The organism is Amycolatopsis sp. lyj-346 (assembly GCF_046548975.1).
In the GTDB taxonomy this organism is placed as follows: domain Bacteria; phylum Actinomycetota; class Actinomycetes; order Mycobacteriales; family Pseudonocardiaceae; genus Amycolatopsis.
The window spans coordinates 337,858-390,664 of record NZ_JAJPWT010000009.1 but is presented as its reverse complement, the minus strand read 5'-3'; the positions used below and the strand labels follow the sequence as shown (position 1 = coordinate 390,664).

45 protein-coding genes and 1 tRNA gene (1 of these 46 cut by a window edge) are annotated in these 52,807 nt (G+C 71.6%); 11 read left to right on the top strand and 35 right to left on the bottom strand.

All coding sequences use genetic code 11. The annotated features are described in order from the left end of the window. Positions 1-227: 227 nt before the first annotated feature. From smc to kdpF, 9 genes are all read right to left on the bottom strand, one after another. Complete coding sequence (gene smc, locus ACLJQE_RS26800) at positions 228-3,830, bottom strand: chromosome segregation protein SMC (protein ID WP_410642115.1); 3,603 nt, start codon at positions 3,828-3,830, stop codon at positions 228-230. Between the two features lie 166 nt (positions 3,831-3,996). Further along, positions 3,997-4,284 (bottom strand): acylphosphatase, encoded by a 288-nt coding sequence (locus tag ACLJQE_RS26795; RefSeq protein ID WP_410642114.1) that lies wholly within the window; start codon positions 4,282-4,284, stop codon positions 3,997-3,999. A 161-nt stretch (positions 4,285-4,445) separates the two neighbouring features. Next, complete coding sequence (locus tag ACLJQE_RS26790; RefSeq protein ID WP_410642113.1) at positions 4,446-5,033, bottom strand: hypothetical protein; 588 nt, start codon at positions 5,031-5,033, stop codon at positions 4,446-4,448. 563 nt (positions 5,034-5,596) lie between these two features. Further along, positions 5,597-6,295 carry a response regulator gene (locus ACLJQE_RS26785; protein ID WP_354808581.1) on the bottom strand — a complete coding sequence of 233 codons (699 nt, stop codon included), beginning with the start codon at positions 6,293-6,295 and terminating at the stop codon, positions 5,597-5,599. Continuing rightward, positions 6,292-8,820 carry a DUF4118 domain-containing protein gene (locus tag ACLJQE_RS26780; RefSeq protein ID WP_410642112.1) on the bottom strand — a complete coding sequence of 843 codons (2,529 nt, stop codon included), beginning with the start codon at positions 8,818-8,820 and terminating at the stop codon, positions 6,292-6,294. The genes ACLJQE_RS26785 and ACLJQE_RS26780 overlap by 4 nt, the downstream gene beginning before the upstream one ends. 4 nt (positions 8,821-8,824) lie before the next feature. After that, the gene (locus ACLJQE_RS26775; protein ID WP_410642111.1) at positions 8,825-9,415 is read right to left on the bottom strand and encodes a potassium-transporting ATPase subunit C; all 591 of its coding nucleotides are present in this window, start codon (positions 9,413-9,415) and stop codon (positions 8,825-8,827) included. Between the two features lie 6 nt (positions 9,416-9,421). Beyond that, positions 9,422-11,470 carry a potassium-transporting ATPase subunit KdpB gene (gene kdpB / locus ACLJQE_RS26770; protein WP_410642110.1) on the bottom strand — a complete coding sequence of 683 codons (2,049 nt, stop codon included), beginning with the start codon at positions 11,468-11,470 and terminating at the stop codon, positions 9,422-9,424. Further along, complete coding sequence (kdpA, locus tag ACLJQE_RS26765; RefSeq protein ID WP_410642109.1) at positions 11,467-13,128, bottom strand: potassium-transporting ATPase subunit KdpA; 1,662 nt, start codon at positions 13,126-13,128, stop codon at positions 11,467-11,469. Before kdpA ends, kdpB begins: the two co-directional genes overlap by 4 nt. A gap of 37 nt (positions 13,129-13,165) precedes the next feature. Continuing rightward, a complete protein-coding gene (gene kdpF / locus ACLJQE_RS26760; protein WP_247062298.1) occupies positions 13,166-13,267 on the bottom strand; it encodes a K(+)-transporting ATPase subunit F in 102 nt (33 codons plus the stop codon). A 360-nt stretch (positions 13,268-13,627) separates the two neighbouring features. Between kdpF and asnB the strand changes: the two genes are divergently transcribed. Beyond that, positions 13,628-15,469 carry an asparagine synthase (glutamine-hydrolyzing) gene (gene asnB / locus ACLJQE_RS26755; RefSeq protein WP_410642107.1) on the top strand — a complete coding sequence of 614 codons (1,842 nt, stop codon included), beginning with the start codon at positions 13,628-13,630 and terminating at the stop codon, positions 15,467-15,469. A gap of 44 nt (positions 15,470-15,513) precedes the next feature. Here the strand turns inward: asnB and ACLJQE_RS26750 are convergent, their stop codons facing one another. Genes ACLJQE_RS26750 through ACLJQE_RS26740 form a run of 3 tightly spaced genes read right to left on the bottom strand, consistent with a single transcriptional unit; the run spans position 15,514 to position 18,077 of the window. Beyond that, complete coding sequence (locus ACLJQE_RS26750; protein ID WP_410642106.1) at positions 15,514-16,029, bottom strand: GNAT family N-acetyltransferase; 516 nt, start codon at positions 16,027-16,029, stop codon at positions 15,514-15,516. 9 nt (positions 16,030-16,038) lie between these two features. Beyond that, the gene (locus ACLJQE_RS26745; RefSeq protein WP_410642104.1) at positions 16,039-17,037 is read right to left on the bottom strand and encodes a Gfo/Idh/MocA family oxidoreductase; all 999 of its coding nucleotides are present in this window, start codon (positions 17,035-17,037) and stop codon (positions 16,039-16,041) included. Beyond that, the gene (locus ACLJQE_RS26740) at positions 17,034-18,077 is read right to left on the bottom strand and encodes a LacI family DNA-binding transcriptional regulator (protein WP_410642103.1); all 1,044 of its coding nucleotides are present in this window, start codon (positions 18,075-18,077) and stop codon (positions 17,034-17,036) included. Before ACLJQE_RS26740 ends, ACLJQE_RS26745 begins: the two co-directional genes overlap by 4 nt. 112 nt (positions 18,078-18,189) lie before the next feature. Here ACLJQE_RS26740 and ACLJQE_RS26735 point away from each other — a divergent pair, with 112 nt between their 5' ends. The 8 genes from ACLJQE_RS26735 (at position 18,190) to iolD (ending at position 26,489) form a co-directional block, all read left to right on the top strand. Next, entirely contained in the window at positions 18,190-19,068 is an 879-nt protein-coding gene (locus ACLJQE_RS26735) for a TIM barrel protein (RefSeq protein WP_410642102.1), read from the top strand. A 24-nt stretch (positions 19,069-19,092) separates the two neighbouring features. Further along, on the top strand, positions 19,093-20,088 hold the full coding sequence (locus tag ACLJQE_RS26730; protein ID WP_410642101.1) for a sugar ABC transporter substrate-binding protein: 996 nt from the start codon (positions 19,093-19,095) through the stop codon (positions 20,086-20,088). A gap of 167 nt (positions 20,089-20,255) precedes the next feature. Continuing rightward, the gene (locus ACLJQE_RS26725) at positions 20,256-21,197 is read left to right on the top strand and encodes an ABC transporter permease (protein WP_410642100.1); all 942 of its coding nucleotides are present in this window, start codon (positions 20,256-20,258) and stop codon (positions 21,195-21,197) included. Beyond that, positions 21,194-21,973, top strand: coding sequence for an ATP-binding cassette domain-containing protein (locus ACLJQE_RS26720; RefSeq protein ID WP_410642099.1), 780 nt, complete (start codon positions 21,194-21,196; stop codon positions 21,971-21,973). Before ACLJQE_RS26725 ends, ACLJQE_RS26720 begins: the two co-directional genes overlap by 4 nt. A gap of 34 nt (positions 21,974-22,007) precedes the next feature. After that, positions 22,008-22,937 (top strand): 5-dehydro-2-deoxygluconokinase, encoded by a 930-nt coding sequence (gene iolC / locus ACLJQE_RS26715; RefSeq protein ID WP_410642098.1) that lies wholly within the window; start codon positions 22,008-22,010, stop codon positions 22,935-22,937. Then, positions 22,937-23,701 carry an aldolase gene (locus ACLJQE_RS26710; protein WP_410642097.1) on the top strand — a complete coding sequence of 255 codons (765 nt, stop codon included), beginning with the start codon at positions 22,937-22,939 and terminating at the stop codon, positions 23,699-23,701. The genes iolC and ACLJQE_RS26710 overlap by 1 nt, the downstream gene beginning before the upstream one ends. Continuing rightward, positions 23,698-24,588, top strand: a complete 891-nt coding sequence (iolB, locus tag ACLJQE_RS26705) for a 5-deoxy-glucuronate isomerase (protein ID WP_410642096.1) — start codon at positions 23,698-23,700, stop codon at positions 24,586-24,588. The genes ACLJQE_RS26710 and iolB overlap by 4 nt, the downstream gene beginning before the upstream one ends. 38 nt (positions 24,589-24,626) lie before the next feature. After that, positions 24,627-26,489 carry a 3D-(3,5/4)-trihydroxycyclohexane-1,2-dione acylhydrolase (decyclizing) gene (iolD, locus tag ACLJQE_RS26700; protein WP_410642095.1) on the top strand — a complete coding sequence of 621 codons (1,863 nt, stop codon included), beginning with the start codon at positions 24,627-24,629 and terminating at the stop codon, positions 26,487-26,489. On the opposite strand, the gene ACLJQE_RS26695 is transcribed toward iolD, so the two are convergent. Genes ACLJQE_RS26695 through ACLJQE_RS26685 form a run of 3 tightly spaced genes read right to left on the bottom strand, consistent with a single transcriptional unit; the run spans position 26,474 to position 30,221 of the window. Next, the gene (locus tag ACLJQE_RS26695; protein WP_410642094.1) at positions 26,474-27,424 is read right to left on the bottom strand and encodes a TolB family protein; all 951 of its coding nucleotides are present in this window, start codon (positions 27,422-27,424) and stop codon (positions 26,474-26,476) included. The two genes, iolD and ACLJQE_RS26695, sit on opposite strands and share 16 nt — an antisense overlap. After that, entirely contained in the window at positions 27,421-28,653 is a 1,233-nt protein-coding gene (locus tag ACLJQE_RS26690; RefSeq protein ID WP_410642093.1) for an MFS transporter, read from the bottom strand. The genes ACLJQE_RS26695 and ACLJQE_RS26690 overlap by 4 nt, the downstream gene beginning before the upstream one ends. Positions 28,654-28,664: 11 nt before the next feature. Continuing rightward, a complete protein-coding gene (locus ACLJQE_RS26685; RefSeq protein WP_410642134.1) occupies positions 28,665-30,221 on the bottom strand; it encodes a discoidin domain-containing protein in 1,557 nt (518 codons plus the stop codon). A gap of 323 nt (positions 30,222-30,544) precedes the next feature. On the opposite strand from ACLJQE_RS26685, the gene ACLJQE_RS26680 reads away from it, so the two are divergent. After that, positions 30,545-30,970, top strand: a complete 426-nt coding sequence (locus tag ACLJQE_RS26680) for an RNA polymerase sigma factor (RefSeq protein WP_410642092.1) — start codon at positions 30,545-30,547, stop codon at positions 30,968-30,970. Between the two features lie 157 nt (positions 30,971-31,127). On the opposite strand, the gene ACLJQE_RS26675 is transcribed toward ACLJQE_RS26680, so the two are convergent. From ACLJQE_RS26675 to ACLJQE_RS26580, 20 genes are all read right to left on the bottom strand, one after another. Next, the gene (locus ACLJQE_RS26675; protein WP_410642091.1) at positions 31,128-32,195 is read right to left on the bottom strand and encodes an NAD(P)-binding domain-containing protein; all 1,068 of its coding nucleotides are present in this window, start codon (positions 32,193-32,195) and stop codon (positions 31,128-31,130) included. 295 nt (positions 32,196-32,490) lie between these two features. Further along, the gene (locus ACLJQE_RS26670) at positions 32,491-33,714 is read right to left on the bottom strand and encodes a diguanylate cyclase (RefSeq protein WP_410642133.1); all 1,224 of its coding nucleotides are present in this window, start codon (positions 33,712-33,714) and stop codon (positions 32,491-32,493) included. A gap of 301 nt (positions 33,715-34,015) precedes the next feature. Further along, complete coding sequence (locus ACLJQE_RS26665; protein ID WP_410642090.1) at positions 34,016-34,999, bottom strand: SRPBCC domain-containing protein; 984 nt, start codon at positions 34,997-34,999, stop codon at positions 34,016-34,018. Between the two features lie 99 nt (positions 35,000-35,098). After that, positions 35,099-35,953: an FAD binding domain-containing protein gene (locus tag ACLJQE_RS26660; protein WP_410642089.1), complete on the bottom strand. Its 855-nt coding sequence runs from the start codon at positions 35,951-35,953 to the stop codon at positions 35,099-35,101. Beyond that, entirely contained in the window at positions 35,950-38,391 is a 2,442-nt protein-coding gene (locus tag ACLJQE_RS26655) for a xanthine dehydrogenase family protein molybdopterin-binding subunit (RefSeq protein WP_410642088.1), read from the bottom strand. The genes ACLJQE_RS26660 and ACLJQE_RS26655 overlap by 4 nt, the downstream gene beginning before the upstream one ends. Then, positions 38,391-38,915, bottom strand: a complete 525-nt coding sequence (locus ACLJQE_RS26650; protein WP_410642087.1) for a (2Fe-2S)-binding protein — start codon at positions 38,913-38,915, stop codon at positions 38,391-38,393. The genes ACLJQE_RS26655 and ACLJQE_RS26650 overlap by 1 nt, the downstream gene beginning before the upstream one ends. A gap of 202 nt (positions 38,916-39,117) precedes the next feature. Beyond that, a complete protein-coding gene (locus tag ACLJQE_RS26645; RefSeq protein WP_410642086.1) occupies positions 39,118-40,230 on the bottom strand; it encodes an XdhC family protein in 1,113 nt (370 codons plus the stop codon). Further along, positions 40,223-41,335, bottom strand: coding sequence for a vWA domain-containing protein (locus ACLJQE_RS26640; protein WP_410642085.1), 1,113 nt, complete (start codon positions 41,333-41,335; stop codon positions 40,223-40,225). Before ACLJQE_RS26640 ends, ACLJQE_RS26645 begins: the two co-directional genes overlap by 8 nt. A gap of 20 nt (positions 41,336-41,355) precedes the next feature. Next, a tRNA-Arg gene (locus ACLJQE_RS26635) sits at positions 41,356-41,432 on the bottom strand. Between the two features lie 316 nt (positions 41,433-41,748). Next, on the bottom strand, positions 41,749-43,512 hold the full coding sequence (locus ACLJQE_RS26630) for a hypothetical protein (protein ID WP_410642084.1): 1,764 nt from the start codon (positions 43,510-43,512) through the stop codon (positions 41,749-41,751). Positions 43,513-43,561: 49 nt separating this feature from the next. Then, positions 43,562-44,431, bottom strand: coding sequence for an AAA family ATPase (locus ACLJQE_RS26625; RefSeq protein WP_410642083.1), 870 nt, complete (start codon positions 44,429-44,431; stop codon positions 43,562-43,564). 18 nt (positions 44,432-44,449) lie between these two features. Beyond that, positions 44,450-45,049 (bottom strand): NTP transferase domain-containing protein, encoded by a 600-nt coding sequence (locus tag ACLJQE_RS26620; RefSeq protein WP_410642082.1) that lies wholly within the window; start codon positions 45,047-45,049, stop codon positions 44,450-44,452. 261 nt (positions 45,050-45,310) lie between these two features. After that, positions 45,311-46,144: an IclR family transcriptional regulator C-terminal domain-containing protein gene (locus tag ACLJQE_RS26615; RefSeq protein ID WP_410642081.1), complete on the bottom strand. Its 834-nt coding sequence runs from the start codon at positions 46,142-46,144 to the stop codon at positions 45,311-45,313. Positions 46,145-46,154: 10 nt separating this feature from the next. Beyond that, positions 46,155-46,556 (bottom strand): 4-carboxymuconolactone decarboxylase, encoded by a 402-nt coding sequence (gene pcaC / locus ACLJQE_RS26610; protein WP_410642080.1) that lies wholly within the window; start codon positions 46,554-46,556, stop codon positions 46,155-46,157. Then, a complete protein-coding gene (gene pcaD, locus ACLJQE_RS26605; protein WP_410642079.1) occupies positions 46,553-47,329 on the bottom strand; it encodes a 3-oxoadipate enol-lactonase in 777 nt (258 codons plus the stop codon). The genes pcaC and pcaD overlap by 4 nt, the downstream gene beginning before the upstream one ends. Positions 47,330-47,334: 5 nt before the next feature. Beyond that, the gene (gene pcaG, locus ACLJQE_RS26600; protein ID WP_410642078.1) at positions 47,335-47,889 is read right to left on the bottom strand and encodes a protocatechuate 3,4-dioxygenase subunit alpha; all 555 of its coding nucleotides are present in this window, start codon (positions 47,887-47,889) and stop codon (positions 47,335-47,337) included. Continuing rightward, positions 47,886-48,623: a protocatechuate 3,4-dioxygenase subunit beta gene (pcaH, locus tag ACLJQE_RS26595; RefSeq protein WP_410642077.1), complete on the bottom strand. Its 738-nt coding sequence runs from the start codon at positions 48,621-48,623 to the stop codon at positions 47,886-47,888. The genes pcaG and pcaH overlap by 4 nt, the downstream gene beginning before the upstream one ends. A gap of 10 nt (positions 48,624-48,633) precedes the next feature. Next, positions 48,634-49,815, bottom strand: a complete 1,182-nt coding sequence (locus ACLJQE_RS26590; protein WP_410642076.1) for a thiolase family protein — start codon at positions 49,813-49,815, stop codon at positions 48,634-48,636. Continuing rightward, a complete protein-coding gene (locus ACLJQE_RS26585) occupies positions 49,812-50,570 on the bottom strand; it encodes a CoA-transferase subunit beta (protein ID WP_410642075.1) in 759 nt (252 codons plus the stop codon). Before ACLJQE_RS26585 ends, ACLJQE_RS26590 begins: the two co-directional genes overlap by 4 nt. Beyond that, entirely contained in the window at positions 50,567-51,376 is an 810-nt protein-coding gene (locus ACLJQE_RS26580; RefSeq protein ID WP_410642074.1) for a CoA transferase subunit A, read from the bottom strand. The genes ACLJQE_RS26585 and ACLJQE_RS26580 overlap by 4 nt, the downstream gene beginning before the upstream one ends. A 187-nt stretch (positions 51,377-51,563) precedes the next feature. Between ACLJQE_RS26580 and ACLJQE_RS26575 the strand changes: the two genes are divergently transcribed. Continuing rightward, positions 51,564-52,807 carry the 5' portion of an alpha-galactosidase gene (locus tag ACLJQE_RS26575; protein ID WP_410642073.1) on the top strand. It continues 853 nt past the right edge of the window, so only the first 1,244 of its 2,097 coding nucleotides appear in the window; it begins with the start codon at positions 51,564-51,566; its stop codon lies off the right edge, out of view.

The window sequence follows — 52,807 nt, the reverse complement described above, 5'->3', positions numbered from 1 at the left end:
CGGTGCGCTCAACGCACCCAATGTGGCCTTCGGTGCGCTCAACGCACCCAATGTGGCCTTCGGTGCGCTCAACGCACCCAATGTGGCCTTCGGTGCGCTCAACGCACCCAATGTGGCCTTCGGTGCGCTCAACGCACCCAATGTGGCCTTCGGTGCGTTGAACGCAACCAAGGCCACATTGGGGCGCTTTGGCACGCGGTGGCTCGGCCGCCAGTGGTCCGGAAGGCTCAGCCGACCGCGACCGGTTCGTCGTCGGCGGTGCGCAGGCGCTGGGAGATCACCTTGGTGATGCCGTCGCCCTGCATGCTCACGCCGTAGAGCGCGTCGGCGATCTCCATGGTCGGCTTCTGGTGGGTGATGATGATCAGCTGCGACGAGTCGCGCAGCTGCTCCAGCAGCCCGATCAGCCGGCGCATGTTGGTGTCGTCGAGTGCCGCCTCGACCTCGTCCATGACGTAGAACGGTGACGGCCGGGCGCGGAAGATCGCGACCAGCATGCCCACCGCGACCAGCGACTTCTCGCCACCCGAAAGCAGCGACAGCCGCTTGACCTTCTTGCCCGGCGGGCGCGCTTCGACGTCGACGCCGGTGCTGAGCAGGTCGTCCGGCTGGGTGAGGACCATCCGGCCCTCGCCGCCGGGGAACAGCACGCTGAACACCGTCTCGAACTCGCGCGCCACGTCCGCGTACGCCGAGGCGAAGACCTCCAGGATCTTCTCGTCGACCTGCTTGATCACGGCCTCGAGGTCCTTGCGGGTGTCCTTGAGGTCCTCCAGCTGCGTGGAGAGGAACTTGTACCGCTCCTCCAGCGCCGCGAACTCCTCCAGCGCAAGGGGGTTCACCTTGCCCAGCAACGACAGGTCCTTCTCGGCGCGCTTGGCGCGGCGGGCCTGGGTGTCGCGGTCGTAGGGCATCGGCGGCGGCGGGGTGACGTCCTCGCCGCGGGCCTTGGCCGCTTCGTACTCGGCCATCTCGCCCGCGCTCGGCGGGACCGGGACGTCCGGGCCGTACTCGCGGACGAGGTCCGCCAGCCCCATGCCGAAGTCCTCGGCGATCTTGGCTTCCAGGGTCTCCAGCCGCAGCCGCTGCTCGGCGCGCAGCACCTCGTCGCGGTGTACGGCGTCGGTCAGCTTCTCCAGCTCGCCGGTGAGCTCGCGGACCTTGGCGCGGACGCCGGTCAGTGCCTGCTCGCGGCTCTGGCGGCGGGCCTGGACCTGGTCGCGTTCGATGGCGGCGCGCTGGACCGAGTGCTCGATGCGCTCCAGCGCGAGCTCGCCGGCGTTGACGACGGCGTTGGCGATCTCGGCGCCGCTTTTGCGGGCCGCGGCGGCGCGCTCGGCGCGCTCGCGGGCCTGCTGCTCGGCGTGCGCGGCGCGGCGGAGGCCTTCGGCCTTGCCCGCGATGCTGCGTGCGCGCTCTTCGGCAGTGCGCTGCGCGAGCCGCGCTTCCATCTCCTCCTGCCGGACGACGGCCAGCTCCTCGACGGCGGCGTCGCGCTCGGCGGTGTCCGGGTCGTTCTCGACGGGCTGCTCGGCGACGGCGGCGAGCCGCTCCTCCAGCTCGGCGAGCTGGGCGAGCGCCTGGACGCGGCTCTGCTCGACCTTCGCGCGCTGCCCGGACAGCCGTTCGACCTCGGCCTGCGCCTGGCGGGCGGCCTGCTGCATCCGGTTGAGCCGCTCCGACGAGCGGGCCTTGCGGACCTTCGCCTCGCCGAGGGCGTCCTTGGCCCGGGAAACCTCTTCGCGCCGCGCCTGCTGCTCGGCGCGGGCGCCTTCCAGCTCGGCCGCGTACTGCTCCAGCTGGCGTTCGGCCGTGCGCAGCCGCACCCCGGCTTCGTCGACGGCGGCCTGGACCTCGATCACGCTCTCGCGTTTGCCCGACCCGCCGATCGCCCAGCGGGCGCCGAAGACGTCACCCTCGGCGGTGACCGCCCGGACGTCCGGGTGGACCGCGACCAGGTGCCGCGCCGCGTCGAGGTCGCGGACCAGGGCCAGCTTCTCGAGGGCCTGCTCGACGGCGGGCCGCAGCTGCGCCGGCGCCGTGACGACCTCGCGGGCCCAGCGCGCGCCTTCCGGCAGCGGCGGCCACGCCTGCGTGTCCACAGTGGACTCGGGGCCGCCGAGCAGGATGCCCGCGCGGCCGGAGTCCGTGTCCTTCAGGTACTTCAGCGCGCGGAGCGCGTCTTCGCCGCCCGCGACGGCGATCGCGTCGGCCACCGGGCCGAGGGCCGCGGCCAGCGCGACCTCGTGCCCCGGCTCGACGGTGAGCAGCGCGGCGACCGAGCCGAGCAGGCCCGGCAGTTCGTGGGACGCGCCGAGCAGCGCGCCCGCGCCGTCCTTGCGCTTGAGCCCGATGGACAGCGCCTCGACGCGCGCCTTTTCGGACGCGATCTCGCGCTCGGCGGCGCGCTCGGCCTTGACCAGCTCTTCGACGCGCGCCTTGGCGGCGTTGTTGGCCTCGACCGCGCGGTCGTGCCGGTCCATCAGGCCGGCGTCGTCGGACTCCTCCACACCGCCTTCGGCCTTGGCCATCTCGAGTTCCTCGACGGCGACCTCGGCGCGCTCGGCGGCTTCTTCGAGGGAGACGCTGAGGCGGTCGATCTCGTCGGAGGTGGCGCCGTTCTTGCTGCGCAGCGCCTCCACCTGGCCGGTCAGCTTGGCCATGCCCTCGCGGCGGTCGGCGATGGCGCGGACGGCGGCCCAGTGCGCGCGCTCGGCGGCCTGGACGCGCTGTTCGAGGTCCTCGCGGCGCAGCACGGTCTCCGCGAGCAGCTCCCGGGCCTCCATGACGGCCTCGTTGAGCTCCTCCTCCTGCTCGGCGACGCGCTCGGCCTCTTCGAGGAGCTCTTCGGGGTCGCGGCCGCCGGTGTTCGTCGAGACGTCGGCGGAGAGGTGCCGCTGGCGCTCGATCGCGAGGCGGACGGTGCCGCGCAGCCGCTCGGCCAGCGCGGACAGCTTGTACCAGGTCTCCTGGGCGGTCTGCAGGAGCGGAGCGTCCTCGGCGAGCGAGGCCTCCAGCTCGGCTTCTTCGGCGGAGACGATCTCGAGGTGCTGCTCGACCTCGGCGCGGCGCTGGCGGGCGGTGCGCTCGTCGGCCTCCTCGCGGGCGAGCGCGTCGCGCTGGGTGACCAGGTCGTCGGCGAGCAGGCGCAGGCGGGAGTCGCGCAGCTCGGACTGCACCGACTGGGCCTTGCGGGCGATCTCGGCCTGCTTGCCCAGCGGCTTGAGCTGGCGGCGCAGCTCGGTGGTGAGGTCACCGAGGCGGTCGAGGTTGCCCTGCATGTTGGCCAGCTTGCGCAGGGTCTGTTCCTTGCGCTTGCGGTGCTTGAGGACGCCGGCGGCCTCTTCGATGAAGGCGCGGCGCTCTTCGGGCTTGGACTCGAGGATCGCCGAGAGCTGGCCCTGCCCGACGATGACGTGCATCTCGCGGCCGATGCCGGAGTCCGACAGCAGTTCCTGGACGTCCATCAGGCGGCAGCGGTCGCCGTTGATTTCGTACTCGCTCGCGCCGTCGCGGAACATCCGGCGGGTGATCGACACTTCGGAGTACTCGATGGGGAGCGCGCCGTCGGCGTTGTCGATGGTGAGGGTGACCTCGGCGCGGCCGAGCGGGGCGCGGCCCGCGGTGCCGGCGAAGATGACGTCCTCCATCTTGCCGCCGCGCAGGTCCTTGGCGCCCTGGGTGCCCATGACCCAGCGCAGCGCGTCCAGCACGTTGGACTTGCCCGAGCCGTTCGGGCCGACCACGCAGGTGATGCCCGGTTCGAAGCGCAGCGTGGTGGCCGAGGCGAAGGACTTGAAGCCCTTGAGCGTCAGGCTTTTCAGGTGCACGTGGTGCTGACCCCTCTGGCCGCGGGTACTGGCGGTTCAATCGTCCCAGGCTACCTGGGGGCGTCCGGGGTCCGCCGGACGCGCCCCTCCTCGGCGCGCCTAGCACACCCGGTGCGGCATCGGCAACACCACGAGTCGCACCGACCCGGACGGACCAAGGCCGACTTCACCGCTCGACGAAGCCGGCGAGTCCCCCCTTCGGCGCGGACCAGCGCTCGGCGACGTGCTCCACACTTCCGGGTGATTCTCCCGACCGTAACGCGGCCAACAGCCGCTGACAGTGGTCGCGACTACCTTCCGCTATCACCTCGACACGACCGTCGGCAAGGTTGCTCGCGCTCCCCACCAGGCCGAGTTCCAGCGCCCGGCTGCGGGTCCACCAGCGGAAACCCACGCCCTGGACCCGGCCGCGAACCCACGCCGTCAGCCGGGTGTGGGTTTCTTCCTCACTCACGTCCTGCACTCCTTCCGGGCCAACCGACCGCGCACAGTAACGGATCAAGGCCACTAGCTGGGCGAATACCCGCACGCCGGTGATAATCTCCCCGCCGAGGTCGCTCCCCCGCCGTGGCTTTGCCCGATCCACGACCTCAGCACCGCGCCTCCCCGAATTCCCTAGGAGCCCCGTATGCCCCGCCCCGCCGGGTCGGATTCGAGCTCTCGGATCACCAGGATCGACACCGCGCCGCCCAAGAGCAGCAAACCGAACCGCACCGGGTACGTCGTGCTCGGGGTGGCCGGGCTGGTCGTCGCGACCGCGTTCGCCGCCGTGGCCGAGCTCGCCGGGCCGGGCCCCGCGACCACCGCGGGCGGCACGGGCGGCCCCGGCGGCCAGGGCACCCTCCCGGCCGGCGTGCAGACGCTGCCGGCGAGCCCGTCGTCCAGCGAGCCGTCGACCTCCAGCGGCGCACCGACGACGTCGAGCCCGACGTCGTCGAGCACGCCGACGACCGTGGTGTCGGTGAGCCCGGACGGCAAGACGACCACCACGGTCGTCACCCACCCTTCGCCACCCCCGCCCCCGCGCAGCGACACCGGCGGCAACCCGCCCCCGGTGACGAGCCAGCACCCGACGCCGCCCTCCAGTTCGAAGCCGCCGGTGACGACGACACCGTCGCCGACGCCCCCGACATCGAGCGACCCCACACCGACGACCACGCCCGGCGGCGGCTCCAGCTCGGCGGGCGCCCCCTCCCCGAGCACGCCGGGAACCAGCACCACGGCTTAGGCCCGAGCGCCCCAAGGTGGCCTTGGTTGCGGTCAACGCACCGAAGGCCACATTGGGTGCGTTGAACGCACCGAAGGCCACCTTGGGTGCGTTCAATGCACCGAAGGCCACATTGGGTGCGTTCAATGCACCGAAGGCCACCTTGGGTGCGTTCAACGCACCGAAGGCCACATTGGGTGCGTTCAACGCACCGAAGGCCACCTTGGGTGCGTTCAACGCACCGAAGGCCACATTGGGTGCGTTCAACGCACCGAAGGCCACCTTGGGTGCGTTCAACGCACCGAAGGCCACCTTGGTTGCGTTCAACGCACCGAAGGCCACCTTGGGTGCGTTCAACGCACCGAAGGCCACATTGGGTGCGTTCAACGCACCGAAGGCCACCTTGGGTGCGTTCAACGCACCGAAGGCCACATTGGGTGCGTTCAATGCACCGAAGGCCACCTTGGGTGCGTTCAACGCACCGAAGGCCACATTGGGGCGCTTGGGACCACCCCGCAAAGCAGGCCCGCAGAGCAGGCCCGCAGAGCAGGTCTGCAGGTCAGACTTCGAAGCGGTAGCCCATTCCGGGTTCGGTGAGCAGGTGCCGGGGCCGGGAGGGTTCCTGCTCCAGCTTCCGCCGCAGCTGGGCCAGGTACACCCGCAGGTAGTGCGACTCCGTCTCGTACGACGGGCCCCACACCTCGTGCAGGAGCTGCTTCTGCGCCACCAGCCGCCCGCGGTTGCGGACCAGCAGCTCCAGCACGCCCCACTCCGTCTTCGTCAGGTGGACCTCCACGCCGTCGTGGCGGCGGACCTTCTTCGCCGCCAGGTCCACGCTGAACGACGCCGTGTCCACCACCGCGTCGGCGCCGTCCGCGCCCGCCACCGCCGAGCGGCGGACCGCCGCGCGCAGCCGGGCCAGCAGCTCGTCCATGCCGAACGGCTTCGTCACGTAGTCGTCGGCGCCCGCGTCGAGGGCCTCGACCTTGTCCGCCGAGTCGCCGCGGGCGGACAGGACGATGATCGGGACCGTCGTCCAGCCGCGCAGGCCCGCGATCACCTCGGTGCCGTCGAGGTCGGGCAGCCCGAGGTCGAGCACGACGACGTCGGGCTTGGTCTCGGCGACCGCCTTGAGCGCGGCCGTGCCGTCGTGCGCGGTGATCACCTTGTAGCCGCGGGCGGTCAGGTTGATCCGCAGTGCCCGCACGATCTGCGGTTCGTCGTCCACCACCAGCACGGTGGCTCCCGGGTCGCTCATCGCACCCCCTCCTCTTCGAACTCGACGCTGAACGCGGGCAGGGAAACCACGACCGTGAGCCCGCCGCCCGGGGTGTCCTCGGCGCGGATCGTGCCGCCCATCGCCTCGGTGAACCCCTTCGCCACCGACAGCCCGAGCCCGACGCCCGGCGTCGTGTCCCGGTCGCCGCCGAGCCGCTGGAACGGCGCGAACGCCGAGTCCGCGGCGCCCTTGCGCAGGCCCTTGCCGTGGTCGACGATCCGCAGCTCGACCTGGCCGGAGTGCGTGCTGGCCCGCGCGGACACCGGTGCGGCGCCGTGCCGCAGGGCGTTGTCCAGCACGTTCGCCACCACCCTTTCCAGCAGGCCGGGGTCGGCCAGCACCGACGGGAGCCGGTCGTCGACGGCGACCACCACGTCGTCCGAGTCGTCCACATTGGACAAGGCGTGCGCGACGACCTCGTCGTAGCCCACCGGCCGCAGGTGCGGCTTGACCGCCCCGGTGGCCAGCCGCGACGAATCCAGGAGGTTGTCGATCAGCCCGGCGAGCCGGTCGGCGGACAGCTCGATCGCCTCCATCAGCTCGGCGGTGTCCTCTTCGGACAGCGCCAGGTCGGGCGCACGCAGGCTGCCGATCGCCGCCTTGATCGACGTCAGCGGCGTCCGCAGGTCGTGCCCGACGGCCGAAAGCAACGTCGTGCGCAGCTCGGTCGCCTCGGCCTTGCGCTCGGCACGCGCCGCCGCGGCCGCCGTCCGCTGCTGGCGCAGAGCCAGCAGCGCCTGGCCGGCCACGGCTTCCAGCACCCGCCGGTCGGCCGCGGGCAGCGCCCGGCCGCGCAGGGTCAGGTGCACGTCGGCGGTGACGGCGATATCGGCGTCGGCCTCGTCCGGATCGGCGCACGGGTGTTCCCCCGCGGTCGCGACGCAGTGCCACGCCCCGTCCTGCTTCTCCAGCAGGGTCACCGACGTCAGCCCGAAGTTCTCGCGGACCTTGGCCAGCAGCCGCTCGATCGGGTTCGCGTGGGTCAGCACGGTCCGGGCGTAGGACGCCAGCAGAGCCGCCTCGGTCCGCGCCCGCGCCGCCTGCGTGGCCCGGCGCGCGGCCTGGTCGACGACCAGCGCGACCAGCACCGCGACCACGACCATCGCGATCAGCGTCACCAGGTTCTGCGGCGTGTGGACGTTCAGCGTGTACAGCGGCGGCGTGAAGAAGAAGTTGAGCAGCCCGGCGCCGAGCACGGCCGCGACCAGCGCCGGCCCGAGGCCGCCGACCAGCGCGACGATCACCGTGGCCAGGACGTAGGCGATGACGTCCGTGGCGAAGTCGAGCCCGCTCGGCACGAAGACGCCGACGAGGGTGACCAGCACCGGCAGCACGATGCCCAGCACCCAGCCCGTCACCAGCCGGGAGAGCCCCAGCGGGTTCGCGGCCGGCCAGGTCCGCAGCCGCCCGCCCGCCTCGGAGTGGGTGACCATGTGCACGTCGATCGGCCCCGACCGGCTGACCACCGAAGCGCCGATGCCCTCGTCGAACAACCGTGCCACGCGTGAGCGCCGCGAGGTCCCGAGCACGAGCTGGGTCGCGTTGACCCCGCGGGCGAAGTCCAGGAGGGCGGCCGGGACGTCGTCGCCGACGACCGTGTGGAACGTCGCCCCGACCTCCTCGGCGAGCTTGCGGCAGCGGGCCATCGCGGCCGGGCTGACCCCGGCCAGGCCGTCGCCGCGCAGGATGTGCACCACCTGCAGCTCGGCGCCGGCCCGGGTGGCGATCCGGCTGGCCCGGCGGATGAGCGTCTCGCTCTCCGGGCCGCCGGTGATCGAGGCGACGACGCGTTCGCGCGCCTCCCACGTGTCGGTGATCCGCTGTTCGGCGCGGTAGCGCTGGAGGGCGACGTCGACCTGGTCGGCCACCCAGAGCAGCGCCAGTTCCCGGAGGGCGGTGAGGTTGCCGGGGCGGAAGTAGTTGCCGAGCGCGGCGTCGATCCGCTCGGCCGGGTAGACGTTGCCGTGCGCGAGCCGCCGCCGCAGCGCCTCGGGGGTGATGTCGACCAGCTCCAGCTGTTCGGCGCGGCGGACGACCTCGTCCGGCACGGTTTCCTGCTGGGTGACGCCGGTGATCCGCTCGACGACGTCGTTGAGGCTCTGCAGGTGCTGCACGTTGACCGTGGAGAGCACGTCGATGCCGGCCTCCAGCAGCTGTTCGACGTCCTGCCAGCGCTTGGCGTTGCGCGAGCCGGGCACGTTGGTGTGCGCGAGCTCGTCGACGACCGCGACCTCCGGGGCGCGCGCGAGGATCGCGTCGACGTCCATCTCGTCGAAGTCGCGGCCGCGGTGCCCGGCCTGCCGCCGCGGGACGATTTCCAGGCCCTCCAGCAGTACCGCCGTCTTTTCGCGGCCGTGCGTCTCCACCAGCCCGACGACGACGTCGGTGCCGCGGTCCAGGCGCCGGCGCGCTTCGCCGAGCATGGCGAAGGTCTTGCCGACGCCCGGGGCCGCGCCGAGGTAGATCCTCAGCTCTCCCCGGCGCGGCCTGTTCTCCGTGGTCACGGTGTCAGTGTGCCCCTCCGGCCGCGGCTCGCACGGCCAAGTTGAGCGGGAGCACAGTGACGCCGGGGACACCGATCCCGGCCCCGCTCGTGTTCTGCGCGATCAGCTGTTTCACCCGGTCGAGGGGCAGGCCGGTGTTCCGCGCGACCCGGGCAGCCTGCAGGCCGGCGTAGGCGACGCTGATCGCCGGGTCGAGGCCCGAGCCCGAAGCCGTCACGGCATCCGGTGGTACCTGATCGGGCGACACGCCTTCGCGCTTCGCGATCAGGTCACGTCGTTCCTGGATCGTCTTCACCAGGCCCTCGTCGTACGGGCCCTTGTTGGACGCACCGGACGGCAGCTCGGGGCTGACCACCGAGGGCCGGGTGTGGAACCACGGGTCGTGCGCCGGGTCGGCGGGCACGGGGTCGACGCCGATGAGCGACGATCCCGCCGCTCGGCCGTTCTGCGTGACGACCGAGCCTTCGGCGTGGCCGTTCAGGCCGGGGATGCGGGCGACGGCCCACACGGCCAGGGGGTAGAGGATCCCGAGCAGGACCGTCATGACGAGCAGGACACGCAGTCCGGCCCACGTCTGCTTGACGAGTGTGTTCACGAAAAGTCACCCGATTCCGGGGATGAGGCGGACGAGCAGGTCGATCAGCCAGATCCCGAGGAAGGGGCTGACGATCCCGCCGAGGCCGTAGACGAGCAGGTTGCGGCGCAGCAGGGCCGAGGCCGACGACGGCTTGTACCGCACGCCGCGCAGGGCCAGCGGGATGAGCACGACGATGATCAGCGCGTTGAAGATGACCGCGGAGAGGATCGCCGACTTCGGCGTGGCCAGGTGCATGATGTTCAGCCCGCCCAGCTGGGCGTAGATACCGGTGAACATCGCAGGCAGGATGGCGAAGTACTTCGCGAGGTCGTTGGCGACGCTGAAGGTGGTCAGTGCGCCGCGGGTGATCAGCAGCTGCTTGCCGATCCCGACGATCTCGATCAGCTTCGTCGGGTCGCTGTCGAGGTCGACCATGTTCCCGGCTTCCTTGGCGGCCGAGGTGCCGGTGTTCATCGCGACGCCGACATCGGCCTGCGCGAGCGCGGGGGCGTCGTTGGTGCCGTCGCCGGTCATCGCGACCAGCCTGCCGCCTTCCTGCTCCTGCTTGATGAGCGCCATCTTGTCCTCGGGCTTGGCCTCGGCGAGGTAGTCGTCGACGCCGGCGTCCGCGGCGATGGCCTTCGCGGTGAGCGGGTTGTCGCCGGTGATCATCACCGTCTTGATGCCCATCGAGCGCAGTTCGGCGAAGCGCTCCTTCATGCCCGGCTTGACCACGTCGGACAGCCGGATCACGCCGCGCACCACGGCGTCCTCGGCGACGACCAGCGGAGTGCCGCCCTGAGCGCTGATCTCGTCGACCACCCGCTCGGTCTCGTCGGGGAACTCGCCGCCGTTGTCGCGCACCCACGCGCGGACCGCCGAAGCGGCGCCCTTGCGGATCCGCCGGCCGCCGGTGTCGAGGCCCGACATCCGGGTCTGCGCGGTGAACGGGACGAATTCGCCGGGCTCGTCCCGGTCCGCGTGGTCCGCCGTCAGCTCGACGACGCTGCGGCCCTCCGGGGTCTCGTCGGCCAAGCTGGCCAGCCGGGCGGCGCGGGCGAGTTCGTCCGGAGTGGACGCTCCGACCGGGATCAGCTCGGTGGCGCGCCGGTTGCCGAAGGTGATGGTGCCGGTCTTGTCGAGCAGCAGCGTCGAGACGTCGCCCGCGGCTTCCACCGCACGGCCGCTCGTGGCCAGGACGTTGCGCTGCACCAGGCGATCCATGCCCGCGATGCCGATCGCGGACAGCAGCGCGCCGATCGTCGTCGGGATCAGGCAGACCAGCAGCGCGGTCAGCACGATCACCGGCTGCTCGGAGCCGGAGTAGCGGGCCATCGGCTGCAGCGCGACGACGGCGAGCAGGAAGATGATCGTCAGCGTCGAGAGCAGGATGGTCAGCGCGATCTCGTTCGGCGTCTTCTGCCGCGAAGCGCCTTCCACCAACGCGATCATGCGGTCCACAAAGGACTCGCCCGGTTTCGTGGTGATGCGCACGACGATCCGGTCGCTCAGCACGGTCGTGCCGCCGGTGACGGCCGACCGGTCGCCGCCGGACTCGCGGATGACCGGGGCCGACTCGCCGGTGATGGCCGACTCGTCGACGGTGGCGATGCCCTCGACGACGTCGCCGTCGCCCGGGATCACCTGGCCGGCCTCGACGACGACCAGGTCACCGATCTTCAGCTCGACGCCGGGGACCTGTTCCTCGCCGTCCTCGGTGAGGCGGCGGGCGACGGTCTCCTTCTTCGACCGCCGCAGGCTTTCCGCCTGCGCCTTGCCGCGTCCTTCCGCGACGGCCTCGGCGAGGTTCGCGAACAGGACGGTGAACCAGAGCCAGACGGCGATCAGGATGGTGAACGCGCTCGGGTCGGTGACGGCGAAGACCGTGGTGAGCGCGGAACCCGCCCACACCACGAACATCACCGGGTTGCCGAGCTGGTGCTTCGGGTTCAGCTTCCGCAGCGCATCCGGCAGCGACGTCCAGAGCTGGCGGGGGCTGAAGATCCCCGCGCCGACCCGCCCCGGCGTCTCGGCGGCGGGAGTCACCTGCGGTCGTTCTTCGGTGACGGTCATGCGAGTGCCTCCGCGATGGGCCCGAGCGCGAGCGCCGGGATGAACGTGAGGGCCGCGACGAGCACCACCGTGCCGGTGAGCAGCGTGGCGAACAGCGGCCCGGTGGTGGGCAGGGTGCCCGCGGTTTCGGGCACCCTGCGCTGGGCGGCCAGGGAACCGGCCAGGCAGAGCACGGCGATGATCGGCACGAACCTGCCGAACGCCATGGCGACGGCGAACGACGACTGGAACCAGTCGCTCGTGGCGGTCAGCCCGCCGAACGCGCTGCCGTTGTTGTTGCCGGTCGACGCGTAGCCGTAGAGGATCTCGGACAGCCCGTGCGCGCCGGTGTTGCCCAGCGCGCCCGCCGTGCCCGGCAGCAGCAGGGCGATCCCGGACCCGAGGAGCACGACCGTCGGCATCGCCAGCATCGCGATCGCCGCGCAGGTGACCTCGCGCTTGCCGAGCTTCTTGCCCAGGTACTCCGGGGTGCGCCCGACCATCAGCCCGGCCAGGAACATCGCGATGATCGCCAGCACCAGGATGCCGTAGAGGCCGGTGCCGACGCCGCCGGGCGAGATCTCGCCGAAGAGCATGTTCAGCAGCGAGCCTCCGCCGCCGAGCCCGGACAGGCTGTCGTGGGCGCCGTTGACCGCGCCGGTGGACGTGCCGGTGGTGGTGTCGGCGAACAGCGACGTCAGCCCGATGCCGAAGCGCTGCTCCTTGCCTTCCATGCCCGCCCCGGCGGCCAGCGCCGCCGGGTTGCTCGCGGTGGCTTCGGAGAACCAGATGATCGCCAGCGACGCGGCCCAGAGCAGGCCCATCACGCTCAGCAGGACGTACCCCTGGCGACGGTGGCCGACGAGCGTGCCGAACGCGCGGGTCAGGCTCACCGGGATGACCAGGATCAGGAACAGCTGGACGAGGTTCGACCAGGCGGTCGGGTTCTCGAAGGGGTGCGCGGAGTTGGCGTTGAAGATGCCGCCGCCGTTGGTGCCCAGTTCCTTGATCGCCTCCTGGCTCGCCGCCGGGGCCAGTGCGATGGTGCCGGTGCTGCCGTCCGGGTTGGTGACCGCGACGCCGGCCTTGAGGCTCTGCACGACGCCGAGCGCGACCAGCACGAGCGCGAACACGAACGCCATCGGCAGCAGCACGCGGACCGTGCCGCGGGTCAGGTCCACCCAGAAGTTGCCGAGCCGGTCGGTCTTCGCCCGGACGAAGCCCCGCGTCACCGCGATCGCCACGGCCAGGCCGACGCCCGCCGACAGGAAGTTCTGCACCGTCAGCCCGGCCATCTGCACGAAGTGGCCCATCGTCGTCTCGGGGACGTAGGACTGCCAGTTCGTGTTGGTGACGAACGAAACCGCCGTGTTGAACGCGACGCCGGGGCTCACCGAACCGCGGCCCAGGTTCCACGGCAGCAGCGGCTGCAGGCGCTGCAGCAGGTAGAGCAGGACGACCGAGACGAACGAGAAGCCGAGCACGCCCGCGGCGTAGGTCGGCCACCGCTGCTCGGAGTCCGGGTCGACGCGGAACAGCCGGTAGAGGCCCTTTTCGAGCTTGAGGTGCTTCTCGGTGGAGAAGACACGCGCCAGGTAGTCGCCGAGCGGCCGGTAGACCGCGGCAAGAGCGGCGAGCAGCAGGCCGAGCTGGATGAGCCCGGCCGTAGTGTCGGTCATTTCAGCCCCTCCGCGGGGAAAAGCACGTCGGGGCGCATCAGAATTTCTCCGGCCTGATCAAGGCGACGAACAGGTAGACGAGCAGGCCCAGCGCCAGCAGTCCGCCGACGACGTTGGCCACGGTCCCGGCGCCGCTCACAGCTTCTCCAGCCCGCGCAGCGCCAGCGCGAGCACCACGAAAATGCCGATCAGCAGAACGGCGTAGAGCAAGTCGGCCACAGGGCACCTCTCAAGACGGGTCACCGGGTTCGGTGACCGGACGCGTTCACTGTGCGGCTCCGGGACCTCGTCCCGGCCTGCGGCTGACGGCGTCTTGATGCGTTCCTGACACCCGTTTACGCCGCCTTGATGGGCCTGTGACGGCGGTGACTCACACCACAAAGAGTGACCAAACAAGTGCGGAAAGTGCAATTCGGGCAGACAAGGTCTTCAGGTCGTGTTACACCTGTGTTACCGATAGTTGTATCGGCTAAGCAAATCTCTGGAGAGGGGTTTCTCCATGTGCGGTATCGCCGGCTGGGTTTCCTACGACGCCGACCTCACCCGCCGCCGGGACGTGGTCGACGCCATGACCGGCACGATGGCCTGCCGCGGCCCGGACGACTCCGGGACGTGGGTGCGCGAGCACGTGGCGCTGGGACACCGGCGGCTGGCCATCATCGACCTGCCCGGCGGCCGTCAGCCGATGTCGGTGTCCACGCCGAACGGCGAAGTCGCGATGGTCTACAGCGGTGAGGCCTACAACTTCACCGAGCTCAAGGACGAGCTGACCAAGCTCGGCCACCGGTGGGAGACCGACAGCGACACCGAAGTCGTGCTGCACGGCTACCTGCAGTGGGGCGACGAGGTCGTCGACCACCTCAACGGCATGTACGCCTTCGCGATCTGGGACGAGCGCGACGACCGGCTGGTCATGATCCGCGACCGGATGGGCATCAAGCCGTTCTACTACTACCCGACCCGCGACGGCGTCCTGTTCGGCTCGGAGCCGAAGGCGATCCTCGCCAACCCGCTGGCTGCGAAGGTCGTCGACACCGACGGGCTGCGCGAGCTGATGGCGTTCACCAAGCGGCCCGGCTGGTCGCTGTGGAAGGGGATGGAAGAGGTCCGGCCGGGCACCATCGTCACCGTCTCGCGCGAAGGCGTCCGCACCCGCACGTACTGGAAGCTGGACGCGAAGCAGCACACCGACGACCAGGAGACCACGGTCGCGCGCGTCCGCGAGCTGATGACCGACATCGTCAACCGGCAGCTCGTCGCCGACGTCCCCCGCTGCGTCCTGCTGTCCGGCGGGCTCGACTCGAGCGCCGTCACCGGGCTGGCGGCCGCGCGGCTGGCCGAGCAGGGCGAGCAGCTGCGGACCTTCTCCGTCGACTTCTTCGGCCAGGAGGAGAACTTCAAGCCGGACGAGATGCGCGACACGGCGGACTCGCCGTTCGTCCGCGACGTCGCTTCGCTGGTGGGGTCCGCGCACCAGGACGTCGTGCTGAACCCGGCCGAGCTGACCGACCCCGAGGTGCGGCGCGCGGTGCTGCGGGCACGGGACATCCCCGCGGGCCTCGGCGACATGGACACGTCGCTGTACCTGCTGTTCAAGGCCATCCGCGGCGAGTCGACGGTGGCGCTGTCGGGCGAGTCGGCCGACGAGGTGTTCGGCGGCTACCGCTGGTTCTTCGACGAGGCGGCGGTCAACGCGGACACGTTCCCGTGGATCGCCTTCCGCAGCGCGATGCTGACCGACCGGACGTCGATCTACACGCCCGAGCTGATGGGCAAGATGGAGCTGGAGTCCTACGTGCGCGACCAGTACCGCTCCGCGGTCGCCGAGGTCGAGCACCTGGACGGCGAGTCCGCGGTCGAGGCGCGGATGCGGACGATCTGCCACCTGCACCTGACCCGGTTCGTGCGGATGCTCCTGGACCGCAAGGACCGCGCGTCGATGGCGGTGGGCCTGGAGGTTCGCGTGCCGTTCTGCGACCACCGGCTGGTCGAGTACGTGTACAACACGCCGTGGTCGCTGAAGACGTTCGACGGCCGGGAGAAGAGCCTGCTGCGGCACGCCACTTCGCACGTCCTGCCGGCGTCGGTGGCGCAGCGGGTGAAGAGCCCGTACCCGTCGACGCAGGACCCGGGCTACGCGGCGGCGCTGCAGCAGCAGGCCAAGGAGGTCCTGGCCGAGCCGGGCCACGCCGTCTTCGGCCTGGTCGACCGCACCTGGGCGCACCGGGTGTCCGAAGTGGACTCCGCGGCGATGGCCCCGGCCGACCGGATCGGCCTGGACCGGCTGCTGGACCTGTACCACTGGATCGAGATGTACTCCCCCACGCTCGAGCTCTCCTGACGCTCGACCGCTCGTCGTGAGTGGTAAGGCAGGTGGGAACCCCCTTACCACTCACGACCGGCCGCGGCGGATTCCCCGGCCGGGCCGAGACTCAAGGCTGCGGCGACCTCGTCGCCGTTGGTGGTGAGCGCGGCGCCGAGCCCGGCCAGCAGGGAGCGGGCGCCGTGGTTGCCTGCCGTCGTGGAGGCCACGAACGTGGCCGCGCCGCTCGCCCGGGCCTCGGCCAGCAGCAACGCCGTCACCTGCTTGCCGATCCCCCGGCCGCGGGCGGCGCGGGTCAGCCAGATGCCCGCTTCGACCGCGTCGCCGCGAGGTTCCAGGCGGGCCGCGCCGACCGCCTCGCCGTCGGCGTCGATCACCCACGTGCGTTCCACCGCCGTCGCCGGGTCCAGCGAGCGGGCGCGGTGGAACGCCAGGAACGCGTCCCGGCGAGCGGGGGTCCAGCCGGGCGGGTCGTCGACCGGGGGCATCACCTCGAGGGGATCCGCCCCGGTCACGGCCGCGTCGAGCAGCCGGGCCAGCGCGGTTTCGGCCAAGGGCGTCAGAGCTACGTCGGTCACCCGGCCACGTTAGCGGCGGACCTCCGCCAGCTTCACCGGACGGCGTTCCCTGCGCGACACTTCGCACGCTTCGGCGATGTAGAACGCTTCGAGCGCATCGGCCGCCCCGCAGGGCGAGGGGGCCCGGCCCGCGACGACGTCCAGGAACGCCCGCAGCTCCGTCGTGTACGCCGGGCGGAAGCGCTCCATGAAGCCCGGGTACGCCGGCCCGGGCAGCGGGGCCACCCCCGGCTCCACCGACCGCAGCGGGGCCCGGTCGTCCAGCCCGACCACCACACCCGACACCGAGCCCAGCACGTCGAGGCGCACGTCGTAACCCGCGCCGTTGTAGCGGGTCATCGACACCGTCGCCAGCGTGCCGTCGTCCAGGGTCAGCGTCGCCGCCGCCGTGTCGACGTCGCCCGCGTCGCGGAAGAACTGCTCGCCGCGGTTCGCGCCGATCGCGTACACCTCTTCGACCTCGCGGCCGCTCACCCAGCGGATGATGTCGAAGTCGTGCACGCCGCAGTCGCGGAACAGCCCGCCCGAGTGGGCCACGTACTCCGCCGGCGGGGGCGCGGGGTCGAACGTCGTCGCGCGCAGCGTGTGCAGCCAGCCCAGCTCGCCCGACGCGACCGCGGCCCGAGCCGCCGCGTAGCCCGCGTCGAAGCGGCGCTGGAAGCCGATCTGGACCGGAACGTCCGACGCACCGATCCGGTCGATCACCGCCAGGGTGCCCGGGATGTCCGCGGCCACCGGCTTCTCGCAGAACACCGGGATGCCCGCGTCGACCGCGGCGATGATCAGGCCGGGGTGGGCGTCCGTGGCCGCCGTGACGACCAGGCCGTCCAGCCCCGCGGCGAACAGTTCGTCGAGGGAGGCCGCTTCGACGCCGAGCTTCGCGGCGGCGGAAGCGGCTCGCGCGGTGTCGACGTCGGCCACGACGACCGACTCGACCTCCTCGAAACCCTTCAGCGTCTCCGCGTGCGCGGTACCGATCCGGCCGGTGCCCGCCAGTCCCAACCTCATCGTCGTGCTCCTCCTGTCGCAGAAACTGGGCCGATCGGGCCCAAAAACGGGGCCGTGGTCGCGCGGACCACCAAAGACGGGTGCAGCAGGTGCCGGACCGGCTCCGTGCGTTCCCCGCGGACGCGCTCGATCAGCGCTTCGAAGGCCAGCCGCCCCATCTCGGTGCGCGGCTGGTCCACTGTGGTCAGTGAGAGGTGCCGCAGCGCGGCCAAGGACGTGTTGTCGTACCCCACGACCGAGACGTCCTCCGGCACGCGCAGCCCGGCTTCCTCCAGGGCCGAGATCGCCCCGACGGCGTTGAAGTCGTTGCCCGCCACCAGTCCGGTCGGCAGGTCGAGCCGCGAGTACGTCGCCAGCAGTTCGCGCACCGCCTTCTCGCCGCCGGTGTCGGTGTGCTCGCTGCGCACCACGATCGGCTCCAGCCCGTGGCGCCGCATCGCCGACTGGAACCCGCGGCGCCGCTGGGCCGCACCGGCCGCGCCACCCCCGTCGAGGTGGGCGATGCGCCGGTGCCCGAGCCCCGCGAGGTGGTCGACGGCCAGCGCGGACCCCGCCTCGCCGTCGTCGTTCACCGTGTCCACCGTGGACGCACGGATCGTCCGCGAGACGAGCACGACCGGGCACTGCTTGGCCGCGACCTGGATCGACGCCGCCGGCACGACCGGCGAAAGCAGGATGATCCCCGCCGGGCGGAAGGAAAGCAGGTTGTGCAGGGCGTTCCACTCGCGGGTGGGACTGCGGCCGCCCGTGTTGAGGATCAGGTCGAAGCCCGCGGCCTGCGCGGCCGCGTCGAGCCCCTCGACGACGTCGGCGAAGAAGGCGTTGCGCAGGTCGTTGACCATCACGCCGAGCACGGTGGACGTCCGGCTGGCCAGCGACCGCGCCATCACGTGCGGCTGGTAGCCGAGTTCTTCGGCCGCACGCAGCACGGCCGCGCGCCGCGCATCGGACACCTTCGGTGAATTCCTCATCACCAGCGAGACCAGCGCGCGGGAAACCCCCGCCCGTTCGGCGACGTCCTCCATGGTCGGACGGACCACGCGCACCTCCCCTGATCACCGGAAACTCGGCCTTGACTTTGCTGTGACGGACGCTACAAGATTAGAGCGCTCTAATCAATAGAGCGCTCCAACGGACCAACGGAGGCCCCTTGTGACAGCGACGATCCGAGTAGCCGCCGCGCCGATCTCCTGGGGCGTCTGCGAAGTCCCGGGCTGGGGCCGGGTGCTGGACGCGCCGACCGTGCTCGGCGAGATGGCGGCCCTCGGCGTCCAGGCCACCGAGCTGGGCCCGCCCGGGTACCTCCCCCGCGACCCGGCCGAGCTCCGGACGCTGCTGAGCGGATACGACCTGACGCTCGTCGGCGGCTTCCTCGCCGTCGTCCTCCACGAGAACCAGGAGAACGCCCTCAAGGAAGCCGAAGAATCCGCGGCGCTGTTCGCCGCCTGCGGAGGTGACGTACTGGTCGTAGCCGCCGCGACCGGCCTCGACGGCTACGACGAGCGCCCGCGGCTCAGCGACGCCGAATGGGCGACCCTCGTCGACACCGCCGGCAAGATCCGCGACATCGCGGCGGCCCACGGCCTGCGCACCGTGCTGCACCCGCACGTCGGGACGCACGTGGAGCAGCAGGCCGAGGTCGAACGCTTCCTCGCCGACTCCGACCTCGGGTTGTGCCTCGACACCGGGCACCTGATGATCGGCGGGACGGATCCGGTGGAGCTGGCGAAGCGGTATCCCGAACGGGTGGGGCACGTGCATCTCAAGGATGTCCGGGAAGACCTGGCGGCCGAGGTCCGCGCGGGCCGGCTCGGCTACACCGACGCGGTCGGGCGGGGCATGTACACCCCGCTCGGCGAGGGCGACGTGGACGTGGCGGCGATGGTGCGCTCCGTCCAGGCCGCGGGCTACGACGGCTGGTACGTCCTCGAACAGGACACCGCCCTCGGCGAGGAGAGCCCCGACGACCTGCCCCGGCGCGACACCGAGCGCAGCCTGGCCCACCTCGCGAAGATCACCGACTCCCTCTAGCAACCTGGTCCCAAAGGAGTGACTGTGTTCTCTCTCAAGAAGCTGGCCGGCGTGGCGGCGATCGCCGCCACCGGGCTGGTGCTCGCCGCCTGCAGCGGCCCCACCGCCGACAACTCCGGCAGCAGCTCCAGCTCCGCGCCCGCCGCGGCGCCGGGCACGGGCGGCCCGCTCAAGGTCGCCGTGGTCACCCACGGCAGCGCCGGCGACGCCTTCTGGAACGTCGTCAAGAACGGCGCCGAGCAGGCCGGCAAGGACCTGGACGTCGGCGTCGACTACTTCTCCGACGGCGACCCGGGCAACCAGGCCCGGCTGATCGACAACGCGGTCGCGCAGAAGGTCGGCGGCCTGGTCGTCTCGATGGCCAATCCGCAGGCGCTGCAGACGTCGATCCAGAACGCGGTGAAGGCCGGCATCCCGGTCGTCACCATCAACTCCGGCGAGGACTCCAGCGCCCAGTTCGGCGCGATCGCGCACGTCGGGCAGAGCGAGGGCCTCGCGGGCCAGGGCGCCGGCCAGCGGCTCAAGGCGGCCGGCAAGACGAAGCTGCTGTGCGTCATCCACGAGGCCGGCAACATCGGCCAGAACCAGCGCTGTGACGGCGCGAAGCAGACCTTCGGCAACGTCACGACACTGCAGGTCGACATCTCCAACCCGACCGACGCGCAGGCCCGGATCCGCGGCGCGCTGCAGTCCGACCCGTCGATCGACGCCGTGCTGGCGCTGAACTCGCAGGTCGCGGCCCGTGCCGTCGCCGCCGCGAAGGAAGCGAGCTCCAAGGCTCAGGTGGCCACGTTCGACCTGAACGCCGACGTCGTCGCGGCCATCAAGGACGGCAGCATCCTCTTCGCCGTCGACCAGCAGCAGTACGAGCAGGGTTACCTGCCGATCGTGTTCCTGAAGCTGTACAAGGAGAACGGCAACACCATCGGCGGCGGCAAGCCCGTGCAGACCGGCCCCGGCTTCGTCGACAAGACCAACATCGACACCGTGGCCCCGTACGCGCAGCGCGGCACGCGATGACCGCAGCGTCTTCTGGGGCCGAGCCCCAGACCCCAGCCGGGGGGCGAGCCCCCCTGGACCCCCCAAAAGCCGGTGAGATCCAAGCCCAACCCGACGAACGCATAGCCAAGAAGAGCCTGACGGACCGGCTGGTCGTCCGGCCCGAAATCGGCGCGCTCCTCGGCGCCGTGCTCGTGTTCCTCTTCTTCTCCGTCGTCACCGGCCAGTTCCTCAGCCCGCTGGGCGTGGCGACCTGGCTCGACGACTCCTCGACGCTGGGCATCATGGCCGTCGTGGTCGCGCTGCTCATGGTCGGCGGCGAGTTCGACCTGTCGGCCGGCGTGCTGACGGCGTCGACGTCTTTGGTCACGGCGATCCTGGCGACGCAGGCGGGCTGGAACGTCTGGCTAGCGCTGCTGGCGTCACTGGCCTTCGCGCTCGGCGTCGGCGCGTTCAACGGCTGGCTGGTGATGAAGACCGGGCTGCCGAGCTTCATCGTCACGCTGGGGTCGTTCCTGGCCCTGCAGGGGCTCAACCTCGGCGTGACGCGGCTGGTCACCAACACCGTCCAGGTGTCGGGGATGCGCTCGGCCGGCGGCTACGAGTCGGCCGGCGGGCTGTTCGCGTCGACGTTCGACATCGGCGGCACGGAGTTCCAGTCCTCGATCGTCTGGTGGATCGTCGTCACGGCGATCGCCGCGTGGCTGCTGGTGCGGACCCGGTTCGGCAACTGGATCTTCGCGGTCGGCGGGTCGCAGGTGTCGGCCCGCTCGGTCGGCGTGCCGGTGGTGCGCACGAAGATCCTGCTGTTCATGGGCACCGCGCTCGGCGCGTGGCTGGTCGGCTCGATCAACATCCTTCGCTTCGCCAGCGTGCAGGCCAACCAGGGCATCGGGCTGGAGTTCCAGTACATCATCGCCGCGGTGATCGGCGGCTGCCTGCTCACCGGCGGGTTCGGCTCGGCGGTGGGCGCGGCGATCGGCGCGCTGATCTTCGGCATGGCCCGCCAGGGCATCGTGTTCGCGCAGTGGAACAGCGACTGGTTCATGCTGTTCCTCGGCGTCATGCTGCTGGCCGCGGTGCTGGTCAACAACGCCTTCCGGCGCCGCGCGGAGAGGGTACGCCGATGAGCCTGCTCGAGGTCAAGGACATCGGGAAGACCTACGGCAGCGTCATCGCGCTGCGCGAGGTGTCCACTGTGGTCAACGCGGGCGAGGTCACCTGCGTGCTCGGCGACAACGGCGCCGGGAAGTCGACGCTGATCAAGATCCTGGCCGGCGTGCACCAGCACGACCGGGGCGAGTTCCTGATCGAGGGCGAACCCGTGCGGTTCTCTTCGCCACGCGAAGCCCTCGACCGCGGCATCGCGACCGTGTACCAGGACCTCGCCGTGGTGCCGCTGATGAGCGTCTGGCGGAACTTCTTCCTCGGCTCCGAGCCGACGACCGGGTTCGGCCCGTTCCGGATGCTCGACCGGAAGAAGGGCCGCGAGACGACGAAGCAGGCGTTGTCCGACATGGGCATCGACCTGCGGGACGTCGAACAGCCGGTCGGGACGCTCTCGGGCGGTGAACGCCAGTGCGTCGCGATCGCCCGTGCGGTGTACTTCGGCGCGAAGGTGCTGATCCTCGACGAGCCGACGGCCGCGTTGGGCGTGAAGCAGGCCGGGGTGGTGCTGAAGTACGTCGCCCAGGCCCGTGACCGCGGGCTCGGCGTCGTGCTCATCACGCACAACCCGCACCACGCCTACCCGGTCGCCGACCGGTTCCTGCTGCTCAAGCGGGGTGCCGCGCTCGGGCACTACGAGAAGTCCGAGATCGACATCGGTGAACTCACCCGGCAGATGGCGGGCGGTGCCGAACTGGAAGCCCTGGAACACGAGTTGCGGCAGGTGGAGAAGGCGTGACTCCCGCCGACGTACTTTTTCCCGCGGAGGCGGCATGACCATCGAAGCGCTGACGATCGGCCGGGTGGGCGTCGACCTCTACCCGGAGCAGAGCGGCGTGCCGCTGGCCGGGGTCAGCACGTTCGCCAAGTCGCTCGGCGGGACCGCGACCAACGTCGCGGTCGCCGCCGCACGGCTCGGCCGGCGCACGGCCGTGCTGACCAAGGTCGGCCCGGACGGCTTCGGCGACTACGTGCGGCAGGCCCTGCACGGCTTCGGCGTCTCACCGGACTTCGTGGGTACTTCGCCGGACCTCCAGACGCCGGTGGTGTTCTGCGAGCTGAACCCGCCCGCGGACCCGCCGCTGCTGTTCTACCGCTCCCCCATCGCGCCCGATCTCACCCTCACCGACGAGGACGTGCCGTGGGACGTCGTCGAGTCGGTGCCGCTGCTGTGGGTCACCGGCACCGGCGTGTCCGCCGAGCCGGCGCGGGCCACCCAGCGGAAGATCCTCGAAACCCGCGGCCGCCGCGAGCACACCGTCCTGGACCTGGACTACCGCCCGATGTTCTGGCCGGACGTCGCCGGCGCGCGCACCGAGATCGGCTGGATGCTCGACCACGTCACGGTCGCGGTCGGCAACCGGACCGAGACCGAGGTCGCCGTCGGCACCGCGGACCCGGACACCGCCGCGGACCGGATGCTGGAACGGGGACTGCACCTGGCGGTGATCAAGAAGGGCGCCGAAGGTGTCCTCGTGGCGACTCCGGAAGGCCGCTGGACGGTGTCGCCGCAACGCGTCGAGGTCGTCTGCGGGCTCGGCGCCGGCGACGGCTTCGGCGGGGCGCTGATCCACGGCCTGCTGTCCGGCTGGGACCCGGTGCGGATCGCGGAGTACGCGAACGCCGCGGGCGCGCTCGTCGCCTCGCGCCTGGCCTGCGCGGACGCCATGCCGACCGCCGGGGAGATCGAGGAGCTGCTGTGATGCTCTCCGACAAGCGCTGGACGGAGCTGCTGCACACCCGCGCGACCAACCCCAGCGCGGTCCGCCAGGCGTACGCGACCCGCAAGCGCCGTTCCCGGCTGCTGTCCGACAACGGAACCCTGTTCCTGGTCGCCGCCGAGCACCCGGCACGGGGAGCGCCGGACCGGCGGACGCTGCTGGACCGGCTGCTGGTCGCACTGGCGAGCCCGGCCGTCGACGGCGTCGTCGGCACCCCGGACATCGTCGAGGACCTGCTCCTGCTCGGCGCGCTGCACGACAAGATCGTCTTCGGGTCGATGAACCGCGACGACGGCTTCACCGGCTACGACGCCCGGACGCTTGTCGACTGCGAGCTGGACGGCGGCGACATGCTGCTGCGAACCGTCGATTCCGGCCCGGGCCCGGCCTCGAACCTGCAGGACTGCGCCGACGCCGTCACCGAGCTGGCCGCGTACGGCCTGGTCGCCATGATCGAGCCGGTGCCGCAGGAAAACCCGGATTCACTGGCCCGAGTGGTCACGATCGCATCCGCCCTCGGGACGACGTCGGCGCACACCTGGCTGAAGCTGCCGCCTACCGGCTCGACCGGTGTCCTGGGCGCCACGACCCTGCCGGTGGTGCTCGGCGGCATGCCGCCGGACCGGATGCCGTGGCACAGGGTCGTCCGCGGCCTGGTCATCGGCCGCACCCTGCTCCACCCGCCCGGCGGCGACACCCGCGCCGCCGTGGAAGCCGCCGCAAAGGTACTGGAGGCTGCGAAATGAGCAAGCTGCACCGTCCACTGGGGACACTATCCGACAACGCCGACCCGGTCCGGCTGACCCCGGACACCGCCGGGTGGCGGTACTCCGGGCTGCGGGTGCTCTCCCTGGCCCCCGGCGAGACGCGCGTCCTGCACACCGGCGAGTTCGAGGCGTTCGTGCTGCCCTTGGCCGGTTCGGCGACCGTCCGGGTCGACGGGCAGGTCTTCGAACTGCGCGGGCGCGACTCGGTCTTCACTCGCGTGACGGACTTCGCCTACATCCCCCGGGACGCCGAAGTCGAGCTGTCGACGAAGGACGGTCTCGAGGTCGCGCTGCCGATGGCGCGCTGCACCCGGCGCCTCTCCCCTGCGTATGGTCCCGCGGAGGACGTGCCGGTCGAGGTTCGCGGCGCCGGCCAGGCGACGCGGCAGGTGACCAACTTCGGCGTGCCCGGGGTGTGGGACCACGCCGACAAGCTCAACGCGTGCGAGCTGATCACGCCGGGCGGGAACTGGTCGTCATACCCGCCGCACAAGCACGACGAAGCGACCGAGTGCGAGGTCGTCAACGAGGAGATCTACTACTTCCGGGTTGCCGGCCGCGACGGGGTGACGCCGTCCCGCGAAGGCTTCGGCCTGCACCGGACGTACACGAGCGACGGCGAGCTGGACGAGGACGTCGCCGTGCGCGACCACGACGTCTTCCTCATCCCGCGCGGCTACCACGGGCCGTGCGTGGCCGCGCCGGGCTACCCGATGTACTACCTGAACGTCCTGGCCGGACCGGCTTCGGAACGCTCGATGGCGTTCTGCGACGACCCGGCGCACGGCTGGGTCCGCGACACGTGGGCGACGCAGGACCTCGATCCGCGGTGCCCCGTCACCAGTCATGAAGGGCGTGTGCAGTGAACAACTTCAGGGGTCCGGGGGCAGAGCCCTCGGCCGGGGTGCGGGGGCTTGGCCCCCGCAAAACGCAGCAGCTGACGACGGCTCAGGCGCTGGTCCGCTGGATCCTCGCCCAGCGTTCGGAAACCTTGGACGGTGCGGAAGTCCCGCTGTTCCCCGGGGTGTTCGCGATCTTCGGCCACGGCAACGTCCTCGGCCTCGGCACCGCGCTGGAGGAACACCGCGGGGACATCCCGGTCTGGCGCGGGCACACCGAGCAGGGCATGGCGCTGGCCGCGGTCGGGTACGCGAAGGCCACGCACCGGCGGCAGGTCGGCGTCGTGACGTCGTCGATCGGGCCGGGCGCGCTGAACATGGTGACCGCGGCCGGTGTGGCGCACGCGAACCGGCTGCCGGTGCTGCTGCTGCCGGGCGACACGTTCACCAACCGGGCGCCGGACCCGGTGCTGCAGCAGATCGAGCCGTTCGGCGACGCGACCGCGACGGTGAACGACGCCTTCCGCGCGGTCTCGCGCTACTTCGACCGGATCAGCAGGCCCGAGCAGCTGATCTCGACGTTGCCGCAGGTCGCCCGGGTGCTCACGGACCCGGCCGACGCCGGGCCGGTGACCCTGGCGCTGCCGCAGGACGTCCAGGCCGAGACGTTCGACTTCCCGGACGCGCTGTTCGAGCCGGTGACGCACCGGCCGCCGCGCCCGCGCCCGGACCGGCGTTCGGTCACCGAGGCGGCCGGCGTCCTGCGGGCGTCGAAGCGGCCCCTGATGGTGCTCGGCGGGGGTGTCCGGTACTCGGGCGCCGGACAGCGCGCGCTGGAGTTCGCCGAACGGCACGGGATCCCGCTCGTGGAGACGACGGCGGGCCGGACGCTGGTGCCGCACGGGCATCCGCTGCACGCGGGGCCGCTGGGCATCACCGGCTCGACGTCGGCGAACGTCGTCGCGGCGGCCGCCGACGTCGTGCTCGCGGTGGGGACCCGGCTGCAGGACTTCACGACGGCGTCCTGGACGGTCTTCTCCCCCGACGTCCGGCTGGTCTCGCTCAACGCGGCCCGGTTCGACGCGGTGAAGCACGGGGCGCTGTCGGTCGTCGGGGACGCCGACGCGGGCCTGGTGGACCTCGCCACCCAGCTGGAGAGCTGGCGGGTCGACCCGGCGTGGACGTCGCGAGCCGCGGCCGAACGGGGCTCGTGGGACACGCACATCGACTCGCTGCGCTCTTCTCCGGGCGAGTTGCCGTCGTACGCGCAGGTCGTCGGGGTGGTCAACGACCTCTCGGCGGCCGGCGACTACGTCATGACGGCGTCGGGCGGGCTGCCGGGCGAGCTGATCGGCGGCTGGCGCGGGTCCGGTTCGGTCTCGATGGACGTCGAATACGGGTTTTCCTGCATGGGCTACGAGCTGTCCGGTGCGTGGGGTGCGGCGATCGCCCACCCGGGCCTGGTGACGACGCTGCTGGGCGACGGCTCGTACCTGATGCTGAACTCCGAGCTGTTCTCGGCGGCCTTCGCCGGTCACCCGTTCGTCGCCGTTGTCTGCGACAACGACGGGTACGCGGTGATCGCGCGGCTGCAGGAGGGCCAGGGCGGGAAGCCGTTCAACAACTTCTACGCCGACTGCACGACTTCGCACGCTTCTCCGCCACGGGTCGACTTCGCGCGCCATGCGGAATCACTGGGCTGCGTGGTGTTCACCGCGTCCACTGTGGACTCGCTTCGTGCGGCGTACGTGTCGGCTCGCAAAGCGGCCGTCTCGGAGCAGCGTCCGGCCGTCGTCGTGGTGAAGACGCAGCCGTCGACGTGGACCGAAGCCGGGGCCTGGTGGGAGGTCGGCGTGCCGGAGCACCTGGCCGGGCGGGACGGCTACGAGCGCGGGAAGGGCGGCCAGGTGCGTTACCTCGGGTCCTGAGTGACAGCCGGCGACGCTGCCCCGCCGACCAGCCGCCGCGGCACGCCGGAGCCGTCCGCCGGGACCGCCCAGACGGCGTTGTCCAGCCCGTACAGGATCGTCCGGTCGTCCTGCCAGAGCGCCTGGTCGTCGACGCTGCGCGGCTCGGCGAGCTCGGTCTCCCGCATGCTCGCGAGGTCGAGGACGGCCAGCCGCCAGCCGTCGCCGGCCTTCTTCTTGAAGGCGACCCGCTTGCCGTCCGGGGACAGCGACGGGCATTCGACGTTCTCGCGGAGGGTCTTGCCCCGGTAGCGCGCGTAGTCGGCTTCGACGAGGTACGTCTTGCCCTTGCTGCCGAGCGTGGCGTAGAACCGGTTGCCGTCGGGGGCGAAGGTGATGCCCCAGTAGTTGACGTCGTGCGCGAAGTAGCGGCTGCCGTCCTTGAAGACCGGCAGCTCCTCGATCGTCTTGACCAGCCGCCCGGTCTCGACCTCGTAGAGCCCGGCGCGGGTCGAGAAGCCGGTCTGGGCGTAGGAGTCACCCGTGACGAACAGCGTCCAGTAGACGCGCTTGCCGTCCGGCGAGACCCGCGCGCGGCTCGGGGTGCCGGGCAGGGTTTCGGTGTGGCGGACGGCGAGGTGGTCGTCGAGGACGCGGACGTCCGTGACCGCGGGGAGCGTGCCCGGCCGCACGGCCAGGCACACCGCCGTCTGCTTCGCCACCGCGAACCGGTCGCACTTCAGGTCGCTGAGCTGCGGTTTCGCCTGTGTGCCGGCCAGCGGGACGGCGCCGATGCGCCCAGTGGCGGTGTCGCGGAACAGCAGCTGCCCGGGTGCCAGGGTCACCGCGGCGGCGGGTCCGGCGTCCGCGGTGCCGTGGCGGGCGTTGACCGTGTACGTGACGGCAGCGGCGGCCAGGAGCGCCGTGCCGGTGAGGGCGAGGACGAGTTTCTTCACGGGCGCACCGGTTTCGCGAAGGCGGCGGCGAGGACGACGGCGGCCAGGCAGGCCGCGGCGACGAGCACCGCGGGCCGCAGGTCCCACAGCGTCCACGCCAGTCCGAACAGGACGGAGGAGAGCATCCGGGCCACGGCCTGGCCCGTTTGCACCACGGCCAGCCCGGTGGCGCGCAGGCCGGCCGGGACGAGCGGGCCGGCCGCGGCCATCAGGACGCCGTCGGTGGCCGCGTAGAACACGCCGTGCAGGCCGAGCGCGACCACCGCGAGCCACAGCCCCGCCTGCGGGCCGCAGAGCAGCACCAGGGCCAGGCCCAGCGCCGCGTGCCCGCCGAGGAACACCGGCCAGCGGCCGACGCGGTCGGCGAGCTTGCCGAGCGGCACGGCCAGCAGCAGGTAGACCCCGGCCGTGCCCAGTGGCAGCAGCGGGAAGTACGTCGCCGCGATCTCCCAGCGGCGCTGCAGGACGAGGTAGACGAACGAGTCGCCGACCGTCACCAGGCCCAGCAGGGCGGCCCAGAGCGTCACGCGCCGGAAGTCCCGCTGCTTCAGGAGACCGAGGGCGGCTCTGGCGGACACCGCCGCGCGGTCGGCGCCGCCGGGCCGGTCGCGGACGAACAGGGCGAGCAGCAGGACGGCGACGGCCGCGATGCAGAAGCTGGTGAAGAACACGCTGGAGTAGCTGCCGAGGCTCAGCGCGAGGACCGCCATCGCCACCAGCGGGCCGAGGAAGGCGCCGACGGTGTCCATCGCCCGGTGCACCCCGAACGACCGGCCGAGCGTCGCCGGCTCGCTGCTGAGCGAGATCAGCGCGTCACGCGGGCCGGTGCGCAGCCCCTTGCCGGTGCGGTCGGCGGCGAGGACCAGGCCGATGGCCGCGACCGACGATCCGGCCGCGACCAGGCCGAGCTTGCACACCGCGGACAAGCCGTACCCGAACCCGGCCACGGCCTTGAGCCGCCGCCACCGGTCGGCGAGGTGCCCGCCGAGCACCCGCACGACCGCGGTGGCACCCGCGTAGAGCCCGTCGAGGAGCCCGAACTGCAGCGGGTTCAGGCCGAGGCCGAGCACCAGGTAGAGCGGGAGGACGGCGGTGACCATCTCCGACGAGACGTCGGTGACCAGGCTGACCGTCCCGAGTGCCACCACGTTGGCGGACACCCGCTTCAGCGCCGGTTTGCGTTCGGTCCCCGACGCCAGGTCCGAGGTCCGGCCGGTCGCGATGTACATGCCCGGGCCTCCTAGTGGCAGGGGTAGGTCGGGCTGCTGTCGAGGACCTTGCCGTCGACCCCGATCAGCTGGGTCTGGAACGACGTGTCCGTCATGGACAGCTTCAGGACGCCGTGGGTCTTGAGCAGCTTGGCGGTGGTCGGGTGCGCCGGGCTCAGGTCGTACAGGCCGGCACCTCCGCTGCCGCCGACGATTTCGACCGGCCCGCTCGGGTCGGCCTTGCCGTCGGCGTTCTGCGGCACGAACCGCTCGTAGTCGTGGTCGTGCCCGTTGAGAACCAGGTCGACCTTGCTGGCCACCATCAGGTTCCACAGCTCGATGCTGTCCGGGTTGTCGCCGTGGTCACCGGAGCTCCACCGCGGGTGGTGGTAGTACGCGGCGACGCAGCCCTTCGTGTTGCCGGCGAGGTCCTGCTTCAGCCACGCCAGCTGCTCGCTCGGGCCGAATTCGTGGGTGGCGAAGTCGTTGGAGTCCAGGGCGATGAAGTGCCAGTTGCCCAGTTCCCAGCTGTAGTAGCGCTTGCCCTGCGGCTTCGCGATGGCGCCGAAGTAGTCGTCGTACCCCTTGTACGGCGTGTCGTCGTAGGTTTCGTGGTTGCCGGGGATCGGCTTGGTCTTGCTCTTGAACTTGCCCCACGTCGTGTCGTAGTAGGACTTGAAGTCCGAGAGGTGGGCGTCGTCGTACTGGTTGTCGCCCATGGTGATGACCGCCGCCGGGTTCATGGCTTCGACCAGCTTCGCGGTCTTCACGTGGACACAGCTCGAGCTGCTCGCGGTGCAGCGCTCGGCGATGTCGCCGGCCGCGGCGAGGACGAATCCCGCGCTCCCGGCCGCGGTCTTGACCGTGATCGGGGGGCTCGCGGGCGAGGCGTTCCCCGCGGCGTCGCGCGCGCGGACGGCGTAGGTGTAGCTCGTGGCCGGGGTGAGCGCGGTGTCGGTGTAGGACGTCGTCGCGCTGGTGGCGACGGGCGTGCCGTTGCGAAGGATGTCGTACCCGGTGACGCCGACGTTGTCGGTTGCGGCGGCCCAGGTCAGCGCGACGCTCGTGGCGGTCGTCGTGCCTGCGGTGAGGCCGGCCGGAGTGCTCGGGGCCTGCGTGTCGCCGGAGGTGTCCGTGGAGCCGAAGACCTGCATTTCCCAGAAGGAGTAGCCGTAGCTCGTCCCGCGGGTGAGACCGACGAAGCGGACGAAACGGCCGCGGGCGGTCAGGCCGCCGAGGTCGTCGATCTTGCCGTCGCCGGTGTCGACGGTGGCGGCGGTGGTGAACGACGTCCCGTCGTCGGAGACCTCGACCCGGTACTTCTTCGCGTAGGCGGCTTCCCAGTTCAGGACGACGCGGTGGATGCTCGCGGACTGGCCGAGGTCGATCCGCAGCCACTGCGGGTCGGCGCCTTCGGCGCTGGCCCAGCGCGTGGTGGTGCTGCCGTCGACGGCCTTGGCGCCGGTGTACGACGAGCTTTCGACGGTCGAGGTGGCGACGGGTTTTCCCTGCGACAGCAGGACATCGGCGGCCTCGGCGCCGGCGGCCGCGGCGATCGCGGACGGCAACAGCACCACGGCGGCGATCACCGGGGTGAGTCGGGCAAGAGGACGTAGTCGGGTGGACGGCACGTCGCGCTCCTTACGGGCCTGGCGGTGGCGGGTGGGCTGCGGCGTCGGGTTAAGCGTTAGGAAAGTTTCCTAACTAATCGGACTGTAACGAGGGGATGATCCGGCTGACAAGACTTGTCTCGTCCTTGAATCGGTCAAGAGGGTGACTTTCTCACCGTTTCCGCTGCTCATGACCTGCGCCGGTGAGCGGGCCCCTGTTCCGTGCCCCGGGACCGGTTATCCGGCCCGGCGGCGGCCGTCTCCTGTGCGAGGGCAAGATGACGACCGAGGAGCGCAGGACCGTGAGCGACGCACAACCCGGTACCGCGACCGTGGTGGCGGCACAGGCCGGCCACCAGGCCGCCCTGGACGAACTGGTGGCGGGGTACCTCCCGCTGGTCTACAACATCGTCGGCCGCGCGCTGGCCGGGCACGCCGACGTCGACGACGTCGTCCAGGAGACGATGCTGCGGGTGGTCAACGGGCTCGCCGGGCTGCGCGACCCCGGCAGCTTCCGGTCGTGGCTGGTGGCCATCGCCGTGCGCCAGGTCCGCGAGCACGGCCGCCGGGCCGCCCGGGCACCCCTCGGCGAACCGGCACCCGACCTCGCGGACCCCGGCGCCGACTTCGTCGACCTGACCCTGCTGCGGCTGGAGCTGTCGGGCCAGCGCCGCGAAGTCGCCGAAGCCACGCGGACCGTGGTGCGCGTGCCAGACCGCGACGCCTGAAGGTCTTTCGAAGACCTCGCGCCCAGATCCCTTGCTGCGCAAGGAAAAGCGCCGCCGAAGAAGATCACCCGATCCAGCGATGGTGTTCGCACAGATGTTCGGTAGCGTGGTTTGCATGGCTCCCACCACCCACGCCCGCACCGTCCGGCGAAGACCGTCACCCCTCCGAGCGCAGCAGTTTCCGGATTTCCGCCACCGCGGCCCGGCCGGCCCGGTTGGCCCCGACCGTGCTCGCCGACGGCCCGTACCCGACCAGGTGCAGCCGCGGTTCGAGCACCACCCGCGTGCCGTCCAGGCGGATGCCGCCGCCGGGTTCGCGGACGTGCAGCGGCGCGAGGTGGTCGATCGCCGCCCGGAATCCGGTGGCCCAGAGGATCACGTCGGCGTCGAACCGCGAGCCGTCCGCCCAGACCACGCCGTCGGGCGTGATCCGCTCGAACATCGGCCGCCGGTCGAGGATCCCGGCGGCGCGGGCGGCCCGCACTTCGGGCGTCACGGCCAGATCGGTCACGCTGACCACACTTTCGGGCGGCAGTCCGGCCCGGACCCGCTCGTCGACCTTGGCGACGGCGTGGCGTCCCCAGTCCTCGCTGAAGGGCTCGTCACGCCACACGGGCGGCCGGCGCGTGACCCAGGCCGTCGCGCGGGCGAGCGGGGCGAACTCCATGAGCAGCTGGACGGCGGAAGCCCCACCACCGACCACGACCACCCGCCGTCCGCGGAAGTCTCCGGGACCGGTGTAGTCGGCGGTGTGCAATTGGCGCCCGGCAAAGGTTTCCTGGCCGGGATAGCGCGGCCAGAAGGGCCGGTCCCAGGTCCCGGTGGCACTGATGACGGCCCGCGCGGCCCAGGACTCGGCCGGGCTCGAAACGACCAGCCGCTCCCCCACCCGCGTCACGGACTGGACGTCGACGGGCCGGAGCACGGGAAGGTCGTAGACGCTTTCGAAGCGCGCAAAGTATTCGGAGACGACTTCGGAGGCGGGACGCGTCACGTCCGGAGTGCCGAAGGCCATGCCGGGAAGGTCATGGATCCCGTGCACCTTCCCCAGCACCAGCGACGGCCACCGGTACTGCCAGGCACCCCCGGCCCGCTTCCCGTGATCGAGCACGACAAACCCGTTCCGGTTTTCGAACCCGGCCCGCCGCAGGTGGTAGGCAGCAGACAACCCGGCCTGCCCGGCCCCGACGACCACAACATCCGTCTCGTGATCCGCGCCGCTCATGAAAAGTCCAACAACCCCGGCAGCACCATATTTCGCGCCCTACATCACAACGGCCACCGCCACCGGCCACCGGCCACCGGCCACCGGCCACCGGCCGAGATCCACCAGCCCCGCTCGCCCCGCGCCAGGCGGTCGCCCCACGTCCGGCCGATCCCCGCCTCTGGAGCGGCGGCCCGTTCCGGCTGCCACCAAGCCATTCCGCACCGCAAGACACGCGCCAGCCAGTTCCGCCACCCGCGAGCCGACTCCTCCAGCGGCGACCCAAGCCGCCCCACGTCACAACCCGGCTCCGGCCTTACACCGCGACCCGGTTGCGGCCGGCCTCCTTGGCCCGGTACAGCGCTGCATCGGCCGTGCGGAGAACATCGTCGAGGGTTGGTCCCGCCTCCGGATGGCGGGCGACCCCGATCGACACCGAAAGGCCACTCACCCGGACCGTTCCCGCGCCTGTCGAAATCACCACGTTCAGCTCGCCCACCGCCACCCGCACCCGCTCGGCGATCGCCAGCACGTCCGCGTGGCCGATGCCCGGCAGCAGCACCACGAACTCCTCGCCGCCGAAGCGGCCCACCGTGTCGCCCTGACGCACCGAACCGGAGATCGCCACCGCGACCGCCGCCAGCACGTCGTCGCCGGTCAGGTGGCCGTACGTGTCGTTGATCCGCTTGAAGTGGTCGAGGTCGATCATCAGCACCGCGAAACCCCCGACGGTACCGCGGCGCTGGGCGCGGGTGTGCTCGCGCATCGCGGACTCATGCCAGCCCGCGGTGTTGAGCAGCCCCGTCTTCTCGTCCGTCACCGCCGCGACCTGCAACTGCTGCTTCAACAGCAGGTAGCGGTGCAGCAGCAACAACGGCGCCACCACGAACACCACCAGCACCGGCTGCTCGACCAGCGCGAGGGCGGCGAGCCCGCCGAGGCAGAGGGTCGCCAGCTCGAACGCGTTGTCCTCCCACGTGCCGATCAGGTCGGCCGCCGAACGCTGGCTGGTGTACAGGTAGATGCCGGCCGCCACGAGACCGACGTTCACCAGCTCGAACACCGCGGCCGCCAAGCACAACGCGAACAACCCGCGCGGCGTCTGCAACGGCGTCCCGTGCAACCCCAGCACCGCGAGAACGGAGGAAGCCGCGAAACACGAGAGCATCGCCCAAGCCGTGCTCGCGACGAACCGGTGCGCAGGCCGCGTGCGGACGTGTCGCCACACTCGCAGCCACAAATGCGTGTAGAGCACCACGGCCAGCAGCGCCACCCACGCCGGCGGGAGCAGGACGACACCGGCGAGGTACCAGACGGACGTGACGTTGATGTGCGTCTGCCCGCTCATCCACCGGCGCAACCGCTCGATGCGGCGCGACATCTCGGCCTGGGCCACCCCGAGGGCGACCAGCACGGCAAACCACCCCGGACGCACCGGGCCGCCGAAGCCGGTCGCCAGCGCGGTCCCGGTCGTGGCGACGGCCAGCAGTTCGCAGCCGAGGGCGTAGGCGATCCAGCGGGCCTTCGCGCCACCCCACATCGCCCATCGCGCCGGCCAGCCCGGCCAGGCGGAAAGGGCTTCCCGGCGCACGGCGGCCTGCGCTCTCAAGAGCCGAGGCCACAGACGTGACGAACCGGCATCGTGACGTTCCCCTTGCGCGAAGTTCGGCCGACCAGGTAGCCCAGCGTAGCCGTTCCAGCGAGCCGCGTCGCCAATCCGGGGGATTTATGGGTCACGTCGGTGCCCGAAGACCCGCACAAAGTAGATCGACGCAGGTCAACGGCTCACGGACGGATCACCTTCGGGGGCACGGCGGACCGGGCCGTCGACGCGGGCCGGCTCACTTGCGCAGTGCTCGGACGATCGCCACCAGACCGGCCACCGCGGCCAGTGCGGCCAGCACCGGGACCGCCCGCTTGAGGACCGGCTGTCCCGCGTAGTCGAGCAGGTCGATCGCCTCGGTCTCCGGGGGTGCCGGGACGCTGTGCAACGCCGGCCGATCCGCCGGCTTGGCCTTCGGCTCCGTGTTGATCTCCGGGGTGGCCGGCGCCGCCTTGACCGCAGGCTGCGCCTCGGCCACCGGCTCGGCCGTGGCCGTGGGCTCGGTCACGGGCGCGCCCTGATCCGGCACCGGCTTCAAGACAGGCTCGGCCACCGGCGGGGCAGCAGCCGCCGCCGCAGGGACCGCCGCTGCAGTTCCCTTCTCCGGACCGCTTCCGGCCGAGGCCGCCGCTCCGGCCTCCTTCGCCGGCGCACTCCCCGTGGGGGCCGCCGCCGCGGGCTCCTTCACGGCACCACGTCCGGCCGAGGCAGCCGCCGTGGCCTCCTTCTCCGGTGCGCTCCCCGCGGGGGCCGCCGCCGGAGCAGCTGCCGCCTTCTCGGCCGGGGCCAGCTTGCCCGACAGGCAACCCGCGAACGTGTCGAGGATCTTGCCGCCCACTTCGCTGATCAACCCGCGGCCGAACTGGGCCGGCTTGCCCGTGATCGACAGGTCGGTGGCCACCGCTCCGTGGGTTCCGCCGTCCGTCTCCGTCAACGTCAGCGTCACCGTCGCCGCCGCTGTTCCGGAGCCGCGGGAATCCTTGCCCGAGGCCTTGATCGTCACCTTGTGCGCGGCGTCGTCCTTCTCGAGGAACTCGCCATTTCCCTTGTACAACAGGGAAATCGGCCCCAGCTTGACCTTCACCGTTCCGCTGAACCTGTCGCCTTCGACCTTGGTCAGCGTCGCGCCCGGCATGCACGGGGCGACGCGCTCGGGGTCGACGACCGCCTGCCAGACCTCGCCGATCGGAGCCGGGACGGTGAATTCGTGGTCGAGCCGCACGGGCCGACCTCCTTTCTGCCGAACCTGGGGTGTCCGCACCCCACCCTAGCCGCCCGGGGGCCGTGGCCCGGCGAACGGACCGCGGCCCCGGGGCGTGCGTCAGGCGCCGGCCGCCGCCGCGATCGCGCGGCCCGTCAGCACCTCCGCGAGGTGACGGCGGTATTCGACGTCGGCGTTGCTGTCCACCGGCGGATTCGTGCCCTCCGCCGCGTGCGAGGCCGCCGCGGCGATCGCGTCCGCCGAAGCCTGGACGCCGACCAGTGCCGCCTCGACGCCCGAAGCGCGGACCGGGGTCGAGCCCATGTTCGTCAGCGCGACCCGCGCTTCCTCGATGACCCCCGCCTCGGTGCGGACGGTGACCGCGACCGCGACCATCGACCACGCCTGGGCGACGCGGTTGAACTTCTCGTAGTGCGCCCGCCACCCCGTGTGCTTGGGCGCACGGATCTCGACCAGCAGCTCGTCCGGCGCCAGCGCGGTCGTGAACAGGTCGCGGAAGAACTCCGCGGCCGGCACCGTCCGCCGCCCCGACGGCCCGGCGACCACCAGCGACGCGTCCAGTGCGAGCACCGGCGCCGGCAGGTCGCCGGCCGGGTCGGCGTGCGCGATCGCGCCGCCGAGCGTGCCGCGGTGGCGGATCTGCGGGTCGGCCACCGTGTCCGTCGCCGCTTTGAGCAACGCCGCGTGCGCGGCCACCAAGGCGTCCCGCTGGACGTCGTAGTGCGTGGTCATCGCGCCGATCACCAGCTCGTCGCCCTCCTCGCGGACGCCGCGCAGTTCGGCGACGCGCCCGAGGTCGACCAGCGTGGTGGGCGCGGCGAGCCGCATCCGCAGCACCGGCAGCAGGCTCTGCCCGCCGGCCAGCACCTTGGCGTCCTCGCCCGCCGAAGCCAGCGCCTGCACCGCTTCGTCCACTGTGGACGGGCGAACGTAGTCGAAGGGAGCCGGGATCACTGCGCACCTCCGGTGGCGTCGATGGAGCCGAGCCCGCCGCCCGCTTCGTCGCGGCCGGGGCCGCCCGCGTCGGTGGTGCCGTGCTGGATGGCGTGCCACACCCGCATCGGGGTCAGCGGCATCTCGATGTCGTCGACGCCGAACTGCCGCACGGCGTCGATCACGGCGTTGACCACCGCCGGGGTGGACGCGATGGTGCCCGCCTCGCCGACGCCCTTGGCGCCGAGCGGGTTCGTCGTCGACGGCGTTTCCGTGCGGTCGGTGGTGAACGACGGCAGGTCGGCCGCCGACGGCAGCAGGTAGTCGGCGAACGTGCCGGTCGTCAGCGTGCCGCTTTCGTCGTGTTCGGTGCCCTCGAACAACGCCTGCGCGATGCCCTGCGCGAGCCCGCCGTGCACCTGGCCCTCGACGATCAGCGGGTTCACCGCGACGCCGACGTCGTCGACGCAGACGTACGAGCGCAGCTTGATCCGGCCCGTCTCGGTGTCCACTTCGGCGGCGCACAGGTGCGTGCCGTGCGGGAACGAGAAGTTCTCCGGGTCGAACGTCGCGTCCGAGTCGAGTGACGGCTCGACCCCGTCGGGCAGGTTGTGCGCCGCGAACACCGCGAGCGCGACGTCGCCCATCGTGGTGGACGTGCCGGTGCCCTTCACGGTGAACTTGCCGCCGGCGAACTCCAGGTCGTCCTCGGCGCACTCGAGCAGGTGGGCCGCGATCGGCTTGGCCTTCGCGATCACCTTCTCCGCGGCCTTGATGACGGCGATCCCGCCGACCACCAGCGACCGCGAGCCGTAGGTGTCCATGCCCTTGTGCGAGGACTGCGTGTCGCCGTGCAGGATCTCGACGTCCTCGAACGCGACCCCCAGCTGGTCGGCGACGATCTGGCTCCACGCCGTCTCGTGGCCCTGGCCGTGCGCGGACGCGCCCGTCGTGACCTCGACCTTGCCGGTGGGCAGCATCCGGATCGACGCGTATTCCCAGCCGCCGGCGCCGTAGTCCAGCGAGCCGAGCACCCGCGACGGCGCGAGCCCGCACATCTCGGTGAACGTCGAGATGCCGATGCCGAGCTGGACCTTGTCGCCGGACGCGCGGCGCTTGTCCTGCTCGGCGCGCAGGCCGTCGTAGTCGAAGAGCTGCTTGGCCTTTTCGGTCGCGGCTTCGTAGTTGCCGGAGTCGTAGGTCAACCCGGCCACGGTCGTGAACGGGAACTCCTCGTGCTTGATCCAGTTCTTTTCGCGCAGCGCCAAGGGATCCATGCCCAGCTCGACGGCGAGCTCGTCCATGATCCGCTCGATCGCGAACGTCGCCTCGGGGCGGCCGGCGCCGCGGTAGGCGTCGGTCAGCGTCGTCGTCGTGTACACGTTGGTGCACGCGAAGTGGTACGCCGGGATCTTGTAGATCGCGTTGAACATGAACGCGCCGAGGATCGGCACGCCCGGCCCGACGAGGCCGTTGTACGCGCCGAGGTTGGCGAGCAGCTCGACCTTGAGGCCGGTGACCCGGCCGTCGCGGGTCGCCGAAATGGTGATGTCCTGGATCTGGTCGCGGCCGTGGTGGGCGGCGAGCATCGTCTCCGACCGCGTCTCGTTCCACTTGACCGGCTTGCCGAGCTTCCGCGCGACCCGCAGCGACATCATCTCTTCCGGCAGGACGCCGATCTTGCCGCCGAAGCCGCCGCCGACGTCCGGGGCGATCACACGCAGCTTGTGCTCGGGGATGCCGAGCGTCAGCGCCGACATCACGCGCAGGATGTGCGGGATCTGGGTGGCCGACCACATGGTGATCTGCGAACCGGTCGGGTCGACGACGCAGGCGCGCGGCTCCATGAAGGCCGGGACGAGCCGCTGCTGGCGGAAGCGGCGCTTGAGGACGACCTCCGACGAACTGATCGCGTCCTCGACGTTGCCGCCGGTGCCCGCTTCGGCGGAGTCGAACTTCCAGACCGCGCTCGTGTTGGTGCCGAGATCCTCGTGGACCAGCGGGGCACCGTCGGCGATCGCGGCTTCCATGTCGAGGATCACCGGCAGCTCGTCGTACTCGACGTCGATCTGCTCGAGTGCGTCGTGCGCTTCGGCGGACGACCGCGCGACGACGACGGCGACGCCTTCACCGGCGAAGTTGACCGTGCTCGCGGCCAGCACCGGGCGGCGCGGCGCCTTCATGTCCGGCGTGATCGGCCACGCGCACGGCATGCCGACCGCGCCTTCCGGGTCGAGGTCCCCGGCGGTGTAGACGGCGATGACCCCGGGCGCGCTCTTCGCCGCCGACGTGTCGATCGAAACGATCTCGGCGTGCGCGAACGGGCTGCGCAGGACGGCCAGGTGCAGCATCCCGGGCAGCGTGATGTTGTCGGTCCACCGGGTGCGGCCGGTGATCAGCCGCTCGTCCTCCTTGCGGCGACGGGACTTCCCGACTTCCGGTTCGATCGTGGCGGTCATCAGTCACCACCCACGCCGACGTGCTTGTTCTCGGCGATCCGTTCGGCTTCGGGCCCGGCGCCGGGCCTCATCTGCTTCGCGGCGTCGCGGACCGCGCGGACGATGTTCTGGTACCCGGTGCAGCGGCAGAGGTTGCCTTCCAGTCCTTCGCGGACGGCCTGCTCGTCCGGGTCGGGGTTGTCGGCCAGCAGGTCGATCGACTGCATGATCATCCCCGGGGTGCAGAACCCGCACTGCAGCGCGTGGTTGTCATGGAACGCCTGCTGCACCGGGTGCAGCTTGCCGTCGCGGGCGAGGCCCTCGACGGTGGTGACCTCGCAGCCGTCGGCCTGCACGGCCAGCACGGAGCAGGACTTCACGCTGTGCCCGTCGAGGTGGACGGTGCAGGCGCCGCAGTTGCTGGTGTCGCAACCAACGACGGTGCCGACCTTGCCGAGCCGCTCTCGCAGGTGGTGCACGAGGAGGGTGCGGGGTTCGACTTCGTCGGTGTACTTCGTGCCGTCGACGTTGACGGTAATGCGCATCAGGCCTCCAAAGCCGGTTCGGGAACGGCCTGCCCGACAGTGATCGGGCTCACAAACCCCGAGCGTGCTACGCGACCTACGCGCCGACAAGACCTGCTGTCACGCGTTCAACTACCGGTTCCGCAGATACGCGCCGGAACGCATCGCAACTCCGTAGATGCGGAATTCCGGAGGGGTGAACTTTATGGACCAGCCGGCGTACTCAGCCGTGAATGCGTCCCGAAAGCTCCGCGAGCCGCTTGCCGCCGCCGCCCCAGCGCAGCGCGATGATCTCCGCCGCGATCGACACGGCCGTCTCCTCCGGCGTGCGCGCGCCCAGGTCGAGACCGATCGGCGACGACAGCCGTTCCAGCTCCGCCTCGGTGATCCCGGCCTCGCGCAGCCGGGCGAAACGGTCGTCGTGGGTCTTGCGGGACCCCATCGCGCCGACGTACCCGACGTCCAGGCGCAGCGCGACCTCCAGCAGCGGCACGTCGAACTTGGGGTCGTGGGTCAGCACCGCGATCGCCGTGCGCTGGTCGACGCGGCCGGCGTCCGCCTCGGCCCGCAGGTAGCGGTGCGGCCAGTCCACGACGACGTCGTGGGCGTCCGGGAACCGGCTGGCGGTGGCGAACACCGGCCGCGCGTCGCACACCGTGACCTGGTAGCCGAGGTAGGCGCCCATGCGGGCCATCGCGGCGGCGAAGTCGATCGCGCCGAAGACCAGCAGCCGGGGCGGCGGCTCGAAGGAGTTGACGAACACCGCCATCCCCTCGCCGCGGCGCTGCCCGTCCGGGCCGTAGTGCAGGGTGCCGGTGCGGCCGCTGGCCAGCAGGCCGCGGGCGTCGTCGGCCACCGCGTCGTCCATCCGCGACGACCCGAGCGAGCCCGCGGTGCGGTCCGGCCAGACGATCATGTGCTCGCCGACCAGGCCTTCGCGTTCGTGCTCGATGATCGTGACGACCGCGACCGGCTCGCCGCCGCGCACCGACGCCACGACGTCGCCGAGCTCCGGCATCGACGCGCGGTCGACGTGCTCGACGTAGATGTCGATGATCCCGCCGCAGGTCAGGCCGACCGCGAACGCGTCGTCGTCGGTGACGCCGTAGCGCTGCAGCACCGGCTTGCGCTCGCGGACGACCTCCTGCGCGAGTTCGTAGACCGCGCCTTCGACGCAGCCGCCGGACACGCTGCCGACTACCGTGCCGTCCGGCGCGACGACCATCGCGGCGCCGGGCGCGCGCGGGGCCGAGGAGAAGGTGGCGACCACGGTGCCGAGCCCGACGGTTTCGCCCGCGGACCAGCGGCGGAACACGTCGTCCAGTACGTCACGCATCGGAAATCTCCCCGAGCAGTCGTTCCAAGGTGGCCAGGGTGTGCCCGGCCAGCAGCCGGTCGATGTGGGGCAGCGCGGCCACGATGCCCGACTGGACCGGAGCGTAGCCCGCACGGCCGGCGTGCGGATTCACCCAGAATACGGCGTGCGCGAGCCGGCGCAGCCGCGCGAGCTGCTCGCCGAGCAGGCCGGTGTCGCCGCGTTCCCAGCCATCGGAGAACACGGTGACCACGGCGCGGCGCGCCACGCCCCGCCGTCCCCAGCGGTCGAGGAACGCCTGGAGCGTCTCCCCGAGCCGGGTTCCGCCGGCGAAGTCGGGCACCGCCGAGCCGGCCGCGAGCATCGCGCGTTCCGGGTCGCGTTGCCGCAGCTGGCGCGAAACCCGGGTCAGCCGCGTGCCGAGGGTGAACACCTCGACGGACGGCGGCGCCGCGCGCGTCAGGACGTGGGCGAACCGCAGCAGGGCGTCGGCGTACGGGCTCATGGAGCCGGAGACGTCGATGAGCAGCACGACCCGCCGTGGCCGGCTGCCGCGCCGGGCGTGCACGAGCTTGAGGGGTTCACCGCCGCTGGCCAGCATGGCGCGCAGCGTCCGCGACGGGTCGAGCCGCCCGCGCCGGGACGGCGTCCGCCGGGCGGCCGGGCGTTTCGGCAGCACGGGTTTCAGGCCGGCCAGCAGCTCGCGGAGGTGTTCGCGCTCGGCCGTGGTCAGCTCGGCGAGGTCGCGATGGCGCAGGACTTCGTGCGCGCTGGCGGCGACTTTCAGCTGGTCGTGGCCTTCACCGCCCTCGGCGTCCCCGCCTTCGGTCTCGCCCAGCGGGGCGATCCGGGCCCGCTGGGGCGCGACCGGCGTCGCGCGGCGCGGAGTGGTGGTCTCGATGGAAAACCACTGGCTGAAGGCTTCTTCGTAGTACGGGAGGTCGTCGGGGCTGGAGCAGAGGGTCAGCCGCCCGGCCCAGTACAGCTGCGTGGGCTCGGCGACGTCGATCTCGGCGACCGCGGTGAGGTACGCCTGCACGCGGTGCGCGTCGCAGGCGACACCGGCTTCGCGCAGCGCGGCGGCGAACCCGGCGTACCCCGCGACCGGATCGGCGACGGTGGTCATACCTCCATTGTGCGCCTTTCTGGCGTCCCGGCGAGGAGTCGAACCTCGGACCTCGGCGTTCGTAGCGCCGCGCTCTGTCCTGCTGAGCTACCGGGACAGGGCGGTCTGCGCACCCACCCCTCCCCGGGCAGGCACGCAGACCGCGCTCTTCGCCGCAGCCGACCCAAGGTAGCGGCGGGTGGGCGCGAAGAGCTTTTCGGAAAGAAAAGGGGAATTTCAGCGAACGACGCGGGAGATCGCGCCGCATCGGTTCCGGTCTTGCCGTCGGATCACGATCTCCTCCTCTCGGGACTGGCGTGCTGTGCTGTGGTGAAAAGAAGGATGCCCGAGTCCGCCGGGAGCGGCAACGCAATTAAAAACGCCCGCCTCGCCGGTCCTTTGTGGACCGTCGAGGCGGGCGCCGGGTGCTGCGGTCAGGCGGCGGCCTTGAAGCCGGGCTGGATGTTCGCGCAGCCGCGCAGCCCCGCCGTCTTGTTGAGCTCCAGCAGCGGCGGGAGCGTCTTCTGGGCGTAGGCCTTGAGTTCCGCGAGTTTCGCGTCGTCGACCAGGTCACGCCGGACGTGGTAGCTGACCCAGTTGCGCGAATCGATGGTCAGGTTGCCGATCGGCGGGTTGACGTAGATCGTTTCGTATTCGCGCTCGAACCGCGGGTCCTTGTCGAAGCCCAGCGTGGTGATCCACGAGCCGATGAACGTGATCAGCTCGGGCTTCTCCTGGTCGAAGACGTAGTTGCGGACACCCGTCACGTCGGACTCGTGCAGGTAGTCGGCGACCTGCTTGTCGCCGAGGCCGGCCAGGTCGAGCACCCGGATGCGGCTGCCCAGCGACGTCCCGCCGAGGTCGATCAGGCCGACCTGCGCGGAGTCGGGCAGCTTCAGGATGTCGGCGAAGCCGTTGATGGACCGGGCGTCGCGCTCGGCCACGATGCAGAACGCGGTCTTGACGTTGGCGCGGTAGGACTTGCCCTGGTCGTAGAGCCCGCTCACCGAGCTGACCAGCGCCACCACCAGCAGGCAGGCGAGCACGATCCGGCCGCGCAGCCGGGCCGCGGCCAGCGCCTCGACGACCACGATCGCACCACCGAACGCGCCCAGCGTCCAGACCGGGGTGGCGAACCGCAGCTGCCCCATCCAGTCGTACTCGAGCACGATGTAGGCGACCACGGTGAGCCCGAACGGCACCATCAGGGCGATCAGCCCGGTGCGCAGGCGCGACGGCCGGACCAGCAGCACCACCAGGCACGCCACGGCGACCGCGACGACCAGCCAGCCCACGTAGGAGACGATGTCGCCGGGGCGGGCGAGGTCCTCGATCGTCGGAGGCTCCTGTCCCTTCGCGACGGCCGTGTTCGGGACCAGGCGGCCGAACTCGAACCAGCGGAAGACCATGTACGCGCCGTACGGCACGGCGAAGCCGGCGACGGACACGACGACCGCGCGGACGCTGCGGCCGAGCAGCTCCCGCTTGAGGAACAGCAGGACGGCGATCGGGTAGGCACCGGCGTAGATGATCCCGTCGGGCCGGGTCAGCGCGGCGAGCATGGCGATCAGCCCGGTGCCGACGGCGATCTGGGTGTCGAGGAGCCGGCCGCTGTGGACCGCGCGCACGATCACCACCGCGAGCGCGGCGACCGTGAGGGCGTAGAGGGAGTTCTCCAGCCCGGAGAAGCACCAGATGACGAACGACGGGATCGCGGCGAGCGCGGCCCCGGCGACGAACGTGATCAGGGCCGGGCGGCGGCTGAGCACCTTCGCACCGAAGTAGAAGAGCACGAGGATGCCGGCGCAGCAGGCCAGCGCGAGCGCCTTCGGGAACAGGATCTGGTCGTTGATGCCGAAGAGCGTCCCGTGGTCGAAGAGACCGACGAGCTTGCCGAGGGCGAACAGGACCATCCAGGTCGGGTTGGAGTACCCCTCGACCGGCGCGGCGCCGGGCTGGAGCACCGGCCCGAAGCCGTCGGCGAGGTTGCGCGAGTAGGCGAACGTGATGGCCGAGTCGTCGATCAGCCAGTGGCCGTAGAAGGTGGCGTGCACGGCGATCAGCACGGTGCCGCCGAGCACGGCGGCCACGGCGGCGAGCTTGCCCCGCCAGCCCCGCTGCGCGGTCGCCGGGCCGGCCGTCCGGTCCGGTGCCACCTCGGACGGCGGTCTCGTCTCCGTGGTCTCGGCCACGCTCATCCCCAGGTCCTCCTCGCTTCGACCACACCGGCCCCCCGACCCGGGGCGGTCAGGCGAACAGGGCGTCGAGTTTCGCCCTGACCCGGTCGAGGTCTTCGCTGTATTTCAGGACGGCCCCGAGCGTTCTTGCCGCCGTTGCCGCGTCCAGCTCGTCACACTGAAGAGTTAAGAGAGCCCCTGCCCAATCGAGCGACTCCGCTACTCCCGGTGGTTTCAGCAAGTCCATTTCACGGAGCCGATGCACCGCTTCAGCAATTTGCCGAGCCAGAGCTTCACTTACCCGCGGGATCCTACGGCGCAGGATCTTGACCTCCCGCACCAGGTCCGGGTGTTCGAGCCAGTGGTAGAGGCAGCGGCGCTTGAGCGCGTCGTGCACCTCGCGGGTCCGGTTCGAGGTGAGCACCACTAACGGGGGACGCTCGGCGCGGACTTCGCCGTACTCGGGGATGGTCACGGCGTGCTCGTCGAGCAGCTGCAGGAGGAAGGCCTCGAACTCGTCGTCGGCCCGGTCGATCTCGTCGATCAGCAGGACGCAGGGAGCGCTGATCAGGGCCTGGAGCAGCGGCCGGGCCAGCAGGAACCGCTCGGTGTAGAGCGAGCGCTCGGCGGCCTCGACGTCCAGGTGCCCGCCCCCGGCCGCTTCGAGCGCGCGCAGGTGCAGGAGCTGACGGGGGAAGTCCCACTCGTAGAGGGCCTGGGCGGCGTCGATGCCTTCGTGGCACTGGAGGCGGATGAGCGGCCGGTCCAGCGCGGTGGCCAGGGCCAGGGCGAGGGACGTCTTGCCGGTGCCGGGCTCGCCCTCGCAGAAGAGCGGGCGTCCCATCCGCAGGGCGAGGAAACCGGCGGTCGCCAGCCCGTCATCGGCGAGGTAACCGGTCGCATCGAGCGCGGCGGCGAGTTCTTCGGGCGAGTCCGTCACGCTGTCGATCGTAGGTGTTCAGGCGGGCCCCGCCAGATCACCGGGGCGGTCGACGTCCCGGCCGCTGCCGAGGTCACCGCACTCGATCAGCGTGAGGTCGGCGCGGGTGGCGAGCCAGTCACGGGCACCGCGGTCGCCGAGGGCGCTCCCGGCGACCTCGCCCCACCACCGCCGCCCGAGCAGCACGGGGTGCCCGGGAACGCCCTCGTAGGCGGCACGGGCGACGGTTCCGGCGGAGGCGTGGGCGGCCACGCGGGTGAGGACGCCGGAGCCGACCCACGGCAGATCGACGAGGTGAACGAGCGCGGCAACGGGCTGATCGGCCGCCTCGAGGGCGGCGAGGGCGGCGAGGCCGGCGCGCAGGGAGGCACCCATGCCGGTGGCCCAGTCCTCGGCGGGGACGGCCAGCTCGGGGTCGGGCAGCAGGGCACGGACCTGGTCGGCGGCGGCCCCGACGACAACCCGCACGGGCGCGCACCCGGCGGCGGTCAGCGTGCGGAGGGCACGGAGGACGAGGGGTTCACCGTCGAGTTCGACGAGAGCTTTCGGGCCCCCGAAGCGCCGCCCGCCCCCGGCGGCGAGCAGGAGCCCGGCGACCGGACGGGGAAGGTTGGTCACGAGGCCGAGCCTGCCGCGGCCGGGGCCGGCCCGGCCACGGGAGGTGGTCGAAGGGCAGGCGGCCGGCCAGGGATCGGGGCGGCCGCTCGTTCGGCCACGGGCACGGTTCCGGGCGGCTCGGCGACCCGCACCGCCGACCACTGCGCAACGGGCACCCGCGCTGGGGCCGGCCCGGCGCGGTGCAGCGACTCGCCCCACGGCACCCGTCGGCGGATCCGCCCGGCCCACGCCCCGGCCACCCGCCGATGGTTGAACGGCGGTTCAGCCACGGGCGTGGTCCGGGGCTCCGACGGCCAGGTCCGCCTCGATGGCCCGGGCCGTCTCCAGCAGTGGGGGGACCAGGTCCTTCCGCACCGACTCCGCCGTTGTGCGGCTTGCGTGGGTGGACAGGTTGACCGCCGCCACCACCCGGCCGGTGCGGTCCCTGAGCGGGGCGGCCACCGAACGGAGGCCTTCCTCCAGTTCCTGGTCCACCATCGCCCAGCCCTGGGCGGCTACCCCGGCCAGCTCCGTGCGCAGGCGCTCGGGAGCCGTCACCGTGTGTTCGGTCAGGCGGTCCAGGCTCGCCACCAGGAAGTACTGCTCCAGCTCCGCCTCGCCGAGCCCCGCGAGCAGGACGTGGCCCATCGACGTCGCGTACGCCGGGAAGCGGGTGCCCACGTTGATGCTCACCGTCATGATGCGGGACACCGCCACCCGCGCCACGTACACGATGTCGGTGCCCTCCAGCACCGAGACCGAGCTCGACTCGTGCACCCGCGCCGACAGGTGCTCCAGGTGCGGCTGGGCGACCTCCGGCAGCGTCATGCTCGACAGGTACGCGTAGCCCAGCTCCAGCACCCGGGCCGTCAGCGAAAAGTACTTGCCGTCGCTGCGGACGTAACCCAGGTCGGCCAGCGTCAGGAGGAACCTCCTCGCCGCCGCGCGGGTGAGGCCCGTGGCGCGGGCCACGTCGCTCAAGGTCAGCTCGGACGCGCCCGCGTGGAACGCCTTGATCACGGCCAGCCCGCGCTCCAGCGACTGCACGTGGTGGGCACCACGGTGCGCCGGTTCGCTGTCCAGCCGGACCTCGAACGACGGCCTCGTCACGTCCATGCCCGGCACCCTATCCGGCGTCGGCGGGCCGGGCGCTCGGCTCGCCGAGCTCGGCGAGGGTGCGCTGGGCGATGGCGAACGCCGCGTTCGCCGCCGGGGCTCCGGCGTAGACCGCCGTGTGCAGCAGGACTTCGCCGATCTCCGCCGCCGTCAGCCCGTGGCGGACCGCCGCGCGGACGTGCATCGCCAGCTCGTTGTGCGCGTGCAGTGCGGTGAGCGCCGCCAGTGTCACGCAGCTGCGCGTGCGGCGGTCCAGGCCGTCGCGGGCCCACACCGAACCCCACGCGCCCTCGGTGATGTAGTCCTGGAACGGGCGGCTGAAGTCCGTGGTGCCCGCGACCGCGCGGTCGACGTGCTCGTCGCCGAGCACCTCGCGCCGCACCTTCATACCCTGCTCGTGGCGGTCCGTCATGCTCGCTCCAAGTGATCCAGGATCAGCCGGGTGAACTCCGCCGGCTGCTCGTAGCTGCCCAGGTGCGCGGCGTCCGCCACCACTTCCAGCCGCGCGCCGGGGATGACTTCGGCGATCGGCCGGGCGTGCTCCCCCGGCGGGGTCGCCGGGTCGTCCGCGCCCGCGACGACCAGGGTCGGCGCGGTGATCTTCGGGAGCAGCTCCAGCAGGTCCATCCGCTCGATGGCGCCGCAGCAGGCCGCGTAGCCCTCCGCCGGGACCGCCGCGATCATCGCGCGGAGGAACCCGGCCCGGTCCGGGTGCCGCTCGCGGTACCCCGGCGTCAGCCAGCGGCTCACGCCCGCCGCGGCCACCGCCGCGGTGCCCTCGGCGCGGACCGTGCGGGCCCTGTCCGCCCACATCGACGGCGGGCCGAGCTTCGCGGACGTGCAGCACAGCACCAGGCTCGCGACCCGGTCCGGCGCGTGGACACCGAGCCACATCCCGGTCATGCCGCCGAGCGACAGGCCCACCAGGTGCGCCCGCTCGGCACCGAGCTCGTCGAGCAGCGCCAGGACGTCGGCGCCCAGGTCTTCGAGCTCGTAGGGGCCCGGCGGGACCGGCGACGCGCCGTGCCCGCGCGTGTCGTACCGGACCACCCGGAACCCGCGCTCCACCAGCGGTGCGACCTGGGGTTCCCACATCCGCAGGTCGCTGCCGAGCGACCCGCCGAGCACGACCACCGGCCCGTCCCCCGGTCCTTCCACGACGCGGTGCAGCTTCACGGCGCTCACGGCCGTCACACCCGGAAGAAGACGGTCTCGCCGTCCCCCTGCAACCGCACGTCGAAGCGGTAGCCGTCGCCGGTCTTCGCCGCGATCAGCGTGCCGCGCCGCTCCTCCGGAACCGTCGCCAGCACCGGGTCGCCGGAGTTGTCCTGGTCCTCGAAGTAGATCCGCGTGACGACCCGGTTGAGCAGGCCGCGCGCGAACACCGAGACGTCGATGTGCCGGGCCTGCGTGGTGCCGCCCTCGCCGGGGACGGCACCCGGGAGGAGGGTGAGGATCCCGTAGGTGCCGTCGGTCTCCGTCGGGCAGCGGCCGAAGCCGCGGAACTCGCCGTTCGCCGCGCCGCGCGGGTCGTCGGGGTGGCGGAAGCCGCCGTCCGGGTCGGCCTGCCAGGTCTCGATCATGGCGTCCGGGACCGGGTCGCCGTTGCCGTCGCGGACGGTGCCGCGGATCCAGAACGCGCCCGGCGTGCCCTCGGGCACGACGTGCGGCCCGTCGGGCCACGGCAGCCCGATCGACAGGTACGGGCCGACGGTCTGCGAAGGGGTGGGCAGCAGCCTGGTCATTCGTCCTCGTCCTCTTCCTCTTCGAACACCGACGCGCCGCGCCCGCGCAGCACGATGTCGAACTGGAACCCGAGCGCCCACTCGGCCTGCGTGATGTCGTGGTCGTAGCGCGAGACCATCCGCTGCCGGGCCTTCTCGTCCGGGATCGAGTTGAAGATCGGATCCTGGAAGAACAGCGGGTCGTCCGGGAAGTACATCTGGGTGACCAGCCGCTGGGTGAACGCCGAGCCGAACACCGAGAAGTGGATGTGCGCCGGGCGCCAGGCGTTGTCGTGGTTCTTCCACGGGTACGCGCCGGGCTTGATGGTGGTGAAGGTGTAGCGGCCGTCGCTGTCGGTCAGGGTGCGGCCGACGCCGTCGAAGTTCGGGTCGAGCGGGGACGGCCAGCGGTCGCCGGTGTGCCGGTAGCGGCCGCCGGCGTTCGCCTGCCAGATCTCGACGAGGGAGTCGCGCACCGGTCGGCCGTCGCCGTCGAGGAGCCGCCCGGTGACGATGATGCGCTGGCCCTGCGGTTCGCCGGCGTGCTGCCGGGTGAGGTCGTTGTCGTGCTCGCCGAGGCGACCGGGCCCGAGCAGCGGGCCGGTGACCTCGGTCAGCATCTGCGGGAGCAGGACGAGGTCCTGCTTCGGGTGCCGCAGCGCCGTGGAGCGGTAGCCGCCGGAGTCGAGGGGCGGGTGGGTGCCTTCGGGGTCTTCGCCGTAGCGCGGCAGCCTGAATTCGGTCGGAGTGGCCACGTTTTTCTCCTTACCGGCCTTCGAGGACGACAGCCAGCCCTTGGCCGACGCCGATGCAGATGGCGGCGAGGCCCCAGCCTCCGCCGCGGCGGTGCAGGTCGTGCGCCAGGGTGCCGAGGATGCGGCCGCCGGATGCGCCGAGCGGGTGCCCGATGGCGATCGCGCCACCGTGGGTGTTCACGATCTCCGGATCCAGGTCCTTCCAGTCGCGCAGGCAAGCCAGCGATTGCGCGGCGAAGGCCTCGTTGAGCTCGACCGCGGTCAGGTCACCCCAGCCGATGCCGGCGCGCTCGAGGGCGATCTCCGCCGCGCGCACCGGGCCGATGCCGAAGACGTCCGGGTCGACGCCCGCCGCGCCGCGGCCGGCGATCCGGGCGAGCGGGGTCTTGTTCAGGCGGCCGGCGGCGGCTTCGTCGCCGAGGAGGAGGGCCGAGGCGCCGTCGTTCAGCGGGGACGCGTTGCCCGCCGTGACGGTGCCGTTCTCCTTGCGGAACACCGGCTTGAGCTTGGCGAGCTTCTCGGGGCTGGAGTCCGGGCGGATGCCTTCGTCGCGGGTCAGGCCGGCGCCTTCGACCGGGACCACCAGGTCGTCGTAGAAGCCCTCGTCCCACGCCTTGGCGGCGTTGACGTGGCTGCGGGCGGCGAAGGCGTCCTGTTCGTCGCGGCCGATGCCGTACCGCTCGGCGAGCTGTTCGGTGGACTCGCCGAGCGAGATCGTCCACTGCGACGGCATCGCCGGGTTGACCATGCGCCAGCCGAGCGCGGTGTTGTAGAGGGTCTGGTTGCCCGCCGGGAACGCCTTCTCCGGCTTGGGCATGACCAGGGGCGAGCGGGTCATGGACTCGACGCCGCCGGCGACGACGAGCGAGGCATCGCCGACCTGGATCGCCCGGCTGGCCTGGATCACCGCGTCGAGGCCGGAGCCGCAGAGGCGGTTGACCGTGCTGCCGGGGACGGTCGTCGGCCAGCCGGCGAGGAGGGCGGCCATGCGGGCGACGTTGCGGTTGTCCTCGCCGGCACCGTTCGCGTCGCCGAGGGTGACCTCGTCCACTGTGGACGGGTCGAGGTTGTTGCGGTGCTGCAGCGCACGCAGGACCCCGGCGGCGAGGTCGTCGGGACGGACACCGGCCAGTGCGCCGCCGTAGCGGCCGAACGGGGTGCGGATCGCGTCGAGGATGTAGACGTCGGTCATGCGCTTGCCTTCTCCAGGTCTCGCAGAAGGGTCAGCTCCTGCTCCGTGGGGGCCGGGGTGGTCGCGAGGTCGTCGGACACCTTCAGTTTCCACCCCGTGGCCGCGACGGCGCGGTCGAGGTCCACCCCGGGGTGCAGCTCGGTCAACGTCAGCTCGGCCGTCTCCGGGTCGGGACGCAGGAGGCCCAGGTCCGTCACGACGAGGGTCGGGCCCCGGCCGGGGAGGCCGAGACGCGCGCGGTCGCCCTTGCCCGTTCCGTGGCCGAACGACGTCACGAAGTCCACCTTCTCCACGAAGGCCCGGGGGTTCTGGCGCAGCACGACGAACACCTCGCCACAGGAAGCCGCGATCTCCGGGGCGCCGCCCGCGCCGGGCAGCCGCACCTTCGGGTCGTGGTAGTCCGAGCCGATCACCGTCGTGTTGATGTTGCCGAACTTGTCCAGCTGGGCCGCGCCGAGGAAGCCCACGTCGATGCGGCCGGGCTGGAGCCAGTAGTTGAACACCTCCGGCACGCTGATCACCGCGTCCGCGGTGTCGGCCAGCTCGCCGTCGCCGATGGACAGCGGCAGGCGGGACGGCTTCGCGCCGAGGCAGCCGGATTCGTAGATCAGCGTCAGGTTCGGCGCGTGCGCCCGGCGGGCCAGGTTCGCCGCCTTGCTCGGCAGGCCGATCCCGACGAAGCAGGACATGCCGTCGCCGAGCGCGCGGGCCGCGGCGACGCTCATCATCTCGTCGGAGGAGTACTGGGCGCTCATGCCTTCACCCCGGTCAGCTCGTTCAGCCACTTCGTGAACTCTTCGCGGTCGCGGCCCACCTTGTCCCACGCCTGGTACGCCGAGTTGTCCCGCTCGTAGTACCCCGCCGCGTACGACGGTTTCGCGCCGCCGGGGACCTCGGCCACCGCCGTGACCACCCACGCCGGGAGCACGACCGCACCCGGCCGGGGGGCCAGCTCGTCGACGATCTCCTCGACCGTCACCAGGGACCGCTTCGCCGCCAGCACCGCTTCCTTCTGGACGCCGGTGATGCCCCACAGCTGGACGTTGCCGTCCCGGTCCGCGCGCTGGGCGTGGACGATCGCGACGTCCGGGTTCAGCGCCGGCACCGCCGTCAGCTTCTCGCCGGTGAACGGGCAGGTGATCGGCCTGATCGTGTCGGTGTGGGCCGGGAGGTCGGTGCCCGTGTACCCGCGCAGCACCGCGAACGGCAGGCCGGACGCGCCGGCGACGTACCGGTTCGCCATGCCCGCGTGGCTGTGTTCCTCGATCTCCAGTGGCACCGGCCACTCGTGCTGGACCGCGTCACGGAAGCGGTGCAGCGAGCCGACACCCGGGTTGCCGCCCCACGAAAAGATCAGCTTGCGCGCGCAGCCCGCGCCGATGAGCTGGTCGTACACGATGTCGGGGGTCATCCGCACCAGCGTGAGATCCCGGCGGCGCTGCCGGATGATCTCCTGCCCGGCCGCGACCGGGATGAGGTGCGTGAACCCTTCGAGCGCGACGATGTCGCCGTCGTGCACCAGCCGGGCCACGGCCTCCTCCAGCGACAGCAGCTCCGCCATCACACCCTCCGCATCGTTCGGACTGTTCGCATCACGCACACTCGTTCTGCAACCGAACATAGCACGGCACCGGGCGGCCCGACCAGACGTCTTCCACCCAATGGATGACGCGCGCACGTCGAAGGGGACTTTTTCCGGGCGCGGGCAGCGAGCGAAGTCTGCGCTGGTCAGCTCTACGCTGTCGGTCATGTCGCTCGTCGAACACGACCCCGCGCACCGGCTCTGGCTGCTGCGCACGCCCGAGAGCTCGTACGCCTTCCGGCTGGACGCCGACGACCGCCCGCGGCACGTCCACTGGGGCCCGCCGCTGACGCTGGCCCAGGCCACGCAGGTCGCCGCGCGCCGCAACCCGGCCGACAGCAGCTTCGACGAGCCCGGTGACGAGCGGCAGGAGCTCCCGGCCGAGGGCGGCGCGTTCTTCGGCGTCGCGGCACTGGCCGTCCGGTACGCCGACGGGACTTCGGCGCTCGAGTGGCGCTACGACGGCTTCGCACTCGAAGACGACACACTCGTCGTGCGGCTCGCGGACCGGCACTACCCCCTGGAGCTGTCCCTGCACTACCGCGTCCGCGGCGACGTCGTCGAGCGTTGGACGTCACTGCGGCACACCGGCACGGAAGAACCGATGGCCTTGCTGCGCACGGATTCCGCGTCGTGGACGCTCCCCCGGCGCGACGGCGCGCGGCTGAGCCGGACGTCCGGTGCGTGGAGCGCCGAGTACGGCGTGCTGCGGGAACCGCTGCCGGTCGGCGAAACCACGCTGACCAGCCGTCGCGGCGCCTCCGGCCACCAGGTCAACCCGTGGGTGATGCTCGACGCGGGCGACGCGACGGAGACCGGCGGCGAGGTGTGGTCGTCGGCGCTGGCGTGGAGCGGGAGCTGGCGGATCACCGTGGAGCGCACGCACACCGGCCGCGTCACGTGGACCGGCGGGTTCGGGCACGAGCACGTCGCCTGGCGGCTGCAGCCGGGCGAGACGTGGGAGACGCCGGTGTTCGCCGGGCTCTACGCGGCCGACGGCTTCGGCGGCACCAGCCGGCGTTGGCACGCGTACGTCCGCGAGTTCGTCCAGCCGCACCCGGGCGAGCTGCGCCCGGTCGTCTACAACTCCTGGGAAGCGACCGGCTGGGACGTCGACGAGCAGACCGAGACCGAGCTCGCCGCCGCGGCCGCCCGGCTGGGGGCGGAACTGTTCGTCATGGACGACGGCTGGTTCGGCGCCCGCACCGGCGACTCGGCCGGGCTCGGCGACTGGATCGCCAACGAACAGCGCTTCCCCCGCGGGCTCGGGCCGCTGGCCGAGGCGGTTCACGCGCACGGGATGCAGTTCGGGCTGTGGGTCGAGCCGGAGATGGTCAACCCGGACAGCGAGCTCTACCGCGCGCACCCGGACTGGGTGCTGCACATGGCCCACCGCTCCCGGACGACGCT

Coding starts and splice junctions, on each gene's coding strand:
- ACLJQE_RS26675 (WP_410642091.1), bottom strand. CDS start 32,195: ATGAGCGGCGCGGATCACGAGACGGATGTTGTGGTCGTCGGGGCCGGG.
- ACLJQE_RS26615 (WP_410642081.1), bottom strand. CDS start 46,144: ATGGACGTGACGAGGCCGTCGTTCGAGGTCCGGCTGGACAGCGAACCG.
- ACLJQE_RS26690 (WP_410642093.1), bottom strand. CDS start 28,653: ATGTACATCGCGACCGGCCGGACCTCGGACCTGGCGTCGGGGACCGAA.
- kdpA (WP_410642109.1), bottom strand. CDS start 13,128: ATGACCGACACTACGGCCGGGCTCATCCAGCTCGGCCTGCTGCTCGCC.
- ACLJQE_RS26640 (WP_410642085.1), bottom strand. CDS start 41,335: ATGACCACCGTCGCCGATCCGGTCGCGGGGTACGCCGGGTTCGCCGCC.
- ACLJQE_RS26720 (WP_410642099.1), top strand. CDS start 21,194: ATGAGCCTGCTCGAGGTCAAGGACATCGGGAAGACCTACGGCAGCGTC.
- ACLJQE_RS26670 (WP_410642133.1), bottom strand. CDS start 33,714: ATGTGGGGTGGCGCGAAGGCCCGCTGGATCGCCTACGCCCTCGGCTGC.
- ACLJQE_RS26580 (WP_410642074.1), bottom strand. CDS start 51,376: ATGGCGGAGCTGCTGTCGCTGGAGGAGGCCGTGGCCCGGCTGGTGCAC.
- kdpB (WP_410642110.1), bottom strand. CDS start 11,470: ATGACCGTCACCGAAGAACGACCGCAGGTGACTCCCGCCGCCGAGACG.
- ACLJQE_RS26590 (WP_410642076.1), bottom strand. CDS start 49,815: ATGACCGACGTCTACATCCTCGACGCGATCCGCACCCCGTTCGGCCGC.
- asnB (WP_410642107.1), top strand. CDS start 13,628: ATGTGCGGTATCGCCGGCTGGGTTTCCTACGACGCCGACCTCACCCGC.
- pcaG (WP_410642078.1), bottom strand. CDS start 47,889: ATGACCAGGCTGCTGCCCACCCCTTCGCAGACCGTCGGCCCGTACCTG.
- ACLJQE_RS26655 (WP_410642088.1), bottom strand. CDS start 38,391: ATGACCGCCACGATCGAACCGGAAGTCGGGAAGTCCCGTCGCCGCAAG.
- pcaC (WP_410642080.1), bottom strand. CDS start 46,556: ATGACGGACCGCCACGAGCAGGGTATGAAGGTGCGGCGCGAGGTGCTC.
- iolC (WP_410642098.1), top strand. CDS start 22,008: ATGACCATCGAAGCGCTGACGATCGGCCGGGTGGGCGTCGACCTCTAC.
- ACLJQE_RS26710 (WP_410642097.1), top strand. CDS start 22,937: ATGCTCTCCGACAAGCGCTGGACGGAGCTGCTGCACACCCGCGCGACC.
- ACLJQE_RS26630 (WP_410642084.1), bottom strand. CDS start 43,512: ATGAGCGTGGCCGAGACCACGGAGACGAGACCGCCGTCCGAGGTGGCA.
- ACLJQE_RS26585 (WP_410642075.1), bottom strand. CDS start 50,570: ATGAGCGCCCAGTACTCCTCCGACGAGATGATGAGCGTCGCCGCGGCC.
- ACLJQE_RS26650 (WP_410642087.1), bottom strand. CDS start 38,915: ATGCGCATTACCGTCAACGTCGACGGCACGAAGTACACCGACGAAGTC.
- ACLJQE_RS26745 (WP_410642104.1), bottom strand. CDS start 17,037: ATGAGGTTGGGACTGGCGGGCACCGGCCGGATCGGTACCGCGCACGCG.
- iolB (WP_410642096.1), top strand. CDS start 23,698: ATGAGCAAGCTGCACCGTCCACTGGGGACACTATCCGACAACGCCGAC.
- ACLJQE_RS26785 (WP_354808581.1), bottom strand. CDS start 6,295: ATGAGCGACCCGGGAGCCACCGTGCTGGTGGTGGACGACGAACCGCAG.
- ACLJQE_RS26645 (WP_410642086.1), bottom strand. CDS start 40,230: ATGCGTGACGTACTGGACGACGTGTTCCGCCGCTGGTCCGCGGGCGAA.